Here is a 55,572-nt window from a genome sequence, read left to right as displayed (position 1 = left end):
CTGGCCAAGAGCGGCTCGCCGGTTAACGCCCAGTGGAACGCTCAAGGCCGCGTGCTGGCACATGCAGCGCACGATGCCGAATCGTGGTGGACGCGGATCGATGTCTGAACAATTGGTGCGACTGCTCTCGGTATGCGTGCTCGTACTGATGTACTTGTTCCTGTTCCGGGTGCTACGCGCCGTGTGGGCCAGCGTCGCAATACCCCGCCATCGGACCGGCCAACAATCCGGCCGGCGGTCGTTCCGGGCGCTGCGAAACGGCGGTGCTCACCACAGCAACGGCATCGCATCCCCAGAACCGCTCGCGCTCGTCGTGCGTTCGCCGCTGCACGCGCAAGGGGAGCGGCACCTGCTCGCCGAGGCGCTGACCATCGGCCGCAGCCCCGAATGCGACGTGATCATCGACGACGGCTACTCCTCGCAAGCTCATGCCCGCTTCTACCGCAACGGTGGCCAGCATCTGCTGGAAGACCTCGGCTCCACCAACGGGACGTACCTGAACCGCCAGAAAGTCGACACCGCGACGGTGGTGCGCACTGGCGATTTCGTGCAGGTCGGCGCCACCGTCTTCGAGGTCAGCACGTGACGGCTCGACAGCGGCCACAGCGAAGTGTCTCGACCCCCTGTGACACGTTGCCGCAGCACGGCGAGACGAGACGACGGTGAGCGTCCCGGCCCGCCACATGCGCATCCGCTGGGGCGGCGCGTCGGATCGCGGCTTGCGGCGCGCGGAGAACCAGGACGCGATGTACGCCGACATCGGTCTGTTCGTGGTCGCTGACGGCATGGGCGGTCACCTCGGCGGCAGCGTCGCGTCGAGCCTCGCCGTGAAGACAGTCGCCGCTAACTCCCCCTCGACGCCGAGTGAACTGCTGGCTGCCGTCCGCCACGCCAACCAAGTGGTGCATCACCGGTCGAACACACATGCCGACCTGACCGGCATGGGCACGACGCTGTGTGCCATCGCCGTGGTGCAGCACGCCGAGCAGCGCGTGTGGTGCCTGGTGAACGTCGGGGACTCGCGTGTCTACCGCTATCACGGCGGCGAACTCGTTCAGCTGACGATCGATCACAACTTCGTGGCGGAGCTGGTCAGAGCCGGCGACCTCACCGTGGAACAGGCCGCCGAGCATCCGCGACGCAACACGCTGACGCGAGCCGTGGGCGTGGAACCGGACGTCAAGATCGACGACTGGGTGCTGGAACTCTCCGGCAACGACCGATTCCTGCTGTGTACAGACGGCATCACCAACGAGTTGGAGGAATCCGACATCCGCGAGCTGCTCGACGTCGAACAGCACCCGTCCGACATCGCACGCTCGCTCGTTCGTCAAGCCAATGACCGAGGAGGGCGCGACAACTCCACCGCACTCGTGGTCGACGTGGACATCGCCGGCGGCCCCGATGAGCCGGTCCTGGCCGCTGCCGCTGCGCCGGCGCCCCGCCATCCCCGTCGAGGGTCCAGCGTCGCCCAGCGCACGTCGCGACGGCGCGGGCGACGGCGCACCCGCGCTCGTTGAGTTCGACACCGCGCGGGCGCAGGCGCACCCAGACCGCTCTCGCGACGCTGGCAAGCGTCGCTGTGTGCGCCGCGTTCGCCGTCGCCGGCATCGGCGCGTCGCGCAACGACGAGGCGGCGTCGCTGTGGGGTGCCGCAGTGTGGCTGGGAGTCGTGCTCGGTGCCGGTGCAGCAGCCCACATCGCTATCGGACGCTGGGCACCCGACAGCAACGAGCTGGCATTCGGCATCGTCGGACTGCTGGTCGGCGTCGGCTGGGTGACCGTCGTCCGCGTCGATCCGGGGCTCGCGCCCGGCCACACCATCGCGGTGGTCGCAGGGTTCGGCGCACTCGTAGGGTCCCTGTTCGCGATGCCGCTGCTCGATTGGTGCATGCGGCGGCCGGGCACCTTGGGGGCCATCGCCATCGTGCTGGCAGCACTCGGCCTGTTCGGACGCGGCACCGACGTGGCGGCGGGCGCCTACGAACCGGCGCGGCAGTGGCTGCACCTCGGCGCGGCGAGCCTGCAGCCGTACGGGCTGGCCAAACTCGCAGTGATGCTGGCGGCGTGCGGGCTCACGGTCGCAGCGCCCCCCTGGCTGGGGGACCGCTTGGCCTTCCATCGTCATGTCGCCGGCGCCACCGCAGCAGCTGTCGGCGCTTGGACGCTCTTGATTCTCGGCGGGGACATCGCATCGGGAGTCGTGATGTTCGTGGCAGCTTGGCTGCCGCTGTGGCTCGACGGCGACGGTCACCACACACACGCCGCACCGACGGCAGCACGATCTGTGCGCGTACGAACGCTCGGCGGCATCATCGCCGCCTACGGCGTCGGCGTGGTGGTGCTCGTCTCGGTCAATGACCGATTGTCCGCCCACGTGCGCCATTGGCAGAACCCGTGGACTGCCGCCGACGGGCCGGCAACGACGGAGAGTGCCTTCGCCATGAGCGCGGGCGGGCTGAGCGGCGTGGGTCCCGGTCTCGGCTCGCCGCAGCGCATCGCGGGCGCACACAGTGATTTCGTCTTTGCGGTCGTCGTCGAGGAACTCGGAATTCTGGGCGGCGCGTCAATCTTGGCTGCGTTCATGCTGCTCACCGGTGTCGGCGCCGCCATCGCGCAGCGAGCACACGGCACCCATCGCTTGCTGGCGACCACGGCAACGATGGTCGTCGGACTGCAGGCACTGCTCAGCATTGCGGGCGTGCTGAGACTGGCACCGCACACCGTGGGCGCGCTGCCGTTCGTGGCCCACGGCCCGGCCGCCCTAGTCGGCAACTGCATTGCCGTCGGGTTGCTGCTGGCGATCTCCAGCGGCGGCGGGGCGTCGCGCAACGGACCCGCCGACGTGCCCGACAGCGTGACGGCGCGTCGCTCGTGAGACGCCGCATCATCGCGCTGACACTCACGCTCGCTGTCGGCTTTGCCGTGCTCGGAGTGCAGCTCACCAACCTCGGTTTCTTCGCCGCCGACAGCTTGCGCAGCCACGAACGCAACACGCGCGCAGCGGCCGCTGCCCTCGGCAGCGCACGCGGCACCATCAATAGCATCGACGGCGAAATCCTCGCGCTCTCTGTCCGTCGACAGGGCACGGACTCGCAGCTGATCCGCACGTACCCGCATGGGTCGCTGTATGCGCACATCGTCGGATACTTGGGCCCCGCGGCGGGTTCTGCCGGAGTCGAACGCAGCTATGACAACGAGCTGTCCGGCACGAAGACGGACATCGCCGTGCGGGAGCTGACCGACCTGTTCGCCGACAGCGAGCGGGTGGGAGACCTTGTACTCACCCTGGATCACGGCGTTCAGCTCACCGCACGCGCTGCGCTTGGCGATCGCGATGGCGCGGTGGTGGTCTTGGACACGACGAACGGGGCAGTGATCGCCATGTGGTCTCGGCCCAGCTTCGATCCCAACGCGCTGACGTCCACGGCAAGCGACGATTACGACTACCGCGAGCCGCCGGCCGCTCGCGCCTACCAGCATCACTACGCCCTCAGCACGCCCGGTGTGCCCGCCGGCGCGGGCGCCGATGTGCTGGAAGGAGCACGACGATCAATGGGTTCGACCGGCATCGACTTGCCAGGCGAACCAGCGCGTGCCGACACCGACAACGGCGCCGTCAGCAGCGCAGACGACGAGCAGGTGCTGTTGACGCCGCTGCAGTTGGCGCAGGCCGCAGCAGCGATCGCCAACGGAGGCGTGGGGATGCGGCCGTACCTCGTGCATCGAATACAAGCGCGATCCCCAGACCGCCACAGCGACGTCGACCCGTCGGCCGCGGTGCCGGCGCTGACGCCGCCCGACGGCATCGGGCACCTCTTCGAGCCGACAGACGCGGCGTATCTGCTGTCCCGCATGACCGCAGCGGCACAGGACGCCTCGATCAGCCTCCACCCAGCCGACGGCGAAGCGTTCTCCGCAGCGATCGCTACGGGCCGCCTTGCGCTGGCGACCAGCGGCACCGCGCGCGGCGGACACTGGGCTGTGCTGTTGGCACCCGCCGATGCGCCCACCGTCGCTGCAGCCGTGCTGATCGAACCCGATGTCGGGGAGGACCGCGGCGGCGCTACCTTGGCGGCAAAGATCGCGGCAACCGCAGCGGAGACCGCGCTCGGGCTGAGGGCTGACGCCGACGCCGGTCGAGATCGCCCCTAGCACACTCACCACGCCGGCCAACGGCCCGATCGCCCCAACAGTACCCAGTGCTCATGGACGAATCCGACAACCCTGTCTTCGGCGGGCGCTACGAGCTGTTCAGCCGTATTGCACGCGGTGGGATGTCCGAGGTGTTCCTGGGACGCGACCGCCTGCTCGACCGACCCGTCGCCGTCAAGGTCCTGTTCCCTGAATTCGCGACCGACGTGTCATTCGTCGAGCGCTTCCGGCGCGAGGCTCAAGCTGCCGCGAACCTGAGCCAGCCGAACGTGGTCGGCGTCTACGACTGGGGCAGCCACAACGGCACCTATTACCTCGTGATGGAGTACGTGGAAGGTCGCAGCTTGGCGGAGATCATTCGCAGCGACGGCCCGCTGCATCCCGATCGAGTTGCGGACATCGCCATCGACATCGCCTCCGCGCTGGCCTTCGCTCACGCCAACGGTGTGGTGCATCGCGACATCAAGCCCGGCAACGTCATGATCACCGGGTCCGGGCAAGTCAAGGTGGCCGACTTCGGTATTGCACGAGCGGTGGGCGGCGGCACCGAAGACCTCACGCGCACCGGCTCGGTCATGGGAACCGCGACGTACTTGTCGCCTGAGCAGGCTCAGGGGCTGGAGGCGGATCCTCGCAGCGACGTGTACTCGCTGGCTGTCGTGCTGTACGAGATGCTCACGGCTGGGCCTCCGTTCACCGGTGACAGCCCCGTCGCCATCGCCTACAAGCACGTCCAAGAATTGCCGGTTCCGCCGACACGCTACAACGCGGACGTTCCCTACGACCTCGAAGCTGTGTGCTTGCAAGGCCTCGCCAAGGACCCGGCGGCTCGCTACGGCGGCGCCGGCGACCTGCGCGACGACCTGCTGCGGTTCCGCGCAGGTCAGCCGACGCATGCGGCGGCAGCACAAGCGACCGCGCACATCCCGATGGTGAACGCAGCCCTAGCCCAGGCGGGTGTGGGCGCCGCATACGCCGAAGCACCCGTGCCCGTTCCCGCGGCCGACAGCCGAGGCCCGCATACCGCGGCACCGCCCTACGACCACCACACAGCCGGAGCGAGCGAAGCGGGCGACGCGCGGTATCAGCCGGACTACCTTGCCGGCCCTCCGCCCAGCACCGTCGAACCGCCGGATCGCACACCGATGTGGATCACGTTGCTGGTCGTCTTGCTGCTGATCATCGCCGGATTGGTGTTCCTGCTGGTCAATGACCGCGGCCAGTCGGGAGTTGCGGTCGAGCCCGCTGATGCCGCCGATGTGCGACTGCGGGTGCCCAGCGTTGTGGGCCTGCACTTCGCCGATGCTGAACGCGAACTCCGCAATGCCGGTTTCGAGCACGTCCGCATCGAGTTCGCTGAACGCGACGACACAGAACAGAACCTCGTCTTCCAACAGAGTCCTCGCGCCGGATTGCTGCTGGCCGAGCCGAATGATCCCGACAATCCGATCACCCTGTTCGCGGCTGCATCGCGCACCTTGATCTCGCCGCCCAACGTGGTCGGTCGCACCTACGAAGAAGCAGAGACCCTGCTCGTCACAGCAGGCTTCAGCGTCGAACGGTTCGATGTACGCAACGACAACTTGGCGATCGGGCTCGTGACCGAGCAGAGCATTTCGAGTACTGAACAGCGTCCGGCGGGCACGGTCATCACGCTGACGGTCTCCGCAGGCCGGGGCGAAGTGGAGGTGCCGCGACTGGTTGGCCAGACCGTCGACGACGCCCGGGTCACGCTGGCCCGACTCGGGCTCGTGGACCGGGTCGAGCGACTGCACTCAACCGAGTTCAGTGCCGGCACGGTGATTCGCAGCAGTCCCGATGCTGGTGCCTCGACCGAGCGCGGCAGTGTGATCACGCTGGTCGTCTCTGACGGGCCGGAGGAACTCGTGGTGCCAACGTTGGACTCGTTCGACACGACGCTCGCCGACCGTATCGAAGCCCAGCTGAGGACGCTCGGATTCACCGTGAAACGGGTGGCAAAGGAGGTGTCCAACCTGGACGTCAACACGAACGTCGTTCGAGACATCAGCCCCGAGCCGGGCACCGTGCTCATCGCCGGCTCTGAGGTTGTCCTCCATCTGTTCGAGCCGCCGAAGATGCTGACCGTCCCGAGTCTGCAGGCTTTGGAGACCTTCGATCCCGACAGAGTGGAAAAGGCGCTGACCGAGCTGGGCTTCGCCGTCGAGCGGCGCACGCAGACGGTCGCAGCAGACGACCCTGCCGACGGACAGGTCATCTCCCTCGATCCGTCGCCCGGCACCGACATCAGAGTCAACTACGACACCATCACCGTGATCGTGGCCGAGGCCAGTGATCAGAGCGGCGAACAGAGCGATCCCGACAGCTAGCTGCTCGGACGCTCAGGCAGGCAGACGGGCAGATGGGCATTCAGACGATCTGGCATTCGGACCGTTAGGTTGAACCGCCATGGCCAGGCCTCGCAACACCAGCCGCATCACGCCCAAGGGCACCCAGCCCCAGCATGCACCCGCAGGGCAGCACGGCCCCAGCAGCGCTGCGCCGGCCAGTGCGTCGTGGTTCGGTTGGCTGATCATCGCAGTGCTCGGCCTCGGCAGTGCGGTGATCGTGGCGAACTACCTGAGCTGGCTGCCGGGCAGCCCTACCAATGCATGGATCGCCGTGGGCTTAGGGATCATCTTGCTCGGGGTCCTGCTCGCCACTCGCTGGCGTTGAGCGGCGGCGCCGGCGCGCCAGCAGCGCCGAGCTCAACGACGACTCCGTAAATCACACTGATGTGACTTTCCCCACTCTGTGGACAAATTGTGAATGTCGGCGCCGTCACTCGTCGGCGTCGGCGATGAGGTCCATGTCCTCGCTGCAGCAGCGCGGCGGTTCGGGCTGTTGCACTGGAGCGCGTGTCATGCGCATCTCGGTGCCGCAGAGACTGCATCGGTAGGTGAGCCGCACCCGTCGCAGCTCGCCCGGCGGCGGAGGCGGAGGGATCGGCCTGGAGAAGGTGGCCATCATCCGCAGGCCGAGCCGGTACACGAAGTAGATGAACAGCAGCGAGAGTGGCACCGCAAGCCACAGATCCACGCCTGCAAGCTACTGCCGTTGCCCCGCCGGCTCGTCGGCACGAGGGCGCGGTGGGGGGCGGTGTGGGCGTGTGGCAGTGTGGACGCATGCGACCGACGGGGACCGAGCCAGGCGACTTCGTCGAGTACGACATGGATCTCTACGAAGCGCAGCGCCGCAGCGCTACGCGAGCGGCGCTGGAAGCCAGTCGTGCCGAACTGTCCGCGGAACTCGGCGTGGAGCTGCGCGTCGCCAGTGAAGGCAACGAGCTCGTGCTGGTCGACGCTGAGGGAATCCGATATCGGGCGAGCTTGAACCCGCGTGGACGGCTGGTGCTGACCGCGGCTCGGCGAGCGAGCCTGCTCTAGCGCGAGGGTGCTGCCCGGAATGCCCGTTCGAGCAGCGACGGCGATGGCGCAGGCTCGGGCGCCAGCACAGGCTCAGGCTCGGGGCGGGATCGAGGCTCGAACAGCGGTGACGCAGCGGCGGCGGCACCCGTGCTCGGTTCGGCACCCACGACAGGCTCGACGTCAAGTCCCAGGGCGCGCCGATCCGTGAACTCCCATCCGACGGGGACGGTGATGCGGTTCGCATGGGTGCGACACAGCGGCATCGCCACGACACGACCACGTGCACCGCCGGCGAGAGCAGTGTCGTCCAAGTCGTAGAGCCACGCCTTGGTCCCGAGCACGTCGTAGCCCAGACCAGCCGTCGCTGACTGGGTACACATCCCCCGGACACACTGCAACATGGCCTCCGACGGTACCGGCGCGGCGGGGACGAGTCGGGGATAGCCGCGAGCGATCTCGCTAGGGTTCACCGCGTCGGCAGCACACCGCGCCCGACAAGCGAACGAGGGGAGCAGCCATGGTTGGCGGAGCGTTGAAGTCCGCGAGCATGGACGATTTCGATCTTCGGATGTCCGCCGAGGTCGAACCGCTGTACGAAGCGGTCAAGGCGTTCATCCGGGACGAAGTCGACCCCATCACCGAAGAGTTCCACCGGCTGGGAGACCAGCGCGCCGAGCGCTGGAGCTGGGCGCCGGGCCAACTCGAACTGTTGGACGGCGCCAAGGCGAGGGCGCGTGAGCAGGGCTTGTGGAACTTCTTCCTGCCCGACGCTGAGACCGGCGAGGGCCTCAGCAACCTCGACTACGCGTACATCGCGAACGAACTCGGCAAGAACCGGCTGGCCTCAGAGTGCCTGAACTGCTCCGCGCCCGACACCGGCAACATGGAGGTGCTCGAACGAGTCGGCACACCCGAGCAGAAGCAGCAGTGGCTCGAACCGCTGCTCGAGGGCAAGATCCGCTCCGCGTATGCCATGACCGAACCCGCGGTGATGAGCTCGGACGCCAAGCAAGTGCAGACCAACGCCGTGCTCGACGGCGACGAGTGGCTGATCAACGGCGAGAAGTTCTACATCTCCGGGGCAGGCGACCCTCGCTGCAAGATTATGATCACCATGGTCCGCACCAACCCCGACGCGGACACCTACAAGCAGCAGTCGCAGATCCTCGTGCCGATCGATGCTCCCGGCGTCGAGATCTTGGGCCCGATGCACGTCTTCGGAGGCGACGACGCGCCTCACGGGCACATGCACATCGCGTTCAACGACGTCCGCGTGCCCAAGGACAACATCCTGCTCGGAGAGGGACGCGGTTTCGAGATCAGCCAGCTGCGGCTCGGGCCTGGCCGCATTCACCACTGCATGCGCTCCATCGGCAGCGCCGAGAAGGCCATCGAGATGATGGTCGACCGCGGCGTGAGCCGAGAAGGGTTCGGCAAGAAGCTCATCAACCTCGGCAAGAACATGGAGATCGTCTCGCGGTCCCGCATCGAGGTGGAAGCGATGCGGCTGATGGTGCTGCGCGCTGCGAAGGCCATGGACACGCTGGGCAACGCCGAGGCTCGCGTCTGGGTGAGCGCCGTCAAGGCCATGGTGCCGGAGAAGTGCTGCGACATCATCAACGAGGCCATTCAGATGCACGGCGCGGCCGGCGTCTCGCAGTGGTTCCCGCTGGCAGACATGTGGCACGCGCAACGAACGCTGCGGCTGGCCGACGGACCCGACGAAGTCCATCACCATGTCGTGGCACGCGCTGAAGTCCGTACCCGCGAATCGGAGCGGGCAGCTGGGCTCGCCGCCGACCACGCGCTCGACGGTCCCCGTCGCGACGTTCTGGCGTTCGCCGGTCCGTAGCTCGCCGGCTAGGAACTCTGGGCCGGCAGCTGCTGGGCGCGGACCCGCAGCTCTACTTTGCGGATCTTGCCCGACGGAGTGACCGGCATTTCGTCGACGAAGATCACTTGACGGGGGATCTTGAAGCCGGCGATGCGGCCGCGGCAGTGCTCGATGAGCGATTCCTCGGTGAGGTCCGACGCGGCGCCGGGCGCGAGCTGCACGAATGCGACGGGGACTTCCGCGAGACGGGGATCGGGCCGGCCCACCACGGCTACCTGCTCGATGCCGTCGAGAGCCAGCAAGTAGCCCTCGACCTCAGCGGGTGAGACATTCTCGCCGCCGACCTTGAGCATGTCCTTGTGGCGACCGATGAACACCAAGTGGCCGTCCGGTCGTAGTCGGGCGATGTCGCCGGTGTCGAGCCAGCCGTCGGCGCCGAGCACTTCCGCCGTGGCATCCGGGCGGCACCAGTAGGCGTCCATCACCGTGTAGCCGCGAACGAACAGTGCGCCGGGGACGTCTCGGGGGCAGATCTTGCCGGTGTCGAGGTCTCTGATCTGGAACTCGATGCCGTCCATCGGGTAGCCGGAGGCTTCGGTGCGCTGCTCCACCGAATCGGTCGGGTGGCTGCAGCTCACGAAGGCCCAGGACTCGCTCATGCCCCAACCAGAGATCGTCGGGCAGAACACCTCCTGAGCCCGACAAGCGGTGGGAGTGGACGACTCCATGCCGGCCGCGAGCGTGCCGATCCGCAGGCTGGACATATCGCGGGGACGCTCATGGTGGGCACGCAGGAGGTCGCCCCAGTGGGAGTCGAAACCGTGCAGCACGGTGCCGCCGAGCGATTCCACGCTCGCCAGCACCGCTGCGGGGTCGAAGGTGTCGAACAGCACTTGGCAGCCGCCGGTCAGCACGGCCTGGATCGACACCTCCCCGAAGCCGAACAGGTGAAACAGCGGCAGATAGCTCATGTGGACGTCGTTGGCCGTGTGGCCGAGCAGCATGGCTCGCTCGCGGCTGTTGCGCAGCGGACGGTGGGTGTGTACCACGCCCTTGGGATGCCCAGTGGTGCCCGAGGTGTAGGCCAGCATCATGCGGTCGTCCACCGACAAACTGGCCGCACGCTCGGCCAGCTCTCGGTCGCCGACGCTCGTTCCGGCGTCAAGGAACGCATCCCAAGTCATCGCGCCGGACAACGCGTCGTTGCGCGCAGCACCGGTGAACACCAATCGCTCCAGCTCCAGGTAGCCGGCAGCGGCGATCGCCGGGTACGCCTCGCAGAGCATCTGGCGGTAGTCGATCGGCCCCGACCGGTCTAACGAGATCATGAACCGGCTCTGCGACTGCGCCACGGTGAAGGCGATGTCGTCGGTTCGGTAACGGGTGTTGAGCGGGACGATGCAGCCGCCCGCCTTGGCGACGCCGTACTGCAGCCACAGCCACTCGGGCAGATTGGTCATCCACACCGCCACGTGGTCGCCACGCTGCACGCCCAAGGCCATCAGTCCCTTGGCGACGGCGTCCACCTGGCGGGCGAACTCGGCGTAGCTCCAGCGGCGATCGCCGAAGATCACCGCGGGTCGGTCGCCCCACCGCTGCGACGCCCGATCCACGGCATCGCCGAGCAGCAGCCAGTCGTACGTCGCAGGCGCGGCCATCGGCGCATCGTAGAGCCTCAGCCGGCCTCGCTCAGCCGACGCCGTCCTACAGCGCCGCCGTACGACGGCACGCGCAGACCAGCGGTCAGGGCTAGTTTCGACGGGTCCGCGCCGCCCGCACACGCACAGGAGACGCATCATGGAATTGGATCTGATGACCGGTTCATCAACGTGGAGCGACGCGGCTGAGCTGGCACGCACTGCAGAGCGCGTCGGCTTCTCAGGAATGCTGTACACCGAGACCGGGCAGGTGCCGTGGATGCAGCTCGCTGCGGCTGCCATGGCAGCACCCAGCCTCACCTTCACCACCGGCATCGCGGTCGCCTTCCCCCGCAGCCCGATGGTGTCTGCACAGATTGCCTGGGAACTCGCCGGTGAGACGCAGGGCCGCTTCCGGCTCGGACTCGGCAGCCAGGTGAAAGGGCACATCGTGCGGCGCTATGCCGCCGAGTTCGAGCGGCCCGCGGCGCGCATGCGCGACTACGTGGGTGCAGTCAAGGCATGCCTGCGAGCCTTCCGCGGCGAAGAGCGGCTCAGCCACAGCGGCGAGTTCTTCGAGCTGAGCCTGCTGCCGCCACAGTGGACGCCGCGCCGCCACGACTACGGCGACGTCAAAGTCGACATCTCCTCGGTCGGGCCGATCATGAACGGCGTGGCCGGCGAAGTTGCCGACGGCGTCCACGTCCACCCGATGCACACCATGCACTACATCAACGAGCGGCTGCTGCCCGAGGTGGCTCGCGGGGCCGAACGCGCCGGCCGTGACACCGCTGACATCGACCTGATCGTGCCGGTGTTCGCCGCTCCCGGCGATACGCCCGAGGAGTTGGCCCCGCTCATCCGCCGAGCCAAGATACAGATCGCGTTCTACGGCACCACGCCGAACTACTCGTTCCAGTTCACCGATCTGGGCTACGAGGGAGTGACCGAAGTGCTGCGCAAGCACATGAGCACGGGCGATATCGCCGCGATGGCCGGCACGATCACCGACGACATGCTCGCGCACTTCGCCGTCATCGGCCCGTGGGACGAGATGGCGGACCGATTGGCGGACCGCTACGGGGGCACGGCCGCTCGGGTGGTGATGTACCTCGCCGAGGAGCAGCTGCGCTCCGATCCCGAGACCGTCCACAAGTGGGGCGAAGTGGCGCAGGCCATCCGCTCCCGGAAGACGCCGTGAACGGCACGCAGATTGCCGGCCGCGTTGCGCTCGTCACCGGTGGCGCCGGGGGCATCGGCCGCGAGATCTGTCTCGGGCTGGCCCGCGCGGGGCGCCGCGTGGCCGTCGCGGATCTGCGCCTGCCCGAGGCTGCGGAGACCGCGGCGGCAATCAGCGCGGAGGGTGCCGGCTCGCTTGGGGTCGACATGGACGTCGCGGACGCGGATTCGGTCTCCAGAGGTCTGATGACGGTGAGGGACGAACTCGGCCCGGTCGAAGTCCTCGTCAACTGTGCCGGCTGGGACGTGTTGCAGCCTTTCGTCATGACCGACGAAGACCTGTGGGACCGCGTCATCGAGATCAACTACAAGGGACCGCTGCGGACTACACACGGATGCTTGCCGGCGATGATCGAAGCGGGCTACGGGCGGATCGTGAATGTCGGCTCCGATGCGGGTCGGGTCGGGTCCTCGGGCGAGGCCGTCTACGCGGGCGCCAAGGGCGGCGTCATCGCTTTCACCAAGACCGTCGCCCGTGAAGTGGCGCGACATGGCATCACCGCAAACGTCGTGTGTCCCGGCCCCACAGACACTCCGCTGCTGGCCGACATCGCTTCGGGGAGTGATGCGAGCGACAAGATCATCGCTGCGATGGCCCGCGCCGTGCCGATGAAGCGCATCGGGCAGCCTCAGGAAGTCGCCGCTGCGGTGGTCTTCTTGTGCAGCGAGGAGGCCGCCTACATCACCGGCCAGACACTGTCGGTCAGCGGCGGCCTCACGATGGCCTAGGCGGGGCCGGCCTGTTTGGGGGCTGGCCTGTGGAGCTGACGGGACTCGAACCCGTGACCCCCTGCTTGCAAAGCAGGTGCTCTTGCCATCTGAGCTACAGCCCCGACGAATCGGCCGGCAGTGATGGTACCCGCACGCAAGCTGCCGAGCCCGGCTGTCTGCTAGGAAAGCTGTCTGCTAGGAGACCAGTATGAACATGCCTGCCATTTCACTGGCCGCTGTGCGCGGCCGCCGCGAGCACACGCTGGACATCGCCGCTGAGATCGAGCGGCGAGGCTTCAGCGGCATCTACTGCCCGTCCATGGGCGATCCGGTCGCACTGTGCCAGTCCATCGCACATGTCACCAACGAGATCCCCTTCGGGACGGCGGTACAGCCGATCTACTTCCGCAACCCCGTCGATTTGGCCTCGACAGCGGCGTTCATCCACGAACTGTCCGGCGGTCGCTTCTGGCTGGGCATCGGCGTGACGCACGGACCGGTACACCGACGCCTCGGCATCTCGCCAGGCAAGCCGCTGTCGGACATCGCTGACTACGTCGCGTCCATGGAATCGGCGGCCCGTCAGCACGGCGAACTCCCGCCGATCGTGCTGGCCGCGCTGCGCCAGCGCATGACCGAGCTGGCCGCTGAGATCGGTTCAGGGGCCGTGTGGGCCAACGCCAGTCGCAACGACTTCGCCAACTCGGTGTCCCACCTCGGCCAAGCGGCCCACAGCGACGAGTTCTTCGTGGGGAACATGATTCCGACCGTCATCGACGAGGACCGTGCAGCGGGTGCTGTTCGCAACCGCAAGACGCTCGCCGGGTACGTCGCGCTGGAGAACTACCGCAACTACTGGAGACAAGCCGGCTGGATCGAGGAGATGAACGCCGCCGAGCAGGCCATCGCCGACGGCGACGCTGAGGCGCTCAACCGGGCGATGACCGATGACTGGCTCTCGAACGCCACGCTGTACGGCTCAGCCGGCGAGGTCCGCGACGGGGTGCAGGCGTGGTTCGACGCCGGATGCAAGACGCCGATTCTCGTGCCCTCGAGCACGAGCGGCGGTCAGCTCAAAGCGCTCGAGGAGGTGTTCGACGCTTTCGCCTGAGCAGTCGCGTTCCACCGCCGGCGCACGCCGCTTCGGGTTCGCACGGGTGGAGACCGTCGCGACGCACCCACTGCGTTCCACTGAGACCGGACGAGAGCACCGTTACGATCGCGTGCATGCACATCGAACTGTTCGGCTTCGAGACGACACCGGAACGCTTCGAAGCGAGCATCCGCACCGCTTCGCAGCAGGGCTTCAGACGGTACTGGACGCCGCAGATATTCGGACACGACGCCCTGACCACCATCGCTGTGGCGGGTCGCGAGGTGCCCGGCATCCGCCTCGGCACCGCGGTGGTGCCCACATACCCACGACATCCGATGATGCTGGCCCAGCAAGCGCTCACTGTCCAGTCGGTGATCGGCGGGCGGTTGGATCTGGGGATCGGGCCGTCTCACAAGCCGGTGGTCGAAGGCATGTGGGGCTATTCCTTCGACCGGCCCATTGCGCACATGCGCGACTACCTCACGATCTTGACCCAGCTGCTGGCCGAACGGCGAGTATCCCACAGCGGCGAAACGGTCGTCGGCCGCGGCGAGATCACTCCTCCGCCGGCCGATGCGCCGACGGTGCTAGTGGCCGCGCTGGGCAGCCAGATGCTGCGCTTGACCGGTCGCCTCGCCGACGGCACCATCACCTGGATGACGGGTCCGGCGACGCTGCGAGATCACACGGTGCCGACCGTCAACGAAGCCGCAGCAGCCGCCGGCAGGCCTGGTCCCCAGATCGTGGCGGGCTTCCCGGTGTGCGTCACCGATGACCCCGACACAGCGCGCGAGCGCGCCGCCAAGGACTTGGTGGTGTACGGCACGCTGCCCAGCTATCGGGCAATGCTCGACCGCGAGGGCCTGAGCGGACCCGAGGACATCGCCATCGTCGGCGCCGCAGCCCAAGTCAGCGATCGCATCGAAGCGCTGGCCGACTGCGGCGTGACATCGTTCGCGGGTTCAGCCTTCGGAACTCTCGACGAGCAGGCTGCAACCCGCGAGACGCTCATCGGCCTGCTCAGCCGTTGAGCGAACGGGGTCAGTCGGGTCGAACGGCGGCAGCCTCAGCGTCGTCGGCGGGGATGCGACGCAAGCCCACAAGCACGCCGGCCAGCGCAGCCAACCCGACTACGGCGCTGACCCAGACGTTGATCCGCACGCCCCACCACTCGTTGGCGTCGTCGATGCGCAGCAGCTCGATCCAAAATCTGCCGACGGTGTAGCCCAGCACGTATACGGCGAACAGGTAGCCAGGGCGCAGACGCGGGAGCACTCTGGGGACCACCCAGACGAGCGCTGCTGCCAAGCAGAGATTCCACAGTGCCTCATAGGCGAACGTGGGGTGGAAGGTGTCTTCGAGGCCGTAGCCGCTCACACGATGTGCAGGATCGATCTCCAACGCCCACGGCAGGTCTGTCGGCCGGCCGTACAGCTCCTGGTTGAACCAGTTGCCCAGCCGACCGATCGCCTGAGCCACGGGTATCGCAGGCGCGAGTGCGTCCAGCATCGTCGCCGTGCTGTGCCCGCCGCGGCGCAGCCGCCATGCCGCGACCACCACGCCGGTCGAGATGCCGCCCCAGATGCCCAAGCCGCCCTGCCAGATCTTCAGCGTGTCAGCGAGACTGTCCTGGTAGCGACCGAAGTCCGTGATGACGTGGTACAGCCGGGCGCCGATCAGGCCCGCGGGCACCGCCCAGACCGCGACCGACCCGACGAGGTCACGGGCATCAGCCTGGTAGCCGGCATCGTGTGCAGCAATTGCCCATCGCCAGCGGCGGGTGGTGATCCACAGCGCAACCAGCACGGACGCTCCGATGGCGATGCCATAGGCTCGAAGCTCGAGCGGGCCGAGCGACACGGAGCTACGCGAAGGACTCGGGATCGAGGCGAGCGCGCCTGCGAGCAGGGGTTCTGCGAGCGCTGGATCGGCCGGCAAGGGGAAGGAGTGTGCAGCCATGACGCAGCCAGAGTACGCCCAGCGACTGGAAGCCGACGGTGTACTGCTCCAAGACGTTGCTGTCCGTGCCGAAGCGATGCCCGCCCGATGGCTGCGTCCGGTCCCGCGATGCCCGGGCTGGACGCTCGAGGGTTTGATCGGACACTGCGCAGGGGTGTGGACCTTCGTCGCTTCGAGCCTTGCTGTCGATCGGGCGGTGGACCGCGATTCCATCGCTCAGCCCGACTGCCCGCTGTCGCAGTGGCACGCCGATGCCCTCGCGCGCATCACCGCGGCGTTGCGCGGCCGTCAGCCGAGCGAGCCGTCTTGGAGCTTTCATCCACACCAGCAGACCGTCGGGTTCTGGCAGCGCCGCATGGCCAATGAGGCCATGATTCACCGTTGGGATGCCCAAGCTGCCTTCGGCGACACGCCTGCGCCGATCCACCCTGATGCAGCCGTCGACGGCATCGACGAAGTCTTCGAGTTCTTCTTGCCGGTTCGACAGCCGAACGTCTTCGCGGGCAACGGACAGACGATCCACCTCCACGCCACCGACGCAGACGGCGAATGGGTGATCACCCGCACGCCGAGCGGCATCCAGGTCGAACACGCTCACCGCAAGTGCGACGCGGCCGCGCGTGGTTCCGCTCAGGACTTGCTGCTGTACGTCTGGGGCCGAGGCAGCGCAGAGCAGCTCGACGTCTTTGGCGACCACAGCCTGCTCGACGACTGGCAGCGCGACATCAGGATTTGACGCCGGCCGAGTCCGCGCCCTCGCAGACGCAGGGCACAGCCTCGCTGCTACAGGTGAGCGCCCTCGTATGCTGCGGCGCGCACGCCGCGGTCGGCCAGCTCGGCGAGCCACGGCACGGGATCGTCGAGCATGCCCAGGCCCCACGCGCCCGAGGGCACTTGGTCGGCCAGCGCCCAAGCCGCAGCGGTCGCCGCAACCGCAGCTGCGGCAGCGCTGGGATGGTCGATCACGCCGAGCACATCGGTGCACTGGCGGCCGTCCCGCAGTCCGCGCAGCTCCACACGGACACCACCAGGCCCGCCGTCGAGATGCGGCGGCCGCAGCATCGGCAACATCGCCGTGAGCCGGTCGCGTCGAGTGCCCGCCACACGAGCCGTCACCCGTTCGACCTCATCGAATGCAGGCACCAGCAGCAGTGCGTCTGCGAGAGCTGCCCGGTAGCAGTCATGAGCGCCGAGCGGGTCCGGGAACCAGACCAGTTCCCGCCCTGATCCTCCGCGGCGCCGGCGCCATTGGCCGTCCCGCCAGTCGACGAAGGTGCCGGTCCGGGCGCGGTGCAGCTCCCGCTGGCACGCTGGGCCGCCGGTGCCGACCCGCGCGATGTGTACTTCGGTGACCACGTCGAAACGAGCGGCGCCGTGACGAGCCAACAAGCAGCTGTACCCCGGCGAGAAGCCCGCGCCGACCATCACCGCACGACCGGCGTTGACGGCCCGCTTGTGCAGGTCGAGCAGCTGCTCGACGTCTGCCACGGCACCCGACAGCGACACCACATGCGACCGGCGTTCGAGCGCCTGGGCCGCCAGCGCGGCGTGGCCACCGCAGGGCAGGCTGAGCACGACGACCTCCGCCTCCGGCAGCGCGCCAGGTGCCACGACCTCGACGTCCACCGCGAGCAGCTGTGCGGCAAGACCGCTCAAGCGAGCCGTGTGACGCGAGCCCAGCACGATGCGGTCAACTCCAGGCGCGCAAGCCAGCTGCCGAGCGATGCGCTGCCCGGTCGCTCCCGCTCCGATGACGGCGACCGTGCTCACCGCAAGATGCTCACAGGACCGGGCTCATCGGACTGGGCTCACAGCTGCGCTGTGCCTGATGTGAGGGGCCTGATGTGAGGCCCACGGGCTCGGGCGATCACCGCAAGTCGGGCCCGGCGAGCTCGCGCCAGCTTCCTTGGTTGCGGGGCAGGTCCTGCGGCGATCGCAGACGCAGGATCATGGTGACCAGTCCGCCGACGACAATGGCGAGCAGCGCCCGCCGGAGCAAGGTCACCATGGCCGTGCTGAGCTGGTGTGTGGGGCTAGCTGGAATCGAACCAACGACCTCACCCTTATCAGGGGTGCGCTCTCACCGACTGAGCTATAGCCCCGCGGCGGCACACACACTACCGCCGCGCGTCGGGGTCGCCACGGAGAGACGTTCAGCTCAGCGAGCCGGCGGACGGTGATCGTCGGCGAGCACGGTCAGCCGAATCCCGCCGGTGAGGTCGCTGATCAAGTTGAACATGATGGTCAACACCACGTTGACGGCCACGCCGACCGTCGCCACGACGAGACCGATGATCCGGGCGCGTCGAAAGATCACCATGCCGTCAATCGACCAGGACTCATAGGAGCCGACTTCGCTGATGAATGACTCCACGTTGTCGACGAGGCCAGACCGCTGGGCCGCATTCCACAGCAGCACACCCGCGCCGAGCACGGCCACGTAAGAGCAGGCGTACAGCAGCACCGAGACCTTGAACACCGACCAAGGATCGATGTGACGCAGGATGCGATGCGTCCGCCGCACGCGAGCCCGGCGACGGCTCAGCCACGACGAGCGGGCGGGCGCGGTTGGCGGCGGAACGTGAGGACGCGGCGGAATCTGCGGCGGAGTGGATGCGTCAGGCACCGCTGACGACGCGCGACGACGCGACCGTTCGCGTCCGGCGGGCGTGATGCCGAGCGCTTCGGCGAACAGCTCATCGGTGCGCGTGGGACCCGTTCCCGCGGCTGACGGTGAATTCCCGACCGCCGATCTCCCAACCAACCGATCCCCGGCCGAAGTCCGACCACTACCGGCCGGACCCTCGCCCGATGTCACGTCGGCCACGCTCAGAAGTGTAGGAGCGCCCGGTCAAGGGCAACAGGAACGACGCAGGAGTCAACCGGCAGGAATGCCGATCTCCACGTCGTGAGATGGCGCCGCGACCGACGCTGCAGCCGTCGCGCGCTGGCCGTCGACGTCCACGGCAACATCCACATGGATGCGGCCGCCACCGAGACGAAGCTCGAATGCCGCCAGCTCCCCTCCCCCGGCCCTGGCCGCCGCCGTTGCGACCGCATCGTCGTGCAGTTCGACGCGCGCCGGCTCGATACGGTCTGCGGTGATCAACGTCGCCAGCGCGGCTGCATCGGCAGCGGCTTGGGCCCGTGAGCTTGCCAGCGCAGCCTGCCCCCAACGGGCCACCAAGCCAACGCTGACGAGCAGAGCCAAGGCCAGCAGCGCGACCGGCAGCGCAGCTTGCCCCTGCTGCCGGCGCAGGCAGTGCCGGTCTCGTGGGCACTGCCTGCGCTGGCCGTGTTGGTCGTGCCGGCTGTGCTGGGATGTCCGCGACGCCGTCGGCAGCATCTGGCGAGACTAAGGTGACAGCGCTGCATCCTGCGCAGGAGTTTCGTGAGATGACGGTTCGCTGTCGCTGACGGGCACCATATCGGCCAGCTCTACCGGCGCGATCGCCACGACCTCCTCGCCGGCGGCCAGCGCCATGGCACGGACGCCCGATGCGCTGCGCCCCTGTCGGGAAATCTCCGAGACCGGTGTTCGGATGAGCACACCGCTGGAGGAGACCAGCAGCACTTCGTCACCGTCGTCCACCAAGCGAGCACCCACGACATGCGTATCGGCCGTGGGCAGCCGGATGGCAATCACGCCACGGCCGCCGCGCCCCTTGGCTGCAAACTCCTGGGCAGCGGTGCGCTTGGCGGCACCGTTGCTCGTCACCACCAGCACGTCGCGTTGCGCGTCGGTCCGCAGCACATCAGCGGCCGCAATCGTGTCGCCGTCGAACGGTCGCATGGCCCACACGCCGGTCGCATTGCGGCCCATCGGACGCACTTGGCTCTCACGGAACCGGATGGCCCGACCTGCGCGGGAGACCAGCAGCACATCGTCGTCACCGGAGGTCTCAAGCACGCGCACCAGCTCGTCCCCGTCGCGCAGGTTCAACGCAATCAAGCCGTTGGAGCGGATGTTCTCATACGAACTCAGCGGAGTCTTCTTGGCAAACCCTTGACGCGTCACGAACAACAAGAACCGGTCCGAGCGGAACTCCCGTGCCTCCACCACCGCCTCGACGCGCTCGCCGTCGGTGAGCTGCAACAGGTTCACCAGCGCCGTGCCCTGGGTGCCGCGGTTCAGCAGCGGGAGCTGGTACGCCTTCAACCGGAGCACCCGGCCGAGATTGGTGAAGCACAGCAGCCAAGCGTGTGCGGTCGTCAAGACGACCCGGACGACCACGTCGTCTTCTTTGAGCAGCGCGCCTCGCACGCCACGGCCTCCACGGCCTTGCGTGCGGAAGATGTCCGGCGACATGGCTTTCACGTAGCCCTCGCGCGTGAGCGTCACCACCAAGGGTTCGTCGTCGATGAGATCTTCCGCGTCGATCTCGCCCGGATCTGCGACGATCTCGGTGCGGCGCGGCCTGTGGTGTTCAGCGCGCAACGCGGTCAGCTCGTCGATGATGACCTGTCGCAACCGTGCGTCGTCGCCGAGGATGGCTTCCAGCTCGCCGATCGCTTCGGTCAGCTCGGCCAGCTCCCCTTCAAGCCGCGTCCTGCCCAGCCGTGTCAGGCGTCCTAGCTGCATGTCCAAGATGTGATTCGCCTGTTCGGCGCTGAACGACATCGGCGTCGCGCGCAGTCGAACCAGCGCGGCGGCGCGATCTTCGCTCGCACGGATCAAGGCGATGATGTCGTCGATGCGCCCCAGCGCTCGCAACAGACCCTCCACGATGTGGGCCCGCGCACGCGCCACGGCCAGCCGATGCTCGCTGCGTCGAGTGACCACATCAATCTGATGGCCGACATAGGCAGCCAACGCGTCCCTCAGGCTGAGCGTCCGCGGCACGCCGTCAACCAGCGCCACCATGTTGACGGCGAAGCTGGACTGCAGCGGAGTGTGCTTCCACAAGTTGTTGAGCACCACGCTCGCTTGCGCCGACGGGCGCAGTTCGATCACGAAGCGCGTCACGCCTTTGGCTGATTCATTGCGCAGCTCGGTGATGCCGTCGATGACCTTGCGGTTGACCGCGTCTGCGATCTTCTGCTCGATGTTCTCGATCGAGGTCTGATAGGGAATCTCGGTCACCACAATGCTGGACCGCTTGCCGCGCTCGACGATCTCGGCGCGCGCCCGTACGCGCACCGATCCACGACCGGTGGCCAGCGCTGCTCGCGCGCCGGACCGTCCGAGCATCTGGCCGCCGGTCGGGAAGTCCGGCCCCTGCACGAAGCCCATCAGGTCTTCGATCGACGCATCGGGATGGGAGATGAGATGGATCGTGGCGTCGATGACCTCGCCGAGGTTGTGCGTCGGGATGTTGGTCGCCATGCCCACCGCAATGCCCTGGCTGCCGTTGACGAGCAGGTTCGGGAATCGCGACGGCATGACCACTGGCTCCGTGCGAGAGCCGTCGAAGTTGGCTGCGAAGTCCACCGTCTGCTCGTCGATGCCGGCGGCCATCGTCATGGCCAAGTCCGTCAAACGACACTCGGTGTAGCGGTAGGCAGCCGGCGGATCGGACGGTGATCCGAAGTTGCCGTGCGGGTCGATCAGCGTGTTCGCCAAGCTGAATGACTGGCCCATGCGGACCAACGCGTCATAGATCGAACTGTCGCCGTGCGGGTGATAGTTCGCTATCACGTCGCCGACCACGGTCGCGCATTTCTTGTGCGGACGGTCCGGCCGCAGGCCGGAATCGAACATCGACCAGAGGATCCTACGATGCACCGGTTTCAATCCGTCACGCGCGTCCGGCAGCGCACGTGCAGTGATGACCGACATGGCATAGTCTAGGAAAGACTGTTCCATTTCGGTCTGAATCTCGACGTCCACTACCCCCGAAGCGTCGCTATCGACCGCGCCGGTACCGATGTGGCTGATCTCTTCGCTCATCGGCTATCGAACTCTGGCCATCTGCACGCTGGTCAGACGTCGAGGAAACGAACGTCGCTGGCGTTGTTCTGAATGAAATGCCGGCGAGCTTCCACGTCAGCACCCATCAGTATGCTGAAGATCAGATCTGCTGTTGCGGCTTCTTCCAACGTGACTCGCAGCAAGGTCCGACGGGTCGGGTCCATCGTCGTGTCCCAGAGTTCCTGCGCGTCCATCTCCCCGAGGCCCTTGAGGCGCTGGAACTCGTTGCGATGCTGCGGTCGCGACTCCAAGAACGCCGTCTTGGCGCGGTCGTCCTTGAGATAGACGGTCTCGGCACCGACCTTGGTGGAGTACAACGGCGGCTGAGCGATGTAGACGCAACCCGTGGCAAGCAGTGCTCGCATCCGGTGAAAGAAGAATGTCAGCAACAGCGTGCGAATGTGACTGCCGTCCACGTCGGCGTCACACAGCAGGATCACCTTGCGGTAACGAACAGCCGAGACATCGAAGCCGCCTTCTCCGGTGGCACCGTCCACGCCTGCGCCGATTGCTGAGACCAAGGCGCTGACCTCGTTGTTGTCGAAAATCCGCTCGGGACGGCTGCGTTGGACGTTGAGGATCTTCCCGCGGATCGGCAGGATCGCCATCGTTGCCGGGTCGCGGGCTTCTTTTGCCGAACCTCCTGCTGAGTCACCTTCCACGATGTAGAGTTCGGACTCGTCTGGGTTGCGTGAGGAGCAGTCGGTGAGTTTTCCGGGCAGTCCTGCGCCTTGCAGCGCCGACTTGCGGACGGTGTTGCGTGCCTTCTGTGCAGCCAGTCGCGCCCGTCGCGCGTCCACCGCCTTGCCCACCACCAGCTTCGCCTGGCTGGGATGCTCCTCGAACCACTCGCTGAGGCCGCTGTACGCAGACTTGTGTACCAAGCTGCGCATGGTCGTATTGCCCAGCTTGGCCTTCGTCTGGCCTTCGAACTGCGGTGCTTGCATTCGCACGCTGACGACCGCGGTGAGACCCTCACGGATGTCGTCGCCTTGGAGATTCTTGTCGTCCGGCCGCAGCATCTTGCGGTCGCGCGCGTAGGCGTTCACTGCGGACGTGAGAGCCGAGCGAAACCCCTCGGCGTGCATACCGCCCTCGATGGTGTTGATGCCGTTGGCGAAGCTGTGGATGCCATCGGTGTTGAACCCGCTGTTCCATTGGAACGCGATCTCCACTTCGTCGCCGTCTTCGGTTGCCGACAGGTATCCCACATCGTCGAAGAGCGACTCGGACGACTCGTTGAGATGCCGAACGAAGTCACGGATGCCGCCGGGGTAGCAGAACTCGTGTCGCGGCGAATCGGGCCTGCGTTCGTCGGTGAATCCGATACGCAGGCCTGCGTTCAAGAACGCCATCATCTGCAGTCGTTCGGTGAGCGTCTGCGCCCGGAACTCGACGTGGTCGAACACGGCGGGATCGGGCCGAAACGTAATGGTGGTACCTGTGCTCGCGCCGGGCGACGGGCCGAGGTCTGTCAGCCCGCCGACCGGTTCGCCGCCGTTGACGAACTGCAATCGCCAGCGACGGCCCTGACGGTCGATGACCGCTTCGAGTTCGCGCGACAGCGCATTCACCACTGAAACGCCGACGCCATGCAGTCCGCCTGAGACGCGATAGCCGCCGCCGCCGAACTTGCCCCCGGCGTGCAGCACCGTCAGCACCACCTCGGCAGCCGATTTGTCGGGATGCTGCGGATGGGCTTCGACGGGGATGCCCCTGCCGTCGTCGGTGACGCTGCACGCGCCGTTATCGTGCAGTGTGACCTCGATGGAGGTGCAATGCCCTGCCATGGCTTCGTCCACGGCGTTGTCCACCACCTCGTACACAAGATGATGCAAGCCGCTGGGGCCAGTTGAGCCGATGAACATCCCCGGCCGTTCCCGTACCGGCTCGAGCCCTTCGAGCACCGTGATGGCGTTCGCGTTGTAGTCCTCGACAGCCGTGCCGGCGGACACGACCACGCCGTCGCCGGCGGTTGCCGGCCTGGGTGCTGCGGCAAGATCAGTCACGATGCACGTGTGTGCCTGGGGCGCGCCATGGATTCGCTGAGTCTCCGAGGTTTGGGTGGGCTCTGAGTGTGCTGCGCTCGGACATGGCGCACGAGCCGGGCGCTGGGCGGGGTGACAGCACGGATACACGGTGCCGAACAGTCCGCCTCCGGTACTTCGTTCCTGGTCGTTCCCCGTCCTCGCAGACCGTCAGCCTACCGTGCTGCGGGTGTTGCGCCGCACCGCTGCGCCGGTAGCCGCGGCTGCACGTCGGTGCACAAAGCCGCAGGTCAGCGTTGTTCGCCGGCGTCGAGCCGCATGTTCGCGTCCACCCGCAGCCGTAGATGGCAGATGGCGGTCGCATCAGCTGCCCCAGCACGAGATCCAACGCCGGCTGACGCGGTCAGATCGTCAGCATTCAAGGCGCTCAGAATCCGGGCCGAGTGATAGCGCAGTTCCGTCGCCCACGCGGGATCGTCGACAACCACCGTGAGCCGTCCGGATTCCAGGCGCTCCGGACGTGAGTGCGCCGCGATGGTCTCGCCGACCGCGGCCGCCCACCGACGGTGGAGATCCAACGCCCGTCCGCGCGAGCCGAAGCCCGCCGCCACCGCTTTGAGCGAGTCGCTGATCGGCCGAGGGCCGCTTTGGTCGGGGCCGCGCCGGCGACTGCTCACATGACCTCGCCGCGCCGGACCTGCACCTGGCGGCAGGCCTCCAGCCCAGACGGAACGTGACCCGTCGCCGAGGTCACCACCGTCTGAGACGGAGGAAGACAGCCGGCGAGCCGTTCAGCCCGCCTGCTGTCGAGTTCGGAGAACACATCGTCCAGCAGAATCACGGGTTCGACACCGCTTGTCTGTGCCGTGTAGCGGTGTTGCGCCAGCCGGAGCGCCAGCGCAATGCTGCGCTGCTCCCCCTGTGACGCGTGCGTTCTCGCCGGCAGTCCGTCAAGGCAGATGGTGACGTCGTCTCGGTGCGGGCCTACGGTGGTCGTTCCGCGTCGCAGGTCGTCGGGACGTGCGCGTGTCAGCGCCGCGGCCAAGGATTCCGCGCGCCACGGCGCGTCGTAGGTGACCTGGAGATCGGCTGCCGTCCCGGCGAGCCGACAGTAAGCGTCCAGTGCCGGGGGCAGCAGCGAAGTACACAGGCGTTCGCGCCGCTGCGCGATCGCCTCGCCGACGGAGGCCATCTGCGTATCCCAGACATCAAGAGTTCGTACAGCATCGCCGTCGGGCTGATGACCGGCTTGCTTCAGCAGGTTGTTCCGCTGGCGCAGTATCCGTTCGAAGTCGAGACGCATGGACCTGTAGTTGCGATCGGTGCCGGTCAGCACCTCGTCGAGCAACGCACGGCGCACGGCCGGTCCGCCGGCGGGGATGGCCAGATCGTCTGGGCAGAACACCACCACGCTGACGACGTCGGCCAAGTCGTGCAGGGATCGCACTCGCTGCCCGTTGACCTGTGCACGGGATCGTCCGGCGGCGGCGATCTCCAGCTCGACCAGCCTGGTGCGACGGTGCTGTCGAACCTGCGCACGCACGTACGCCTGTGCGCAGCCAGCTCGCACCAGCGTCTCCGCAACGGCCCCGCGAAACGAGCCAGAACCGGACAGCAAGCTCAAAGCCTCAAGCAGGTTGGTCTTGCCCTGTCCGTTGGGCCCAACCACCAGCGTGCAGCGCGAGTCAAGTATCAGCTTCGACGACCGGTGATTGCGATAATTCTCGACGCTCAGCCACTCGACGATCACGACACCCGCACGGGCATCAGCAGATAGAGAAAATCGGATTGTCCCGGACTCCGCAGCACGGCGGGCTTCAGCGCGTCGAGTCGCACGATCTCGACGACGTCGCCTCCTGCCGCTTCGAGCCCTTCAATGAGGTAGTCAGGGTTGAAGGCGACTGTGGCCGGATCTCCTTGGTAGGTGGCATCAATCTGTTCGGTCGCACTGCCGACATCGGTGCTGATGACCATCAACTCGACACTGTGAGTGCTGAGTTCCATGCGCAGTGGCGCGTTCGTATCGCGGGCTAGCAAGCGGAGACGGCGCGCACCGTTGAGCAGTGCAGCTCGCTCGATCTCCAGACGATTGTCATGGGTCGCGGGAATCAGTGCTTCGTAGCTCGGAAAATCACCAGCAATGAGGCGACAGCTCAGCTGAACCGATTGGCCTTCTTCGCTGATCTCGAAGCACGCGTCGCGCTCGCCGAGCCGCACGGTCACCTCGTTGCTTCGGTTCAGCATCCGGCCGAGTTCTTCGAGCGCTCGTGACGGCACGAGCACCTGCTGTCCCGCATCGAGCACATGGGCATCGCGCAGATCGCGCAGCGCGAGGCGATACGAGTCGGTAGCCACAAGCCGCAATCCGTCGTCGCGGGCAGTCAACAGCACGCCGGTCAGGATCGGCCGGGCCTCGTCAGAACTTGCCGCCCGTACCACTTGACGAAATGCCTCCGCCAAGTCACTAGCCGACACCGTGACATCCTCGCCAGCCGGCTGAGGGAGACTGGGAAAATCCGCGACGGGCAGCGTCCGGACAGAGAATTGAGTCTTCGAACCGGACACCTGCATCTCGTCACCATCGACACGAACGCTGACTTGCCCGGCTGGCAACGATCGGACGATGTCGGTCAGCAGCCGAGCAGGAACGACGGATGCGCCCTCCCGTTCCACTGGCGTACGCAGCTGCGTCCGCACCGTCAAGTCGAGATCGGTGCCGGTAACGACCAGTCCTTCGCCGTCGGCTTGAATGTGCAATCCGGTCAGCACGAACAGTCCGCCACCGCGCACGTTGACGCCACGGCTCGCCAGCGCCAATTGATCAGCCAAGACGTCTCGCTCAATATGCAGCTCCACAGCAGATGCTCCCTGTTCAGATGTCCTTGCTGCAGCGAACAGCAATCAACATGACGAATTCAGTATAGTCTGTAGAGCTTGTAGACGCTGTGCACTGTGGAAGACTCGCCGTTCTTGCAGGTCAGCGACGCTCAGGTCCTCCACAGCGCGCTCTGGAGCTTCCACAACCGGCTGTCGGCGCGACCTGCCCGCGCAGTGTGGCGCATGGCGAACGTCGATGTTTCCCGAACTTCTTCGAGGGCTTCCTCGCCGGTAATCCACAATTGACGGCTGCATTGATGCTGGCATCAATGTCACAGGCTGAGCCGCGCCGGCTGGCTTCGCGATCCGATGTGTGCATCTCGCACCTGCGGTGTCACGTGCCTGTCATTCCCTGAGCGCAGACTACGCAGCCCGTACACGGGCAATCAGCTGTTCGACTTGGTCGTAAACCTTGCGCTCAGAAGGCAATAGACTGGTGACCTTTTTGACTGAGTGCATGACTGTAGTGTGATCTCGTCCGCCAAAGATGCTAGCAATAGCAGGATAACTTAGATCGGTGAGTTGGCGCATGACATACATGCTGATTTGCCGCGCTTTGACGAGTCCCTGTTGGCGCCGTTGACCAATGAGGTCAGTCACATCATATCCGAACATATCAGCCGTCATGTCAAGAATCATGTCGGTGGTGATAGTCTTTTCCTCTGGTTCACCTGTATCACTGAGCATCTGCTGTGCCATGCTGAGCGTTATCGGATTCCGTGTGAGGCTGGCGTATGCCGTGACGCGCACGAGTGCGCCCTCGAGTTCACGGATGTTGTTTGTAATGAGATGCGCGATGTGTTCGAGCACAGCGTCCGGAACCTGTTTTTGTTCAGCTTTCTTCTGCAGGATGGCAATTCTCGTTTCGAGATCAGGCGGCTGGATGTCGGTAATGAGTCCCCATTCAAATCGGCTGCGGAGTCGATCTGATAGTGTCGAGATGCTGCGCGGAGGCCGGTCGGAAGAGAGCACGATCTGTTTGCCAGCCACATGCAGTGAATTGAAGGTAAAGAAGAGTTCTTCTTGTAGTCGTTCTTTGCCTTCCATGAACTGTATATCGTCCAGCAGCAAGATATCGAGTTCACGGTAACGCCGCTTGAAGTCTGACGTGGAGTTCATGCGTATGGCGTCAATGAATTCGGAAAGAAAGGTTTCCGTCGAGGCATAACGAGTGCGCTGGTGCGGCATATTGGCATTTGAGTAATTCACTATAGCTTGCAGCAGATGGGTCTTGCCGAGGCCAGTGCCTCCGTAAACGAAGAACGGGTTGTAGGCAACGCCGGGAGTCTCTGCTACGGAGAGCGCGGCAGCCTGTGCAAATCGGTTGCTGCTGCCAGTCACGAAGTTGTCGAAGGTGTAGCGCAGGCTGGTGCCGTCAATGAGTGAAACGTGTCTCGCCACCTGTTCACCGGATGCCTGCTCAGTCGTTGCTGGGCTGCCGCTGCCTGTGTCGATCGGAGGAGGTCCGCTGGCCGGATGCCAAGTCTCGGCGACCGCGGAACTGGACACGGCTGTGTTGCTGGCGAGCACCGCGCGTTCTGGCGGCACGGCATTCGATGCAGCGGCATCGGTGGCTGACGCCGTCCATGGACCCAGCGCCGCGCCCTCGTCCGGTCCGGCCTCGGCCAGAGTGGTCTCGTCCGGGTTGGTTGTTGCCGGGTTGGTTGCTTCCGGGATGCAGGCGTCGGTGTCCGAGCCGGTCGTGATCCGGTACGACTGCGGCCGCAGCGGCAGCTGGTCGAAGGCAGCCTGGAGCATCGGCAGGTACCGCCGCGCAATGCGGTCCCGGATCATGTTGTTGGGCGCGGCCAGCACCGCCAGCTCTGCGTCGATGTGTACGGCCCTCAGATGACGAAAGCAGCCCAGCCAGAGCGCGTCGGAGACTGTTGTCCGCAGAAGCTCGCGGCATTGCGCCCACAGCTCGTCCGGGCTCATGCCGTCGCTGACCGCATGTGTGCCCGCAACGGCCCTGTGCGGAGCAGCCGAGTCTGTGCCGCGCCGATCGCTGCTGTTCGTCGCGTCAGGCGCGCCAGATTCGGGAACCGGTGGTCTGCGAGGTTGATGCTCCACCTGTTGCGCCGGCACCCGTGGTGCAGCAGCACCGGCGTGCGGAGAGTTTGCCACGTCGACCTCTTTGGCTTCGAACCCTCGGGCACCGCTGAGGCTGCATCGTGCGCGGCGGTGCTCTCAACAGATTCCAGTGGCGGGAATCTATGGCCCCGCCGACCTTGCTGCAAGCGCTCGTTGCACACGCACCAGTCGGCTACGCGCCGTGGCTGGCCGTGGCTGTCTGGCACGCTGCGCAATGCGCTGCTGAATCCCTGTGCGCAGCTCTCCGTCGAGCCATGCCACGCCACCTGCTGGACCGCGCGGGAAGCCTGTCGCGTCGCGCGCGGCCCGTGTCGAACGGCACCGCTGCTGCGCGCGCCGCGTTCGTTGCGCGCTGTGCATGTCAGCGTTGCGCATCGCAGCTCGTAGGCTGTCGTGGCCCACGGGTCCCCAGGAGCGAGCGGCGCAAGGGCGAGTCCTCGAGCCGCTGCTGTACGGGGAATGCCCGCAACGGAGATCGCCAGGAGAGTGTCAGCGTGAAGCGCACGTACCAGCCCCACACCCGCAGACGTGCTCGCAGGCACGGCTTCCGCCATCGCATGGCCACGCGCGCAGGCCGGGCGATTGTGAACGCTCGTCGACGCAAGGGCCGGCAACGGCTGAGCGCCTGATCGATTCGTGTCGCAGCGGCGCCGACTTCGCAGCACTGCGCCGGGGTCGCCGATTCGAGAGCGAGCTGCTGTGGCTGAGATTCGCTGCCGACCACTCCTTGGCAACGCCACGAGTGGCGTTCGCGCTCAGTCGCCGCGTTCGGACGGCGGTGCTGCGCAATCGAGTTCGTCGCCGGCTGCGGGCGATCCTGCGCGAAATGGGACTCGACTTGGTGCCGGGCCGGTACCTCATCGGCGCGCGGCAGGCTGTGTCGGCGTTGACCTACCGTGGGCTCCGGGCCGACCTCGTCCAGCTGCTGGTGGCGGCCGAGGCGCTGAACGCTGCGAGCGTCACGCCGGACACCAGCGTGGACGCATGACCAGAGCGCTGATGATCGCGGTGCGGCTGTACCGTGCGCTCCCGCGGTCCCGACCGCCGACGTGCCGCTTCGAGCCGACCTGTTCGCAGTACGCGCTGGATGCCCTGAGAGCGTGGGGTGCACTGCGCGGCAGCTGGCTGGCCATGTGCCGCGTGTGCCGCTGCCGTCCCTGGGGCGGCTGGGGTTACGACCCTGTGCCGACGTCGAGCGTCGAAGGTCGCGAACGCCGGCGTTCGGCTACGGGCGCTGCACGCTTGGAGCACTGATGTTCGACTGGGCCGATCCGATCTTCGACGGCATCGCCGCGGTGTTGGCGTGGTTCTACTCGCTGGTCCCCGACTACACGTTCGCCATCAGCATGCTGACGCTGGCCATCATGCTGCTCTTCACGCCGCTCACGCTGCGGGGCGCACGGTCGATGACGAAGATGCAGGCACTGCAGCCCGAGCTCACCCAGCTGCGCAAGCGGCACTCCGGGGATCGCCAGAAGCTCAACGAAGAGATGATGAAGCTGTACCAGTCCCAGGGCGTGAGTCCCTTAGGCGGATGCTTGCCGAACTTGGTGCAGATTCCGATCTTCATCGTGCTGTACCGAGTCATCTGGAATCTGCGCATTCCCGATGACAATCCGCCGGACAATCCGTTTCCCCGAAATTTGAGCCCTGATTCGCGGATGTACACCGACATCGTCGAAGCAGGCGGCGAGATGCGGTCCTTGGGGATGGACCTGGCCGAGTCAGCCAAAGACGTGGTGCAGGCCAACTTCGTCGACGGGCTGCCGTATCTCGGGCTCATAGCGGTCACGTTCGTGCTGGCATGGCTCCAGCAGCGCCAGATGGCATCGCGGCGCGGCGCGGGATCCATGCCGAATCGCCAGATGGAAATCCTCATGAAGTACCTGCCGTTCATGCTGCCGGTCTTCAGCTTCTTCGTGCCCGCGGCGCTGGTGCCGTACTTCATCGTCTCCAGCATCTACCGGATGCTGACCCAGGCGTTCATTCACAAGACGATGAAGCCGCCGACCTCGCTCACTGCCGCGGACGCTGCCCCAGAGACGGCCGAAGCCGACCCAGGCCCCCCACCGGAACCACGACGACCCGTCCCGCATCAGCGTTCACGCAAGGCGCTTGACGCTGAGGCCGGTCGGCGAGCAGAACGCGAGCGTCGCAGTGCGGAACGGCGCTCAAGCTCAGGCTCGCAGGGTGCGGTCGACGGATCGGTGCCGTCATCGGTGGCGCCCGGTGCAGCGGGCATTCGCCGGACTCGTTCCCCTGAGCCCGCGGCCGAAGCGCGCGGCGGTGCCAAGCGCGGTACAGCGCCCGCGTCTCGACGACGCCAAGCCGATCATCCCGGCCGCAAGCGCGGGGGCGGCGCGGGACGGGACCGTGCTGAACGGGCCTCGGAGTCCAAGCCCATTCAGAGTCGTCGTACCGCTGGGGACGGCAAGACGCGCAATCGGCGCAAGCGATGACTGCCGCGGTCGTCGGTGCGACGGTCTAGGGCCGAACTTCGTGGAGTGGATCGTGGTGACCGGCGATACCGTGGCACAGGCGCGCGATCGCGCGCTCGATGCGCTGGCGATTGCTGATGCTGATGCCGAGTACGAGGTGCTCGCTTCGCCGAAGCGTTCGTTCTGGGGGCTTCGACGTCAACCCGCCCGTGTCCGCATGCGGGTGCGCCCGACCGGCCCGCCGCCACGCGTTGACGACCAGCACCGCTCACGCAGCAGGTCGCGTCGGCGATCCGGTGGCGCGCGGAGAAACGGCCCAAAGAGAAACGTTCGATGATCCAGATTCCATGCCACAGCTCAGATTGCAACCGGAGCTTCCGACCCCGGCTTTGAGGCAGCCGCACACGAGACGGCGCAAACCGGCCTAGCAGCGCCCGTGCGGCATGAGTGCTATCGGTCACACCACGATGGGATGCCGTTGTTCCTTGATGACGACTTGGACACGTCGGCTGACCGACATGGACGGAAAAGGACTGATCCGCAGCCGACGGCGGGGCTTCGCCAGCTCCATCGTGAAGTAGTGAGCCAACCTGAGTATATCAGCGACGAGCTGTCGCTCGACCAATCGCGAACCGAGACAGCTGTGCGTGCCGAGGCCGAAGGGGGCATAGCCCGGCGAACGATGCTCGCTACGCGCTGGCAGGTAGCGGTCGATGTCAAAGCGGTGCGCGTCGGGAAACGCTTCGTTCAAATAGTGCGACGCTGTAGCGGCAACAAAGACGCGAGCCCCGAAGGGCAGTTCGCAGTCTTCGACTACGCACGAATTCATCACCGTCCGAATCGAGCCTGGAATTGTCGGGTGCATCCGCAGGCACTCTCTGAAGAACCGCATGGTGACATCGATTTCGTCCGAATCCAAGAGGTCCCAGCGCGGTTCGTCTTGCCCGAAGACAGCTGCGGCCTCCGCCTGTACACATCGGTAGATGTCAGGTCGGCAGATCAACGCATGCAAGATAAAACTGAGTTCATCGCCGACATACATGGCAGCCAGTATGGGTGCAGACAGTGCGAACTTCATGTTGGACTCTGGCATGAAGACTGGATCACTGTTGTGCAACGCGAGCAGGTCATCTGCATGATCACGTGGGCATCCAGCACGCTGGCCTGATGTATGCGTCTGCTGAATCCTCTCCACGGCCGCCTCGACGGATTTCGCTTTGCGCTTCATGCCCGGCGTGGACAACAAGAAGCCCGGCAGCACTTTGGCAACTTTGGTGTTCAAGGCGCGCTGCTTGTAGGCAATCACGTCGTCCACTAGGTCCTGCGAGTCAATGCTCACGAACAGGGGCGACAATTGGGCATTGACGTAGTGGTGGCACATGTGTACCAGCGGAAAGGTGTCGCCTTCCTTCCACGTGGCGATGTGCGTTCGCGCATGCTGATGTAGGTCGTGACGATGCCGATCGAGATTGGCCCGCGAGTACGTGGGCCGCATCGCCTTGCGCAAACGGAAGTGATCAGCACCGTCGAGCGCGGGCAGCAGACCTGCTGCATGATATGCGCTCTCAAGGTCCCGGAAATAATCGCGTGAACGCAGGTACATTCGTCCGTAACGATGGACCCACCGATTGGTTTGGATGCCTGCGAGGACGTAGAGGGGAGACCTCGTCAACGGCGGCTTGATGACGAATACCGATCCGAATTGCTGCTTGAGATCGGCGAAGAACGCTGGAAGGTTGCCACGCCAAGCCTGCCGGTTGAACACGAGCCGACGCATCGGCACACGCGGCACCGGCCTAGTGAGCGCGGCCCGTCTTAACGCTGGACCGGTGAGGTTCTGTTCGACCGCATGCGCGATAGCGCGTCCGATCAGATCCATTTTGCAGATGAGTTCAATACGATGCTGCGCATCGTTGTCTATCTCAAAGATACATCGCAACACGTCACACGTGTTTGCGAGACCGATGATGATGACATCTCGCGGACTCGGGATAGTGCCGCCGAAGATCGATTTTGCGATGCGTGTCTTGATGAATTGTATCGCCGTATCCTCGTTGCCGGCGTCGACAAACTCGCTGTGGCGTGCCACTGAAGAGAGCGTCCAGAAGTTGCCTTCGTGATATTCGAGTAGAGCGCTAGCGGTCAAACGGTCGAGAATGAGATCGATCATCAATTCTGCGTTCGGTGCCAGGCGCTCGATCCAATGCTGAGCGTTGTTGGATTCGGTCTCCGAACCGATCTGCTGGAGTGCGAGGTCCAGCACGGCATCCCCGGTAGGGGAACGGTCCAGCAATATCAGCTGATCCATATCGGTGTCGATGCGGGCTTGCAGCGAGAGTTCGGCAAGTGTCGCGCCGGCAACAGCACAGTTCAAATGCCAGCCGGGGACCTGATGGAAGTATCCGCTCTCCTCGTTGAGGAGGATCAAGATGAGTTCTTCGGGCAGCGTCAAGGCATGAGCTGCCGTGGTGCTGTCGGTTGGCATGGCTAGGCGTTGCCCTCGCTTGCAGGCAGGCGTGACGCTCGCGTCATCACACGCACTCGCTCAAGTGTACGGAGAGACGGCTAGGTCGAGCGAAGTGCGACTGCGGGCGCAGCCTTGGCGCTGCGTAGACTGGGCCGCAGACTCTGGGCGGGGAGTGCGGGTGCATGACAGGAGCGTCGGCAAGCCATACGACTACGCGCTCGCTGCCGCCATTTCCTGAGGGCTGGTACTTAGTCGCCACCAAGCGTGCGCTCAGCAAGACGAAGCTGCTGCAGCGTACGTGGATGGGCCGTGAGATCGTTGCGTGGCTCGACGCGAACGAGAAGATCTGCGTTGCAGATTCGCTGTGTCCGCACATGGGCGCCGCGCTGGGCCCCGACGCCGGGGGGAGCGTCGTAGCCGGCCGTCTGGTATGCCCGTTTCACGGCTTTGAGTTCGGCACAGACGGCCAGTGCGTGGCCACGCCGTCCGGCGCTCCGGCGCGTGCGGCGAAGCTGTACACGTACCCCGTACATGATGTCGAAGGGCTGATCTTCGGCTGGTGGGGACACGCCGGACGTCCTCCTCAGTGGCAGTTGCCGGAGTCCGCGAGCGGCGGCAATGACTGGACCGACATCCAGATCCGGTCGATTCGCTTTCGGGGTCATCCCCAGGAGACGAGCGAGAATTCCGTTGACATTGCGCATCTGAGCTACGTCCACGGCTACAGCAACGTCACACATGAGACTGCAATCTGGACCGAGGGACCGCAGCTCGTCAGCCGCTTCGGATTTTCGACCGTGCGGAAGCTCGCACGGGTGCTGCGGCTGAAGCTCGACGTTGCGGCTACGGCGCACCTCTTCGGGCTGGGCTACTCGTTCGTGGAGTTCCAAGAACTCTCCATTGGCATCGATGCTCGCCTGTGGGTCTGCGCGACTCCGGTCGACGGCGAACTGATGGACATGACGATCGTGTCGCAAGTTCGGGAGCTGCACTGGCCTCGGCGCCGTTTCGTCGGCTTGGCATTTCTGCCGCAGCGGATGCGTGCCCCCATCCTGAACAAGTTCATCGCCGACGTTCAGATGCGCGATGTTCGTCAGGATGTGACCATTTGGAGTCGCAAGCACTTCGTGTCGCGCCCGCTGCTTGCTCATTCAGACGGTGACATTCTGAAGTACCGGAAATACTGCGCCCAGTTCTATCCTGAGGTGCCGCTGCGGCCGACGGTTGCCGCCCCGCCCCCTACCCTGCATGGCTGAACCTGAGGGAACGACGATGACAGACGAGACAACGACACTGCAACAGCAGGCCATGGTCCAAGAGTTCTTGGACGGCCTCGTGAGCGCTTTCGGCATTGAGGCCAAGGCCGTGCCGGTCGCCGCCGATGACGACAGCTTCGAGGTCAACCTTGCGGGCGAGAACGAGGCGTTGGGATTGCTCATCGGTCCACGCGGTCGTCATGTGGTCGCCCTCCAAGAAGTAGCCAAGACCATGCTGCAGCGCCGTCTGCCCGGGGTGCGGCGCGCTCGGGTGCGAGTCGACGTGGGCGGCTACCGGCAGCGGCGGCGTCAAGCACTTGAGGCCTATGTCCGGGAGCTCGCCGAATCTGTGGTGCAGAGCGGCACGGAACGCGGACTTGAGCCGATGAATGCAGCTGACCGCAAGGTCGTTCATGACGCAGTCAACGAGATTCCCGGCGTCGACACCATCTCGGTGGGCGAAGAACCGCGGCGGCGTGTCGTGCTGGTCCCCTCACGTCCGCCAGCCGGCGCATAGCTCAACACGACGTTCCCGCCAGATCGTCAGAACAGCGGTCGCTTGCGCAGCTGCTTCCAGCTACGCGGAACGTCCGCGGGCGCTGCCGCGAAACTCTGCAGGACAGCAAATGCCGGCTCGCCAGCTGATGTCGCGAGCACACGCAAGCCGAGCTGTTCGATCTGGGCGGCAGGCCAGCGAGATCCGTCGTGTTCCGGCGGTTCGCTGACCACGAGCCTGCCCCCGAGACGCAGCAGCCCAGCGCTGCATTCTGCGACCGCGGACGGGGGGCCGAAGGCCCGACTGACGATGCCGTCGTAAGCGTGACGATGCTGGGGCAGCCGAGCGAGTTCAGCAGCATCGCCTAATGCGACGTCAACGCGATCACTGAGTTCCAGCTCCTGAGCAGCTGCCTTGAGAAAATCGGTCCGCCGTCGCGACCGATCCAGCAGCACGAAAGCGACCCCAGGCCGATCGAGAGCCATCACCAAGCCGGGAATTCCTCCACCGCTTCCCAGATCGCACCAGCGTTGACCGGATTCTGGCTGCGCGGCGGCATCATGGGCTCGTGCGTGTTGTACATGCGACCAGACGTCGCTCGCCCCGAGAAAGCCCTGTCGTTGAGCGTTGCTGAGCACGGCGTGCAGGCGCTCATCCATGTCCGCTGCCACGTTACCAGTGACGCGTCTCACATGGAACACGGCGGTGTTGGGCATGGTGCTGGTGTTGTCGGCGGTTCCGGCGTGGTCTGGCCGGTCGGCGGCTGGGGCTGTTTGGCTGTGGGGTGGTGCGGTGTATGTGGCGCTTGGTGTTGCTTGACCGATGTTGGTTCGGAGGCGGTGCGGCTTGTCGGGGGTGGGGCTGAGGACGGCGACGTTTCACGTGGAACATCGTTGTCTCGGGCATGGTGCTGGTATTGCCGCTGGTTCTGGCTGGCTCCCAGGGTCGGGGGCCGGGGCTGTTTGGCTGTGGGGTGGTGCGGCTTGTCGGGGGTGGGGCTGAGGACGGCGACGTTTCACGTGGAACATCGTTGTCTCGGGCATGGTGCTGGTATTGCCGCTGGTTCTGGCTGGCTCCCAGGGTCGGGGGCCGGGGCTGTTTGGCTGTGGGGTGGTGCGGCTTGTCGGGGGTGGGGCTGAGGACGGCGACGTTTCACGTGGAACAGGGCGGTGTTGGGCATGGCGCCGGCATTGTGGCTTGCCGGTGGTTCTGGTTTCGTCTGGCTGCTCCTCGTTCGAGGGCTGCGTGGGCGTGGCGGAGTGCGGCATCTGGCGCTTGGTGTTGCTTGGCTGTTGCTGGTTCCGGGGCGGTGCGGCTTGTCGGGGGTGGGGCTGAGGGCGGTGACGTTTCACGTGGAACATCGTTGTCTCGGGTCTAGCACGCGTTCGGCGCCCGGATGCCACTGCCCGCTTCGGCAGAAAATCATGGCGTTCCTGAGCGCTTCACGGCGTACGCTGATCCCAGATTGCTGGCGAGCGGGGACTGCATGAGCCGAGTCATTGCGGTGACCAACCAGAAGGGCGGCGTGGGCAAGACAACGACGGCAGTCAATCTGTGCGCGGCCCTCGCCGAACTCGGCCAGAGGACCCTGCTCGTTGACATGGATCCGCAAGGCAACGCAGCGACCGGGGTCGGCATCGACCCGCGCGGTCTCGGAACGTCGATGTATCAGGTGCTGCTGGGTTCCGCCGACCTGAGTGACTGCATCCAGGCGACGGGTATCGACAATTTTGCCATTGCACCGGCCCGGCTGGAAATGTCCGGCGCGGAAATCGAACTCGTCTCGGCGTTCAGTCGCGAGTTGAAGCTCCGGCATGCGATCGCTCCCATCGTCGACAGGTACGACTACATCTTCATTGACTGCCCGCCGTCACTCGGGCTCCTGACCGTCAACGCCTTGAGCGCAGCTGTGGAGATCTTGGTGCCAGTTCAGTGCGAGTACTACGCATTGGAGGGACTCGGCCAACTGCTGCACAACGTGGACATGGTACGCGACGGCTTGAATCCGGCGCTCGTCATCAGTGCCATCGTGATGGTCATGTTCGACGCTCGGACGCGACTCGCGGCCGAAGTCGTCGCTGATGTGCGACGGCATTTCGGCGACCGCGTGTGCCGAGTGGTCATCCCGCGGACAGTGCGCTTGTCCGAGGCGCCAAGCGTCGGGCAGCCGGTAACGGTCTACGCCCCGACCAGTCGGGGCGCCATCGCCTACCACGAGTTGGCGCGAGAGTTCCATCAGCTGTCGCCGCCGGCATCGGCATCGGGTGGCCGCGAAGGGACGACTGCATGAGCGCTCAACGGGGACTCGGGCGAGGGCTCGGCGCACTGATCCCCACCGGTCGCTCGGTGTACCGCGAAGTGCCAGTATCGGCGGTGGAAGTCAATCCGCTGCAGCCCAGGCACCAGTTTGACTCCTCGGCTCTGGCTGCACTTGCCGATTCGATTCGTCAAATTGGCGTGTTGCAGCCGATCGTCGTGCGCGAGACAGGAGTCGTCGGGCGCTTCGAGCTGATCGCCGGCGAACGCCGCTGGCGAGCGGCTCAGAGCATCGGCTTGGAGACGATCCCTGTCGTCGTTCGGGCGGCGGACGACGAATCCAGCCTGACTCATGCCTTGATCGAGAACATTCATCGGGCCGACCTCAATCCGTTGGAAGTGGCGGCTGCGTATCGACAGCTCATCGACGACTTCGGCATCACCCATGACGAGCTCGGCCGTCGCATGGGTCGCAGCCGCGCCGCAGTCACCAATTCGCTGCGTCTGTTGTCGTTGCCGGCATCCGTGCAGCGCTACTTGCTGGACGGAGCGCTCTCGGCCGGTCATGCTCGGGCACTGCTCGGCTGCGAGGATCCGGACGTTGCCGAAGCGCTTGCAGACCGCGTCGTGGACGACGGCTGGTCAGTACGTGCGATTGAGGACGCAGTTCGAGCGCTCAGCAGCCGTTCCGAGCCGACCGCCGCGGCCGATGACCTGCCTGCAGACGACGCTTCCCCGACAGTCGTCGACACGTCAGATATCCGGCCGGCTGCCCTGCTCGAAGTGGAGCGTGCGCTGTCGGAGGCGCTTGCAACCTCGGTGTCGGTGCAAGTCGGCCGTCGGGGAGGTCAGATTGTGGTCCGATTTGCTGACATGGACGATCTCGGCAGGCTGCACGAAGCACTGACCGCACACCTTGAACTATAACTTGAGGCCTGAGCGTCAGTGGAGTGCCACGCGAGGCTGTGCGCCGAAGTCGGTTGGTGTTCGGGCACTCACGGAGATGCGCAGCTGCAATCTGTACTTGTTGTCCACTAGCTGTGGATAGCTTGGGGAAAAGCCCAGAACGGCGCTGGCCGTCGCCTACGCGGCCAGCAGATCCCGGGTAGACCGCGCAATCACGTCTGCTACTGCGGAGTTCCATTGGAGCAACGCATCGGTCCGTTCGAATCTGCACAGCACGGCAGGCATGGCGCTCTCGCGCAGCATCGGCAAGCCCATGCCATTCGTCACAACGGGGCCGAACATCGGTTGCAGCCTGCCGGCAATGTTGGCCGCGAGCTTCTGACCGGCCCGGCTCACGAAGTGACGGCCTTGGAAGTAGCTGACGGAGGTCGCACCAGGCTTCATCTCCAAGCCGATGTAGACCGCAGCGCCGAACCGGTTGACCTGCGCGGCTTGCGTGGACCAATCGGGGTGATGCACCGTCAGCACTTCGGCGCCGATGCGACCGATCTCGCGTCGCACTGCTGCGGTGACTGGTTCGAGGCCGCCTGCTTGGCCCACCGCAACACGCCGCCCGGCCAGCTGGCGGCCGGCTGACTCCAAGCGCTGTCGTTCGGTGATGTGCGCCACGACCGACGCGTCGCCGAGGGGTCGAACCAACCGCTGCAGCGTCTGCAGCGTGCGGTTGCCGCAGATGCCGTCGTCGCCGAGGCCCATGTTCGTCTGAAAGTCGGCGAGCGCAGCAGCCGTCAGTGGTCCCCAGATGCCGTCGATGCGTCCGACGGAAAAACCCAGCGTGCTGAGCATGCGCTGGACGTCGGCGACATCGTCTCCTCGCAGATGAGGCCTGCGCAGGTACAGCAGCCGGTTCCCGAGTCGTTGCCCGGCCTCGATCAGCAGCGCCCAGGTCTCCGGGCCGCAGATGCCGTCCACGTCGATCGATCGATCAGCCTGGAACGCCTTCACGCATGCCGCTGTCGCCCTGTCAAAGATGCCGCTGACCGGCCCGCACGAGTGACCTGTCGCAGTGAGTCGGTGCTGGAGGTCTCGAACGTGCGGCCCGGCCGCGCCGATGCCGAAGGGTCGGATCAGAGGAACTCGCCGATCTCTTCGAGCAGAGCCTGTTTTGGCTTGGCGCCGACCAAGCGCCGTGCCGGCTCGCCGTCACGGAACATGATGAGCGTGGGGATGCTCATCACCTGAAAGCGCATGGCCAGCTCGGGACTCTCGTCGACGTTGACCTTGGCGATGCGGAGGTTGTCGTGCTCGACGGCGATTTCTTCGAGGATGGGTGCGATCATCTTGCAGGGTCCGCACCACTCGGCCCAGAAATCCACCAGAACTGGACCCTCGGCAGATCCGACCGTCTCGTCGAACGTGCTGTCGTCCAAGGTGGAGATGCCTTCAGCCATTGTCGGCTCCTCGTCTCGTGCGTGCCGCGAGGATACCGTGATGACCGTGCGCTGCCGCCATCGGCGCGTGCGTCTCAGTGGCCATGCGACTCAGTGACCGTGTGCTTCGAGCCACCGTTCGGCGTCGATGGCTGCTTGGCAGCCCGAGCCGGCCGCCGTCACTGCTTGGCGGTAGATGTCGTCCTGCACGTCGCCGCAAGCGAACACGCCCTCCACGTTCGTTCGCGTGCTGCCCGGCTCGGTCACGAGATACCCGTTGGGCTTGCGGGCAAGCCATGCGGAGAACAAGTCGGTGTTCGGCCGGTGTCCGATCGCAATGAACAAGCCCGTGACGTCGAGTTCGGTGCGCCGGCCGGACTGCGTGTCGGTGAGCGTGATGCCTTCAAGGCGATCATCGCCTCGGATGGCCGTCACTTGGCGGTTCCACAAGAATTCGATCCGCTCGTTGGCGAAGGCTCGATTCTGCATGATCTTCGAAGCACGCAACTCCTCGCGTCGATGGACCACGTAGACTTTCGCCGCGAATCTGGTGAGGAACGTGGCTTCTTCGAGCGCGCTGTCGCCGCCACCTACCACGGCGATGTCCTGACCTCGGAAGAAGAAGCCGTCGCACGTGGCACAGGTAGACACGCCGTGACCGATGAGACGCTCCTCGTCGTGCAGGCCGAGCAGCAGGCTCTGCGCGCCGGTGGACACGATCACCGTGCGTCCGCGGTAGCACGCCTCGCCCACCCAGACGCGATACGGCTGTTCGCTAAAGTCCACGCTGGTGGCCTTGGCAGTGAGCAGCTCCGCGCCGAAGCGCTCCGCCTGGGCGCGAAAGCCCGCCATCAGCTCCGGACCGAGGACGCCGTCGGGAAAGCCGGGGAAGTTCTCGACCTCGGTGGTCAGCATGAGCTGCCCTCCCGGTTGGTCGCTGGTGGATGACGGCTCGCCTTCGATGACCAGCGGATGCAGGTTTGCTCGTGCCGTGTAGATGGCAGCAGTCAGCCCAGCCGGGCCGCTGCCGATGATGATGACCTCACGCGGCTCGCTCGCGCCGCCATTCATGCTGGGCTCATGCTCGCTTCCGTGCACCTGGCCGCCGCTTGCTCCATGCCCATGCGCCGCCGCCGCCCGCGATGCCGCTGCCGATCAGGTGTGCAGACCACACATCGCCAGGCACGGCGATGTCGAGTGCTCTGATCGCAGCAATGGTGACCAGCACCACCACGCCGATGACCCCGGAGAAGATGACCAAGCCGTACACCACGGCTCGCGCTGCGGTGATCAGCGGTCCGCTGGTGCGGGCGCGCACGGTCTCTACTGCGTCGGTGAATCGCGCTACCGCTGCGTCGATGCGGTCGTCGAGCGACTCGCCAGTTCCGCTTTGGCCAGTCTTGCCTGCTCCAGTCTCGTTTGGCCCAGTTCCGCCTGACCCGGTGCTTGGTGACCCGGGTCCCTTCGACCGAGGTTTGCTCGGCGAACGACGTCGCTTGCGCCACGAGTTCATCGCTGGAAGCCTAAAGGCCAGTCCAAGTGACACGGTTGCGACAGGGCAGTGGCAGGGCCGCTACTGCACTGGCCGTGTGTGCCGGTCCACCGCTGTTACGGCGTCACCGCGTCGGTGCCCGATGGTGCCGACGATGGACCGCTCATCGCAGCGACTTCGATTCCCGAGATGGTGACGCGATGGCCGCCGCTGGTCAGCTCGGCGCCGAGATCGGTGATCCACACGAGCAGTGCGGCGGCCTCCACGCGAGGGACGTCGAGCACTGTCGAACCGGTGATGTCCCGCGCCTCGGCCACGGGACTGCCCCAGTCGATCAGCGTTCGGTTGCGTTCGCGCGACATGTACAGCTCGAACGACCAGCCGACCGACGGCGAGTCGATCGTGAGGCGTTCCACTGGTCGCGGTTCGTCTCCGGCCAGCACCACAATGAGCCCGACGCCGTCCTTCAGTCCGCCGAAGTCGCGGGTGTTGTAGCGCGCTGAGCTCCAGCCCGTGTCGGCGTCGCCGTCGTTGATGAACCGCAAGCGCTCGGGATGCTCAATTCGGTCGTCGCCGGCGGGATCAAAGTCCGTGATGGACTCCAGCAGCACCGGCATCCGGCGTACATCGGTGGTCAACGGCGCCGGCGGAACTGTCGGCGTGACGGGGACCGAGCCGGTCGCGGCCGGACGCGACCGGGGCGTGACCTCCGGCTGCGCTTCGGATGCGCCCGAAACCGCCGCGGACGTCGCTGTCGCCTGCGCTTCGGGCTGCGACGGCTGCTCGATGAACAGGGCAATGCCGACCAGCGTGGCGGCAGCGGCTACCAAAATGCCGACGGGCACCAGCCAGAGCCGCTCTGCTTGCCAGACCGAGCGACGATCCATCAACGGACCGCGGACCGCGGGCAGGTCGTTCACGACCGAACGCAGGGCGAGCAGCATCGACGGGACATCGGGCCACCGATCGGACGCGCCGATGGCTCGCGCCAGCACGGTTGCCACGACGTCGGGCACGGCGGGATCGATCTCCCAGATGCCGTCGGAACGACGCTGGGGCGGCACGCCGACCATCAGCCGGTGTGCGAGCATGGCAAGAGAAGCGAGATCAGCGCGCCGCGTCGCAGGGATGGCCACGGTGTCGTCAGTCGGCGGGCCGTCGAGGATGACCCACCCCACCTCGGCACGCCAGCCGATGCACTCCGCCTCGACGCCCCCGTGAGCGAAACCCGCGCTGTGCAGTACTGCAACCGCTTCGGCCACCGCAATGACGATGCGAACCGCCTCGCCGGCGTCGAGGCGCCTGATGCTGTGATCGGACGCGGTGATGTCGTCGACGAGCCTCCGCGGCGGCAGTTGCTCGGTAACGATCGCAAAGTGATCCGGCTCGTCATAGGTGTCGAAGATGTGCAGCAGTCCGTGATGCTCCACCCGAGCGAGCGCCTTGGCCTGCAGACGCAGGCGATGAGCGACCTCGCTGTCGGCTGCCGCCCGCCGAATGGTGACCGGCCGATTGAGCGTCCGGTCCAAGCCGGACCACGTCTCGACGGCACCAGCTTGGAGCAGCTCGTGGCGCTCGTACCGCGCGTTGCTGTCCGCGCTGATGTTCGGGTCGTTCACGCCCGCGTAGGCGCCGGCGGGTCTCGTTCGACGAAGACCACGCCGATGGTGCCGACACCCGCGTGGGCGCCGACCACGGGCCCGATCAGCATCACCCGGGGTTCGCTGCTGGTGAGCGGCGCGATCCGCTGCACGAAATCGTCCACATCGTCGCAGTCCGCGTGCATGACGGCGATCTGTGCAATGTTCGGTCCGGCGGCGGCCACCAAATCGATCAAGTGCCGCAGGGCTCGGACGCGCGTTCGCTGTCTGCCCGCAGGCTCGACGCGGCCGTCAGTGACGGTGATGAGCGGCTTGATCGACAGGACCGAACCGAGCAATGATTGCGCCGCGCCGATTCGGCCGCCCTTGCGCAGATTTTCCAGCGTGTCCAAGGCGGCATGCACGCGTACTCGCTCCGCGGTGGCTCGCACAGCCTCCACGATCTGCGTGCCGTCGGCCCCGCCGGCCGCCAGCTCTGCGGCGGTGATCACCGTCAGCCCGAGCCCAGCGCTGACCGTTCGACTGTCCACCACATGGCAGGTGAGCCCGTTCGGCGGCTGCGCAGCCGCGAGCTGCGCGGCTTCGATGGTGGCGGAGAGGTCGCCGCTCAGGGTGACCACGACGACTTCGTTCGCGCCGGCCTCAGCGGCGCGCTGGTACGCCTCGGCGAAGGCGCCGGGGGAGGGCGCAGCGGTCGACGGAAGCTCGTCGCTGCGCCGACAGCGCTGCCAGAACTCGGCCGTGCTCAGCTCGACACCATCGGCGAACGTCTCGCTGCCGAATCGAATCTCCAGCGGCACCACCGTGATGCCAAGCTCGGCAGTGACATCGGCGTCGAGGTCGCAGGAGCTGTCGGTGATGATGTGGACGGGGGCTTGCGCGGTCATTGCAGCGGACATCCTTCGTCGTCGCCCAGAGACTCGTCGGGTACGACACCGGCGTCGTCAGCGGTGCCGGCTCGCGACGAGCTGCGCAAGCGCTGCCGCTGCCCGGAAGCCGTACGCGACAACTGCGAAACTAGCGCTCGGGCCACAGGGAGCCGGAGCGTCAGCCCGCAGCCCACGTGAACTCCAGCCATGACAGCGGCGGCCAGCGCCGCTCGCAGCACCGCCGGCAGTGGGGTCAGCACGTAGGCGAGCGCCAAGCCGGTGCAGCATGCTGCACCGGCTGGTGCCAGATGACGGGCCAGCGCACCTCCGAACAGTCGCCCGCCCGCCCAGTCGGTCCGCGTCGGCATGTCTGCGCCGGTGGGCGCGCTTGGGGGACGGCGTCCAAGCAGTGCTCGTCGCAGCAGGCCCAGCTCGACCCAGGCCCCAGCTGCTGCGCCCAGCGCCAGGCCCACCGCGCCCAAGCGAGCAGGCAGTGCGGGATCGGAGCGGATGGCCGGGTCCAGCAGCGACCATGCGGATTCCCAGGACAGCAGGTTGATGTCGGCGAATCCGGTGAGCGCACCGTCGATGACGAGCAGTCGATCCAGCGGCAGCATGAGTGTCGCGCCGCCCACGAGCGAGACGACCAGTCGCACGGCGGCGATGCCCGCAGCCGTGCGCGTGTCGCCGGCGGCGAACAGGACGTTCTGGCACAGCCTCGACGCCACGAGTGGCACCAAGCCCAGCGAGTATGCGCCGAGCACCAACGCGATCAACATGATGTCGTCATCGGCGATGGCGCTGCGCAGACCAGCGAGGTTGAACACCGCATCGGCAAGCGGACGTCCAGCCGCAAGGTAGACGGCCACGACGCCCGAGACGCCGAAGGCGGTCGCGCACAGGCGTTGAGATGTGCGGTCGGCGATGATGCCCCGATCGTCGAGCCGACTCAGCTGTGTCAGCTCCACCGCGGCGACGCTGGTGCCGAGCAGGCTCAACGGCAGCAGGTACAGCGTCTGTGCTGCGGCCATCGCCGCTGCGGCGCCCACGCTCAGCAACGAGGCCAACGCGAGATCCAAGAAGGCAGACACCTGCAGCACGCCGCGTCCGGCAACTGCTGGTCCGAATCGCTTGATGACACCGGCGGCCTGCGGTTCCCGCCAGCTGCAATTCAGCTTGATCTGCGGATCTGCTCGCACGACGCCTCGCAGCTGCACCAGCACTTGTGCCGCCGCGCCGGCCGTCACGCCCCATGCCAATGCGGTCGCACGGTCCGCACCTGCGACGCCCCACACGAGCACGCCGATCAACACGGCTATCTGGGCGGTGTTCCACATGACCGGCGCGACATACGCAAGGAAGAAGCGCCGATGGCTGTTGAGGACCCCGAGGCACCAGGCGCTCATCACCGCCAGCGCAGTGCCGCAGACGGTGATGCGCACGAGCGTGACCGTGAGTTCGAAGCGTTCGCCCACGAAGCCCCAGGCAATGAGACGCACCAGCGGTCGTGCCGCGAAGACGCTGATCAAGGTGGCGGTTGCGGTGACGGCGACCAAGAACGTCGCGATCGCGCCGGCCAAACGACCGGCGGCGCGTTCGTCGCGCTCGGACAGCGCGCTGTAGGCAGGAACGAATGCCGCGGAGAGGGCGCCCTCGCCGAGCAAGTTCTGCAGGAAGTTCGGGATGCGCATAGCTGCGGCGAAGGCATCGCCGACGACGCCGATGCCCAGCACGTTGGTGACCAGCGCCGTGCGCGCGAGGCCTGACAGACGTGATACGCCGATGCCGGCTGCCGCAGCCGCGGTGCCCTGTTGACGGCGCGGCTGCGTGCCCGGACGCTGCTCGTTCAATCGGCGAGCCGGAGTTCCACCTGGCGCTGGGCCTCGTCTTCGGTGACATCCATGCTGATGGACAGCTCCGAGACGAGGATCTGCCGCGACTTCTCCAGCATCGACTTCTCGCCGGCCGAGAGACCTTTGGCGTTCTCGCGCAGCGCCAAGTTGCGGACGACCTCTGCGACTTGGTAGATGTCGCCGGACTTCAGCTTCTCCTGGTGGTTCTTGAAGCGGCGACTCCAGTTGGCCGGCTCGCGTATGTCCTTCTTGGCCAGCAGCTCGAACAGGTCTTCGACGTCGTCAGTGTCGATCGGTGGCCGCATGCCGACCGCCGCGGCTGTCTCGGCGGGCACCTTGAGGTCCATGTCGCCGTGCAGGGTCTTGAGCACCAAGTAGTCGCAGGTCTTGCCGAATTCGTTCCGCCGTTCCCGAGAGGTGATCTCCGCCGCACCGTGGTGGGGATAGATCACACGGTCACCGACTTTGAACTTCATCAGTCCAGAGGATGCCAGAAAAGTCCGATGCGCGCCAACGGTCCGCCGTGCAAGTCAACTGGCAGTGGTTCGGCCGGCAGCGGGCCGGCCGGTGCCGAGCGGGTACTTCCGGATGAGGTGGTTCCAACCGCACTCGGGGCACACCTCCAGCTCGTAGGCCATGAAGCTGCCGTTGCGCTGCGCGACACGCTGAAGCTCCGCGTCGGAGAGCACGCACTTGCCGCCGCTTCCCATGCGAGGGCCGAAGACGTAGCCGACGAGGCGCAGGTCGCCGTCCGAGCACAGCGGACAGCTCCGGCCGAGCGGCGGGGCTGCGCTGCGGGCAGCGCGCAGCAGGTCAGGGTGAGCATCGCATGCCTCAGCACGCGACACCACGCCGGCTTCGACGTCTGCCAGCAGACGGCGCCGCCGGAGCCGGTAGTCCACTGTTCCGGGCACAGCCGGAGCAGGTTCGGGAGCCATACGAGGCTGGATCGCCACGCGGCTCACGCTAGTACGCGGCCGGTGTGCCGCCGGCGCCCAATTGCTGCGGCCGAATTGCCAGCCGACTGATCACCGCCGGAGCGCCGGCCGCCAGTCGGCTCAGGGCCGGTGAGGCTGGTCTCGCTGTGCCTGGTCTCGCTGTGCCTGGTCTCGGTCTGCGTGCTCGCGACGTCGACTCCACGCCGCGAGCAGGTCGTCAGCGCGCTCTGCACTCATGGGGCCGTGCTCGATCTGCTGGCTGCGCAGCCATGCCGCTGCCTCGCCGACGATTGCACCCGAACACCCGAGCACGTCCATGATGCGGTGCCCGTCGACCGGCAGTCGCCGCAGCTCGTCACCCTCGTCTGCGCGTACCTGCGCCAGCTCCGAGGCCAGCGACTCCGTGACGCTGCGGCCCCGGCCGGCCAAGACGGCCTGCGCCGCGTCCAGCGCCGTTTCGTGCTCGACGACCAGCCGCCGCGCCGGCCGTCGCCACGCGTCGGGAGCACCGCGATCGGAACCAGGCACTGCGGCCTCGAGTGCGCCGATCGCTCGAAGCATGGCAGCGACACGGCTGATGATCACGGCGCGGCAGCGCAGCGCGGACAGACACTGTGCGGCCGCAGCATCGTCGCACACGGGACCCAGCAGCAATGCCCAACGACGCGCGACGCGTTCGTCATGGTCGACTGCCGGGACGACGACGTCATCGAGTGCCTCAGCTGGCACTGCGGTGCGCGCGTGCCGCCATGGCGGCAGCAGATCCCCCAGCAGGCCGGTGTCGCTCAGCAAGCGGATGCCGGCCGCAGGCCTCGGCAGGCCCAGCAGCTTGGTGAGTTCGTCCTCAATGCGTTCGCGCGACACGATGGCCAGCCGCGGGCGCGTGCTGCGCACGGCCGCCAGCAGTTCGACCGTCGGGCGAAGCGAGAGCTGGGCGCTGAACCGCGCCGCTCGCAGCATACGCAGCGGGTCGTCCGCGAACAGACTCTCCGGTGCCGCCGGCGTGCGCAGCACGCCGTTGCTCAGGTCTGCCCGCCCGTCGTAGGGGTCCAGCAGCGTCCAGCCGGGCAGCTCGATGGCCATGGCATTGACGGTGAAGTCCCGCCGCCCCAGATCTGTCGTCACGTCGTCGGAGAAGCGCACGAGCGGCTTGCGCGAGCCGCTGTCGTAGGACTCGGCCCGGTGAGTGGTGATCTCCACCGTGGTGCCGGCTCGACGCGCGCCGATCGTGCCGAAGCGCTTCCCCTGCTCCCAGACGGCATCCGCCCATCGCGCCACGAGTTCCGCGGTTTGCTCCGGCGCAGCATCGGTGGTGATGTCGATGTCGCCACGCAGACCGAGGCCCAGCACCGCATCGCGAACCAGTCCGCCGACCAGAAAGAAACGGTGCCCTGCCTCGACGAACGCCGCTGCGAGCGATCCGATGCGCGCCTGCACGTCGCACCGGTCGGCGTGACTCAGGATCTGTGTTCTCGGGATCTGTGTGCTTCGGGTTGCTGTGTTCGCTCCCGCTGCGCTCGGACGTGCGGCAGTCGATGCTGTCGTGTCTGAGGCTGCTGTGTTCGAACCCGCTGTCTGGCTTCCCGCAGCGTCTGAGTTCACCGCGTTGAGCGTACAAATCGGCCGCGGCGAGCTGGTCTGTCCTGTCGCGGTACTCTGCGCCCGATGCCCGCTCGGCAGCGCTGGGCCCGACGGCTCTGGTGGACCGCACTGGCGCTGACGATCACCGTAGGCGTCGCAAGCCGACTGCTGGACAGCCTGCCGGTGCCGTCGGCGCACGCGTCGGTAGTGCCCAGCGTGCTCTATGACCGCTACGGCACGCCGATAGCCGAGATCGGCCCAAGCGTCCCCCACGCGTCGCTGGGTCTCGAGGACATGGCGCCCGCGCTCGCCGATGCCCTGGTTGCTGTGCTGGATCCGAGCTTCTTGGCCAGTGACGGCGTCGACGCCGACGCATACGTCGCGGCGCTGCGGCGCATCTGGTCCGCGCCGGACGCTGCCCGCGACGGCATCACGCATCGGTATCTTACGGCCGTCCACCGGGGCGGCGGCGGGGCGCTCCACCAAGCGCGTCTGTGGCTGGCAGAGCTGCGCCTGGGTCGCCAGCTGAGTCGCCCGGAGATTCTCGAGCGATTCGCCAACAGCGTGTACTTGGGTCGCGGCGCGTACGGCGTGCATGCCGCCGCTGCCGCTTGGTATGGCACGACTGCTGCAGAACTCACGGTGACGCAGTCCGCTTATCTCGCGTCGCTCATCGACGCGCCCGGGGGGGTCGACACGGCTTCGGGTCCCGATCACGACCGCTACCGCTCGGCCCGAGTGCGTCGCGACCGAGTGTTGACGACGATGGCAGATCACGGCATGCTCACGCCGAACGAGCTGGCTGTCGGGCGAACCCAGGCGGTCACCGCCGGCATTCGCCCGGCGACTGCTGTGGCAGCCGCCGCGTCGGAACCTCGCCTCCCCGCACTTGGCGCCGGCGACAACGCCGCGTCGGGATTTGTCCGCATCCTCATACCCGCGATCGGTCTGGAGACCGCTGTCGGGCAGGCCTACGTGGAGCTGGTGGGACAGTACGGCGTTCTTGCGGTGGTGACCGGCGGCCTGCACGTGACGACCAGTCTCGACATGCCGGCGCAACGCTTTGCCGCGCAGGCCGTTCGCGCCCAGGTGGGCAGCGCTTTGACATCGGGCGCCGCGGCCGACATCGCCGTGCTGGATCGCAGCGGCGATGTGCGGGTGTTGCTGAACGGGAAGCCGATCGCGCCGTCGAACACTGCCGGCAGCGTCGACGACGTCGAGAACCGCTTGGGGCCGCGGCAGCTGGGCGACGTGCTCGGCCCTGCCACGAACGAGCTCGGAACATGGATCGCGCGCACAGCAATGGCGCGCGATGTCGGCACGGTCCACTCCGCCGAGGTCGTCGCCCAAGCCGCAGACGCGGCGACGGTCGCTGCGGCGTTCAGCGTCGCTGCAACCGGCGGCGAGGAGCGCACCTCGCGGATCGTGCTGGCCGCATCCGACCGACCGCCGAGCGGCACGCTTCTCGACGGCGACGCGCAGCGCTGGCCGATGCGCGCCGCCGCCGTGCTCGACTCGACGGTCGTCGACGAGCTGCGCACCGCCATGAGCCCGCTCACGCTGGCGTCGGGAGCGACCGCGCTCGGCCGCGGCGGGCATGACGCCGGCACCGGTGACACCTGGTTCGCCGGCTGGACGTCGCACTACACCGCCGCGGTAGTGCTGGCCGCCCCACCGGCGCTCGGGGGCGAGGCAGCGGCTGCGGCCAATGAGCTGTTCGCAGCGGTGCTGGACTCACTGCATGGCGTGGGCTAGCACCCGCTGCCGCACGCGCTCCGGCTGATTGCCAAAATGCAGGTGCGGTCAGCGCTCGTTGGGTCTAGCGTTGCGAGCGCACCGCGGGTGCTTGCATGCCCGCACCCCACAGGTATCTGCGATACCTGCGGCTGATCCGCTCACTGGGGCCGGGTCGGCCGGGTAGGTGCATCAACGTGTTCCTGCCCCGCAAGGGGCCCCGCCGAGGCGGGTCCACAGGAGGTCGCCCCAATTGCGCGTGTACGAGCTGATGGTCATCTGCGACGGTGACTTGGAGAACGCTGAAGCCCGCAAGGCCATGGACGACGTCCAAGGCCGCATATCGGAGGTCGGCGAGGTGGCCTCGTTCGATTTCTGGGGCTTGCGTGATTTCGCGTACGAGATCAACCACAAATCACGCGGCTACTACTCGGTGATCGAGTTGCGGGCCGAGCCCGGTGCCATGGACCCAGTCGAGCGGCACCTGCGGATTGCGGACGACATCGTCCGCCACAAGCTCATCCGACTCCCCGACGACGAAGCGCGTCGACGCGGACTGCTGGAAGCGGAGTCGGCCCACAACCACTGATGCGGAGGCGTCATGGCTGACAACACCATCACCGTCGTAGGCAATCTCACCCGTGATCCCGAACTTCGATTCACCCAGACTGGCCGCGCGCGGGCAGTGCTCGGCATTGCGGTGAACCGGAGATGGATGAACCGCCAGACAAATGACTGGGAGGAGCAGGTCAGCTTCTTCAACGTCGTGTGCTGGGCTGAGATGGCGGAGAACGTCAGCGAATCGCTGGCCAAGGGATACCGCGTGGTCGTGACCGGGCGACTCGAGCAGCGCAGCTGGGAGACACCCGAGCGCGAGCAGCGCAGCGTTGTGGAGATCGTTGCCGATGAAGTCGCGCCGTCGCTGCGCTGGGCCACCGCACAGATCACCCGGATACCAAGGGGTGCCGCAGGGGACGCGGGCGTGCCTCGCGAGCGCCGCGACAGCCCCGCCTGGGGCGCGGGTGGCGGCGCGGAGCCCAGCGCAACAGCACCCGCCCAGCAGTACGTACCCGAGGAGGAACCCTTCTGATGCCACCACGCAAGCGAAACGCTCGGGCGCGGGCGAAGGATCTGCGCAGCCGTCCGCGTCGGCGCAAGGTCAGTCCGCTCACCGCCGCGGGCGCGTCCTACGTCGACTACAAGGATGTGGAGCTGCTGCGGTCGTTCGTCTCCGAGCGAGCCAAGATCAGGGCGCAGCGCGTCTCCGGGAACAACCGCCAACAGCAGCGCGAGGTAGCCCGAGCGATCAAGACTGCGCGGGAGATGGCCCTGATCGAGTACGCGCGCCGGCCCATGACGCAGCGACGCGGCGACAAGCGACGCGGCCAGCGGCCCGGCGACGAACGCCGCCCGCCGCCCGATCGGCCCAGCGTGCCGCTCGACGCCGATGCTGAGCAGCCCGCCGCCGCAGTCGACGCTGGAGCAGGCGGTACTGCCGAGCAGGTGCCGGCCGCGACAAGCGCGGGAACGCGAGCATGAAGGTCGTGCTGCGCAGCGACGTGGACGGCGTCGGCCACGCTGGATCGGTGGTCGATGTCGCGGACGGCTTCGCCCGCAATCACTTGATTCCGCGTGGGCTGGCGCTGCGAGCGACACAGGGAACGGTCACTCAAGCAGCAGCCATGGCTCGGGCTCGGGCCGCACGTGATCTGCGCGAGCGAACGACCGCAGAGCGCGTCGCCAAGCAGCTGGTAGCCGACGGTGTCACCATTGCGGCCCGAGCCGGCTCGGGCTCGCACCTGTACGGATCGGTGACCAGCGCAGACATCGCCGCCGCGATGTCAGCACGCACCGGTGCCGAGGTGGATCGACGCAAGCTGAAGCTCGCTGCACCGATCCGGACGGTGGGTTCGCACGATGTCTTCGCACAGCTGCATCCCGACGTGGCATTCACCTTCAACGTGGAGGTGGTTGCGCTGAGCTAGCGCTTCGAAGCCGGCACGGTGTCGGCTCAACGTTGCGGTCACCGCTGTCACACCCCTGCGATGTACTGGTCGCATGTGCATCGAAGATCGAGCGCCCTGTGGACACATCGGCGCTTGTTCACAGGCTGTGCCGCAGAAATCCACCGGAATTCCCCGTGTCATGCCCAAGGCATCCGCAACCGCTGCCGGGCAAGGTAGGCAGCTGTGAGCCTCCTTGAGCTGTCGACGCACGCCGCGCGCCGCACCACCGGCCGAGTCCCGCCGCAGAACATCGACGCGGAGGAGTCCGTGCTCGGCGCGATGCTGCTCTCCAACGACGCCATCGGCGCCGCTGTCGAGCGTCTCAAGGTGGAGCACTTCTACGTGCCCGCCAACGGCCTCGTGTTCGCAGCGATCGAGTCGTTGTACGTGGCCTCGGAACCGGTCGACTGCCTGACCGTCGCCGACCAGCTCGAGCGCAGCGGCAATCTCGCCGCAGCCGGCGGCGCCGAACGCCTGCTGATGCTCGAAGCCGCCACACCGACGCTGACCCACATCGACCGCTACGCGCGCATCGTGGAGGACACCGCACTGCTGCGCCGCCTGATCGCCGTCGCTGCAGAGATCTCCGAGCTGGCTCACAGCCGTCCTGAAGACACTGCTGTGGCGATCGACCAAGCGGAGTCGCTGGTGTTCAGCGTGGCCGAGCACCGCATCGTGGACTCCACCGCGTCCTTGCACGATTTGTTGAACGAGAGCCTGGATCGGCTGGAGGAGCTGTACGAGCGGGGCGATGCGTTCTCCGGCTTGGCGACCGGATTCTCCTCACTGGACCGCATTCTGGCGGGAGTCCAGCCGTCGTCGCTGGTCGTGGTGGGCGCTCGGCCGGCGATGGGGAAGACTGCCTTGGCGCTGACGATGGCCTCCAGCGTGGCCTTGGACCTGCGCCAGCCGGTGCTGCTCTTCTCGCTGGAGATGAACCATGCCGAGCTGACCGGCCGACTGCTCGCTTCTGACGCGCGGGTGGATGCCACACGGGTCCGCACCGGACAGCTGCGCGCAGACGAGTGGAATCACATCACGCGCAGCGTGGGTCGCTTGGGGGACGCGCCGATGTGGATCGACGACAACCCCAATGTCACGGTTGCGGAGATTCGCGCCAAGGCCCGGCGGCTGAGCAGTCGCCTGGGCAGCCTCGGGCTCATCGTGGTCGACTACCTGCAGCTGATGAACGGCCGCGCGAATGCCGAGAACCGTCAAGTGGAGATCGCCGAGATTTCGCGGGGCCTCAAGGTCTTGGCACGCGAGCTGGAGACGCCGGTCCTCGCACTGTCTCAGCTGAGCCGGAATCTCGAGTCGCGCGGCGACAAGCGTCCCATGCTGTCGGATCTGCGTGAGTCAGGTTCGATCGAGCAGGACGCGGACATCGTCATGTTCATCTACCGTGACGAGGTCTACAACGAGGACACCACCGATCGGGGCATGGCGGAGATCATCGTGGCGAAGCACCGCAACGGACCGACCGGTGTGGCGCGCTTGGCGTTCATGCCGCAGTACACGCTGTTCGCGGACATGGCACACGAGAACTGACGGCCATGGCGCGCGGCGAAACCCTGCTCTCGATGCCTGTTGGGTCCGACGGCGGCACCATGTTCCTCGGCGACGACCTGATCCCGTACTTGGTGCTGGCGCTGGGCGGCGCGTTGTTCGTGGGCAACGTGGCGGCGATGGCGCGTCCGCGGCGGACAACCGGCAGCGACGCGCCGACTCGGGCACCCGTGCGCCGCGCCGCGCCGCTGGCCCTGATCGGACTCGTTGCGGCCGTCTGGGCACTCGCAACCCTGTTGAGCAGTTGAGCCGTCCCGTTGAGCCGTGCCGTCGGGCCCACTGGTCGAGCCGATGAGCCGTCAGGCAGCATGACCGTCCAATTGGCGGCCGCCGCAGCCGGGCTCATGAACGCCTGGGCTGAGCGGGTGAGGGGAATCGAACCCCCGTTATCAGCTTGGGAAGCTGAAGTTCTGCCATTGAACTACACCCGCGGAACCGATCCCGAGTCTATTGCCCGCAGGCTCGCGGCTGCGCACCGCGGCTGGCAGCCAATGTGCACCATCGACGGGCGACCGCTGCGGTGATCCTGTCGGACCGAAGCATTCGAGCGGCGCTGGATTCCGGCCGTATCGTCATCGAGCCTTTGGACGATGCCGCGGTGCAGCCCTCGTCGGTCGATCTGCGGCTCGACGCCACGTTCCGGGTCTTTCGCAACCACATTCGACGCGTCATCGACGTCATCGAGGACCAGTCCGACCTGACCGAGCAAGTCGAGGTCGTCGCTGGCGACGCGTTCATCTTGCACCCGGGAGAGTTCGCGCTCGGTGCCACGCTGGAGCGCGTCGCGGTGCCGGACGACCTTGTCGGCCGCATCGAGGGCAAATCGTCGCTGGGCCGTCTGGGCCTGCTCATCCACTCCACGGCCGGTTTTGTGGACCCCGGCTGGGACGGCTACTTGACCCTCGAGCTGTCCAACGTCGCCAACCTGCCGATCACGCTGTACCCGAGCATGAAGATCTGCCAGATCAGCTTCATGGAGATGACTACTGCCGCCGAGTACCCCTACGGTGCAGAACTGCTGGGCTCCAAGTACCGGGGCCAGCGCGGCCCGACGCCGAGCCGCTACCACGAGAACTACCGTTCCCGCCGCCTCCTCTGACCCGGCGCCTGCTGCGGCCGGTCGCGTCAGTTGTCGGCTCGCTCGAGAGCGTCGAGGAGGTGGATGGAGATGTCGGCCACCTTGACCTCGTCGTCTTCGACACCGTGGCCTTTCACACCGTCGTCGATCATGATGTAGCAGAACGGGCACGCGGTGGCGATGCGGTCCGCGCCGGTGTCGAGCAGCTCGCGTGAACGCTCGTCGTTCACCTTGGTGCCGAGGGTCTCCTCCATCCACATGCGCGCGCCGCCCGCGCCGCAGCACATGCCCGTGGTGCCATTGCGGGGGGCTTCCACGATCTCGACGCCGCCGAGGCTGCCGATGACGTTGCGCGGTGCCAGGTACACGTCGTTGTGACGGCCGAGATAGCACGAGTCGTGGTAGACGACTCGCTCGTCTAGGCGCGCATCGGACAAGTCCAGTCGGCCGTCGGCCACGAGCTGTTCCAAGAACTGCGCGTGATGAATGACTTCCCAGGTCCCGCCGTACTGCGGGTACTCATTGCGCAAGGTGTTGAAGCAGTGCGGGCACTGAGTGATGATCTTGCGCACGTTCATCGCGTTGAGCGCTTCGATGTTCTGGGCCGCAAGCATCTGGAACAGGTACTCGTTGCCGGCGCGGCGCGCACTGTCGCCGGTGCAGTTCTCGCCGGGACCCAGGATGGCGAAATCGACCCCTGCACGTCGGAGCAGCTTGGCAG

General features: G+C 66.4%; 58 protein-coding genes and 3 tRNA genes (2 of these 61 only partly in view). 31 read left to right on the top strand and 30 right to left on the bottom strand.

All coding sequences use genetic code 11. From position 1 onward, the window contains the following. From ACOGI4_RS02925 to ACOGI4_RS02895, 7 genes are all read left to right on the top strand, one after another. Window positions 1–108, top strand: the 3' portion of a protein-coding gene (locus ACOGI4_RS02925) for a hypothetical protein (protein WP_419842446.1). 18 nt of this gene lie to the left of the window's left edge; 108 of the gene's 126 nt are visible here — the last part of the coding sequence; its start codon lies off the left edge, out of view; its stop codon occupies window positions 106–108. Beyond that, window positions 101–586: an FHA domain-containing protein gene (locus ACOGI4_RS02920; protein ID WP_419842445.1), complete on the top strand. Its 486-nt coding sequence runs from the start codon at window positions 101–103 to the stop codon at window positions 584–586. The genes ACOGI4_RS02925 and ACOGI4_RS02920 overlap by 8 nt, the downstream gene beginning before the upstream one ends. A gap of 76 nt (window positions 587–662) precedes the next feature. Continuing rightward, a complete protein-coding gene (locus ACOGI4_RS02915) occupies window positions 663–1,520 on the top strand; it encodes a PP2C family protein-serine/threonine phosphatase (RefSeq protein ID WP_419842444.1) in 858 nt (285 codons plus the stop codon). Next, window positions 1,517–2,878, top strand: coding sequence for an FtsW/RodA/SpoVE family cell cycle protein (locus ACOGI4_RS02910; RefSeq protein ID WP_419842443.1), 1,362 nt, complete (start codon window positions 1,517–1,519; stop codon window positions 2,876–2,878). Before ACOGI4_RS02915 ends, ACOGI4_RS02910 begins: the two co-directional genes overlap by 4 nt. After that, window positions 2,875–4,155, top strand: coding sequence for a penicillin-binding transpeptidase domain-containing protein (locus tag ACOGI4_RS02905; protein ID WP_419842442.1), 1,281 nt, complete (start codon window positions 2,875–2,877; stop codon window positions 4,153–4,155). Before ACOGI4_RS02910 ends, ACOGI4_RS02905 begins: the two co-directional genes overlap by 4 nt. 53 nt (window positions 4,156–4,208) lie before the next feature. Continuing rightward, window positions 4,209–6,503 carry a Stk1 family PASTA domain-containing Ser/Thr kinase gene (gene pknB / locus ACOGI4_RS02900; RefSeq protein ID WP_419842441.1) on the top strand — a complete coding sequence of 765 codons (2,295 nt, stop codon included), beginning with the start codon at window positions 4,209–4,211 and terminating at the stop codon, window positions 6,501–6,503. Between the two features lie 79 nt (window positions 6,504–6,582). Beyond that, a complete protein-coding gene (locus tag ACOGI4_RS02895) occupies window positions 6,583–6,849 on the top strand; it encodes a cell division protein CrgA (protein WP_419842440.1) in 267 nt (88 codons plus the stop codon). Between the two features lie 105 nt (window positions 6,850–6,954). Here ACOGI4_RS02895 and ACOGI4_RS02890 read toward each other — a convergent pair whose 3' ends face one another. Beyond that, window positions 6,955–7,212, bottom strand: a complete 258-nt coding sequence (locus ACOGI4_RS02890) for a hypothetical protein (protein ID WP_419842439.1) — start codon at window positions 7,210–7,212, stop codon at window positions 6,955–6,957. Between the two features lie 86 nt (window positions 7,213–7,298). Between ACOGI4_RS02890 and ACOGI4_RS02885 the strand changes: the two genes are divergently transcribed. After that, the gene (locus tag ACOGI4_RS02885) at window positions 7,299–7,559 is read left to right on the top strand and encodes a hypothetical protein (RefSeq protein WP_419842438.1); all 261 of its coding nucleotides are present in this window, start codon (window positions 7,299–7,301) and stop codon (window positions 7,557–7,559) included. On the opposite strand, the gene ACOGI4_RS02880 is transcribed toward ACOGI4_RS02885, so the two are convergent. Further along, the gene (locus ACOGI4_RS02880; protein ID WP_419842437.1) at window positions 7,556–7,942 is read right to left on the bottom strand and encodes a DUF3499 family protein; all 387 of its coding nucleotides are present in this window, start codon (window positions 7,940–7,942) and stop codon (window positions 7,556–7,558) included. The genes ACOGI4_RS02885 and ACOGI4_RS02880 overlap by 4 nt on opposite strands. A gap of 116 nt (window positions 7,943–8,058) precedes the next feature. Here ACOGI4_RS02880 and ACOGI4_RS02875 point away from each other — a divergent pair, with 116 nt between their 5' ends. Then, complete coding sequence (locus ACOGI4_RS02875; RefSeq protein WP_419842436.1) at window positions 8,059–9,393, top strand: acyl-CoA dehydrogenase family protein; 1,335 nt, start codon at window positions 8,059–8,061, stop codon at window positions 9,391–9,393. A gap of 8 nt (window positions 9,394–9,401) precedes the next feature. Here the strand turns inward: ACOGI4_RS02875 and ACOGI4_RS02870 are convergent, their stop codons facing one another. Beyond that, the gene (locus ACOGI4_RS02870) at window positions 9,402–11,033 is read right to left on the bottom strand and encodes a class I adenylate-forming enzyme family protein (RefSeq protein WP_419842435.1); all 1,632 of its coding nucleotides are present in this window, start codon (window positions 11,031–11,033) and stop codon (window positions 9,402–9,404) included. Window positions 11,034–11,172: 139 nt separating this feature from the next. Between ACOGI4_RS02870 and ACOGI4_RS02865 the strand changes: the two genes are divergently transcribed. Both ACOGI4_RS02865 and ACOGI4_RS02860 read left to right on the top strand, forming a co-directional pair. Continuing rightward, window positions 11,173–12,213 carry a TIGR03617 family F420-dependent LLM class oxidoreductase gene (locus tag ACOGI4_RS02865; protein WP_419842434.1) on the top strand — a complete coding sequence of 347 codons (1,041 nt, stop codon included), beginning with the start codon at window positions 11,173–11,175 and terminating at the stop codon, window positions 12,211–12,213. A gap of 11 nt (window positions 12,214–12,224) precedes the next feature. After that, entirely contained in the window at window positions 12,225–12,980 is a 756-nt protein-coding gene (locus ACOGI4_RS02860; RefSeq protein ID WP_419843078.1) for an SDR family NAD(P)-dependent oxidoreductase, read from the top strand. A gap of 30 nt (window positions 12,981–13,010) precedes the next feature. Here the strand turns inward: ACOGI4_RS02860 and ACOGI4_RS02855 are convergent. Continuing rightward, window positions 13,011–13,084: transfer RNA gene (locus tag ACOGI4_RS02855), tRNA-Ala, on the bottom strand. A gap of 86 nt (window positions 13,085–13,170) precedes the next feature. Here ACOGI4_RS02855 and ACOGI4_RS02850 point away from each other — a divergent pair. Both ACOGI4_RS02850 and ACOGI4_RS02845 read left to right on the top strand, forming a co-directional pair. Then, complete coding sequence (locus ACOGI4_RS02850) at window positions 13,171–14,073, top strand: LLM class flavin-dependent oxidoreductase (protein WP_419842433.1); 903 nt, start codon at window positions 13,171–13,173, stop codon at window positions 14,071–14,073. 116 nt (window positions 14,074–14,189) lie between these two features. Then, a complete protein-coding gene (locus tag ACOGI4_RS02845; protein WP_419842432.1) occupies window positions 14,190–15,089 on the top strand; it encodes a TIGR03564 family F420-dependent LLM class oxidoreductase in 900 nt (299 codons plus the stop codon). A gap of 10 nt (window positions 15,090–15,099) precedes the next feature. Here ACOGI4_RS02845 and lgt read toward each other — a convergent pair whose 3' ends face one another. Further along, a complete protein-coding gene (gene lgt, locus ACOGI4_RS02840; RefSeq protein ID WP_419842431.1) occupies window positions 15,100–16,017 on the bottom strand; it encodes a prolipoprotein diacylglyceryl transferase in 918 nt (305 codons plus the stop codon). Here lgt and ACOGI4_RS02835 point away from each other — a divergent pair. Beyond that, entirely contained in the window at window positions 16,016–16,753 is a 738-nt protein-coding gene (locus ACOGI4_RS02835) for a maleylpyruvate isomerase family mycothiol-dependent enzyme (RefSeq protein ID WP_419842430.1), read from the top strand. The genes lgt and ACOGI4_RS02835 overlap by 2 nt on opposite strands. 47 nt (window positions 16,754–16,800) lie before the next feature. Here ACOGI4_RS02835 and ACOGI4_RS02830 read toward each other — a convergent pair whose 3' ends face one another. The 11 genes from ACOGI4_RS02830 to dnaA all read right to left on the bottom strand — a co-directional run bounded on the left by ACOGI4_RS02830 (window position 16,801) and on the right by dnaA (window position 28,728). Then, on the bottom strand, window positions 16,801–17,787 hold the full coding sequence (locus ACOGI4_RS02830) for an NAD(P)-binding domain-containing protein (RefSeq protein WP_419842429.1): 987 nt from the start codon (window positions 17,785–17,787) through the stop codon (window positions 16,801–16,803). A gap of 97 nt (window positions 17,788–17,884) precedes the next feature. Then, entirely contained in the window at window positions 17,885–18,025 is a 141-nt protein-coding gene (locus ACOGI4_RS02825; protein WP_419842428.1) for a hypothetical protein, read from the bottom strand. Window positions 18,026–18,045: 20 nt separating this feature from the next. After that, window positions 18,046–18,119, bottom strand: a tRNA-Ile gene (locus ACOGI4_RS02820). A 56-nt stretch (window positions 18,120–18,175) separates the two neighbouring features. Beyond that, window positions 18,176–18,643: a DUF3566 domain-containing protein gene (locus tag ACOGI4_RS02815; RefSeq protein WP_419842427.1), complete on the bottom strand. Its 468-nt coding sequence runs from the start codon at window positions 18,641–18,643 to the stop codon at window positions 18,176–18,178. A 252-nt stretch (window positions 18,644–18,895) separates the two neighbouring features. After that, window positions 18,896–19,363 carry a pilus assembly protein TadG-related protein gene (locus ACOGI4_RS02810; RefSeq protein WP_419842426.1) on the bottom strand — a complete coding sequence of 156 codons (468 nt, stop codon included), beginning with the start codon at window positions 19,361–19,363 and terminating at the stop codon, window positions 18,896–18,898. Between the two features lie 9 nt (window positions 19,364–19,372). Beyond that, a complete protein-coding gene (gene gyrA / locus ACOGI4_RS02805; protein ID WP_419842425.1) occupies window positions 19,373–21,907 on the bottom strand; it encodes a DNA gyrase subunit A in 2,535 nt (844 codons plus the stop codon). A 32-nt stretch (window positions 21,908–21,939) separates the two neighbouring features. Next, complete coding sequence (locus ACOGI4_RS02800) at window positions 21,940–23,883, bottom strand: DNA gyrase subunit B (protein ID WP_419843077.1); 1,944 nt, start codon at window positions 23,881–23,883, stop codon at window positions 21,940–21,942. 323 nt (window positions 23,884–24,206) lie between these two features. Beyond that, on the bottom strand, window positions 24,207–24,593 hold the full coding sequence (locus ACOGI4_RS02795; protein WP_419842424.1) for a DUF721 domain-containing protein: 387 nt from the start codon (window positions 24,591–24,593) through the stop codon (window positions 24,207–24,209). After that, window positions 24,590–25,666, bottom strand: coding sequence for a DNA replication/repair protein RecF (gene recF / locus ACOGI4_RS02790; RefSeq protein WP_419842423.1), 1,077 nt, complete (start codon window positions 25,664–25,666; stop codon window positions 24,590–24,592). Before recF ends, ACOGI4_RS02795 begins: the two co-directional genes overlap by 4 nt. After that, window positions 25,663–26,772 (bottom strand): DNA polymerase III subunit beta, encoded by a 1,110-nt coding sequence (gene dnaN, locus ACOGI4_RS02785; protein ID WP_419842422.1) that lies wholly within the window; start codon window positions 26,770–26,772, stop codon window positions 25,663–25,665. The genes recF and dnaN overlap by 4 nt, the downstream gene beginning before the upstream one ends. A gap of 384 nt (window positions 26,773–27,156) precedes the next feature. Further along, window positions 27,157–28,728: a chromosomal replication initiator protein DnaA gene (gene dnaA, locus ACOGI4_RS02780; protein ID WP_419842421.1), complete on the bottom strand. Its 1,572-nt coding sequence runs from the start codon at window positions 28,726–28,728 to the stop codon at window positions 27,157–27,159. Between the two features lie 650 nt (window positions 28,729–29,378). On the opposite strand from dnaA, the gene rpmH reads away from it, so the two are divergent. From rpmH to ACOGI4_RS02755, 5 genes are read left to right on the top strand one after another with little or no spacing between them, the layout of a single operon-like run. Further along, window positions 29,379–29,513, top strand: coding sequence for a 50S ribosomal protein L34 (gene rpmH / locus ACOGI4_RS02775; RefSeq protein ID WP_419843076.1), 135 nt, complete (start codon window positions 29,379–29,381; stop codon window positions 29,511–29,513). Continuing rightward, window positions 29,510–29,872, top strand: coding sequence for a ribonuclease P protein component (rnpA, locus tag ACOGI4_RS02770; RefSeq protein ID WP_419843075.1), 363 nt, complete (start codon window positions 29,510–29,512; stop codon window positions 29,870–29,872). The genes rpmH and rnpA overlap by 4 nt, the downstream gene beginning before the upstream one ends. Further along, complete coding sequence (gene yidD, locus ACOGI4_RS02765) at window positions 29,869–30,138, top strand: membrane protein insertion efficiency factor YidD (RefSeq protein WP_419842420.1); 270 nt, start codon at window positions 29,869–29,871, stop codon at window positions 30,136–30,138. Before rnpA ends, yidD begins: the two co-directional genes overlap by 4 nt. Beyond that, complete coding sequence (locus ACOGI4_RS02760; protein WP_419842419.1) at window positions 30,138–31,343, top strand: YidC/Oxa1 family membrane protein insertase; 1,206 nt, start codon at window positions 30,138–30,140, stop codon at window positions 31,341–31,343. The genes yidD and ACOGI4_RS02760 overlap by 1 nt, the downstream gene beginning before the upstream one ends. Beyond that, window positions 31,258–31,659: a Jag N-terminal domain-containing protein gene (locus tag ACOGI4_RS02755; protein WP_419842418.1), complete on the top strand. Its 402-nt coding sequence runs from the start codon at window positions 31,258–31,260 to the stop codon at window positions 31,657–31,659. The genes ACOGI4_RS02760 and ACOGI4_RS02755 overlap by 86 nt, the downstream gene beginning before the upstream one ends. Window positions 31,660–31,779: 120 nt before the next feature. Here ACOGI4_RS02755 and ACOGI4_RS02750 read toward each other — a convergent pair whose 3' ends face one another. After that, window positions 31,780–33,807, bottom strand: a complete 2,028-nt coding sequence (locus ACOGI4_RS02750; protein WP_419842417.1) for a cytochrome P450 — start codon at window positions 33,805–33,807, stop codon at window positions 31,780–31,782. A 164-nt stretch (window positions 33,808–33,971) separates the two neighbouring features. Between ACOGI4_RS02750 and ACOGI4_RS02745 the strand changes: the two genes are divergently transcribed. Both ACOGI4_RS02745 and ACOGI4_RS02740 read left to right on the top strand, forming a co-directional pair. Then, window positions 33,972–35,045, top strand: coding sequence for a Rieske 2Fe-2S domain-containing protein (locus ACOGI4_RS02745; protein ID WP_419842416.1), 1,074 nt, complete (start codon window positions 33,972–33,974; stop codon window positions 35,043–35,045). Then, window positions 35,038–35,562, top strand: a complete 525-nt coding sequence (locus ACOGI4_RS02740; protein WP_419842415.1) for a protein jag — start codon at window positions 35,038–35,040, stop codon at window positions 35,560–35,562. The genes ACOGI4_RS02745 and ACOGI4_RS02740 overlap by 8 nt, the downstream gene beginning before the upstream one ends. A 26-nt stretch (window positions 35,563–35,588) precedes the next feature. On the opposite strand, the gene ACOGI4_RS02735 is transcribed toward ACOGI4_RS02740, so the two are convergent. Further along, entirely contained in the window at window positions 35,589–36,200 is a 612-nt protein-coding gene (locus tag ACOGI4_RS02735; protein ID WP_419842414.1) for a 16S rRNA (guanine(527)-N(7))-methyltransferase RsmG, read from the bottom strand. An 827-nt stretch (window positions 36,201–37,027) separates the two neighbouring features. On the opposite strand from ACOGI4_RS02735, the gene ACOGI4_RS02730 reads away from it, so the two are divergent. Both ACOGI4_RS02730 and ACOGI4_RS02725 read left to right on the top strand, forming a co-directional pair. Further along, the gene (locus tag ACOGI4_RS02730) at window positions 37,028–37,831 is read left to right on the top strand and encodes a ParA family protein (RefSeq protein WP_419842413.1); all 804 of its coding nucleotides are present in this window, start codon (window positions 37,028–37,030) and stop codon (window positions 37,829–37,831) included. Continuing rightward, window positions 37,828–38,724 (top strand): ParB/RepB/Spo0J family partition protein, encoded by an 897-nt coding sequence (locus ACOGI4_RS02725; RefSeq protein ID WP_419842412.1) that lies wholly within the window; start codon window positions 37,828–37,830, stop codon window positions 38,722–38,724. The genes ACOGI4_RS02730 and ACOGI4_RS02725 overlap by 4 nt, the downstream gene beginning before the upstream one ends. Window positions 38,725–38,880: 156 nt before the next feature. On the opposite strand, the gene ACOGI4_RS02720 is transcribed toward ACOGI4_RS02725, so the two are convergent. From ACOGI4_RS02720 to ACOGI4_RS02675, 10 genes are all read right to left on the bottom strand, one after another. Then, a complete protein-coding gene (locus ACOGI4_RS02720; protein ID WP_419843074.1) occupies window positions 38,881–39,816 on the bottom strand; it encodes a peptidoglycan-binding domain-containing protein in 936 nt (311 codons plus the stop codon). A 14-nt stretch (window positions 39,817–39,830) separates the two neighbouring features. Continuing rightward, entirely contained in the window at window positions 39,831–40,154 is a 324-nt protein-coding gene (gene trxA / locus ACOGI4_RS02715; RefSeq protein WP_419842411.1) for a thioredoxin, read from the bottom strand. Between the two features lie 90 nt (window positions 40,155–40,244). Then, on the bottom strand, window positions 40,245–41,204 hold the full coding sequence (gene trxB / locus ACOGI4_RS02710; protein WP_419842410.1) for a thioredoxin-disulfide reductase: 960 nt from the start codon (window positions 41,202–41,204) through the stop codon (window positions 40,245–40,247). Window positions 41,205–41,211: 7 nt separating this feature from the next. Then, on the bottom strand, window positions 41,212–41,646 hold the full coding sequence (locus ACOGI4_RS02705) for a hypothetical protein (RefSeq protein ID WP_419842409.1): 435 nt from the start codon (window positions 41,644–41,646) through the stop codon (window positions 41,212–41,214). A 95-nt stretch (window positions 41,647–41,741) separates the two neighbouring features. Then, window positions 41,742–43,244 (bottom strand): hypothetical protein, encoded by a 1,503-nt coding sequence (locus ACOGI4_RS02700; protein WP_419842408.1) that lies wholly within the window; start codon window positions 43,242–43,244, stop codon window positions 41,742–41,744. Next, window positions 43,241–44,113, bottom strand: coding sequence for a DegV family protein (locus ACOGI4_RS02695; RefSeq protein ID WP_419842407.1), 873 nt, complete (start codon window positions 44,111–44,113; stop codon window positions 43,241–43,243). Before ACOGI4_RS02695 ends, ACOGI4_RS02700 begins: the two co-directional genes overlap by 4 nt. Beyond that, window positions 44,110–45,945 carry a murein biosynthesis integral membrane protein MurJ gene (gene murJ, locus ACOGI4_RS02690; protein WP_419842406.1) on the bottom strand — a complete coding sequence of 612 codons (1,836 nt, stop codon included), beginning with the start codon at window positions 45,943–45,945 and terminating at the stop codon, window positions 44,110–44,112. Before murJ ends, ACOGI4_RS02695 begins: the two co-directional genes overlap by 4 nt. Further along, window positions 45,942–46,424 (bottom strand): CarD family transcriptional regulator, encoded by a 483-nt coding sequence (locus tag ACOGI4_RS02685; protein ID WP_419842405.1) that lies wholly within the window; start codon window positions 46,422–46,424, stop codon window positions 45,942–45,944. The genes murJ and ACOGI4_RS02685 overlap by 4 nt, the downstream gene beginning before the upstream one ends. Before the next feature lie 54 nt (window positions 46,425–46,478). After that, window positions 46,479–46,862 carry a DUF5318 family protein gene (locus ACOGI4_RS02680; protein ID WP_419842404.1) on the bottom strand — a complete coding sequence of 128 codons (384 nt, stop codon included), beginning with the start codon at window positions 46,860–46,862 and terminating at the stop codon, window positions 46,479–46,481. A gap of 144 nt (window positions 46,863–47,006) precedes the next feature. Next, on the bottom strand, window positions 47,007–48,323 hold the full coding sequence (locus tag ACOGI4_RS02675; RefSeq protein WP_419842403.1) for a CCA tRNA nucleotidyltransferase: 1,317 nt from the start codon (window positions 48,321–48,323) through the stop codon (window positions 47,007–47,009). A gap of 228 nt (window positions 48,324–48,551) precedes the next feature. Between ACOGI4_RS02675 and ACOGI4_RS02670 the strand changes: the two genes are divergently transcribed. From ACOGI4_RS02670 to ACOGI4_RS02640, 7 genes are all read left to right on the top strand, one after another. Further along, a complete protein-coding gene (locus tag ACOGI4_RS02670) occupies window positions 48,552–50,222 on the top strand; it encodes a transglycosylase domain-containing protein (protein ID WP_419842402.1) in 1,671 nt (556 codons plus the stop codon). 238 nt (window positions 50,223–50,460) lie between these two features. Then, window positions 50,461–50,790 (top strand): 30S ribosomal protein S6, encoded by a 330-nt coding sequence (gene rpsF / locus ACOGI4_RS02665; RefSeq protein WP_419843073.1) that lies wholly within the window; start codon window positions 50,461–50,463, stop codon window positions 50,788–50,790. A 12-nt stretch (window positions 50,791–50,802) separates the two neighbouring features. Continuing rightward, entirely contained in the window at window positions 50,803–51,291 is a 489-nt protein-coding gene (gene ssb, locus ACOGI4_RS02660; protein WP_419842401.1) for a single-stranded DNA-binding protein, read from the top strand. Continuing rightward, window positions 51,291–51,740 carry a 30S ribosomal protein S18 gene (gene rpsR / locus ACOGI4_RS02655; protein ID WP_419842400.1) on the top strand — a complete coding sequence of 150 codons (450 nt, stop codon included), beginning with the start codon at window positions 51,291–51,293 and terminating at the stop codon, window positions 51,738–51,740. The genes ssb and rpsR overlap by 1 nt, the downstream gene beginning before the upstream one ends. After that, the gene (rplI, locus tag ACOGI4_RS02650; RefSeq protein WP_419842399.1) at window positions 51,737–52,186 is read left to right on the top strand and encodes a 50S ribosomal protein L9; all 450 of its coding nucleotides are present in this window, start codon (window positions 51,737–51,739) and stop codon (window positions 52,184–52,186) included. Before rpsR ends, rplI begins: the two co-directional genes overlap by 4 nt. A 204-nt stretch (window positions 52,187–52,390) precedes the next feature. Further along, entirely contained in the window at window positions 52,391–53,755 is a 1,365-nt protein-coding gene (gene dnaB, locus ACOGI4_RS02645; RefSeq protein ID WP_419842398.1) for a replicative DNA helicase, read from the top strand. A gap of 5 nt (window positions 53,756–53,760) precedes the next feature. Then, on the top strand, window positions 53,761–54,021 hold the full coding sequence (locus tag ACOGI4_RS02640; RefSeq protein WP_419842397.1) for a hypothetical protein: 261 nt from the start codon (window positions 53,761–53,763) through the stop codon (window positions 54,019–54,021). A gap of 112 nt (window positions 54,022–54,133) precedes the next feature. Here the strand turns inward: ACOGI4_RS02640 and ACOGI4_RS02635 are convergent. After that, window positions 54,134–54,204: transfer RNA gene (locus ACOGI4_RS02635), tRNA-Gly, on the bottom strand. A gap of 89 nt (window positions 54,205–54,293) precedes the next feature. On the opposite strand from ACOGI4_RS02635, the gene dcd reads away from it, so the two are divergent. After that, a complete protein-coding gene (dcd, locus tag ACOGI4_RS02630; protein WP_419843072.1) occupies window positions 54,294–54,872 on the top strand; it encodes a dCTP deaminase in 579 nt (192 codons plus the stop codon). A gap of 26 nt (window positions 54,873–54,898) precedes the next feature. Here the strand turns inward: dcd and ACOGI4_RS02625 are convergent, their stop codons facing one another. After that, a protein-coding gene (locus ACOGI4_RS02625) for a heterodisulfide reductase-related iron-sulfur binding cluster (RefSeq protein ID WP_419842396.1) crosses the window boundary here: on the bottom strand, window positions 54,899–55,572 show its end. The gene runs 1,504 nt beyond the window's last position; the window shows 674 of its 2,178 coding nt (coding positions 1,505–2,178); the start codon falls outside the window, past its right edge; the stop codon is at window positions 54,899–54,901.

The sequence above is a fragment of the Candidatus Poriferisodalis sp. genome (assembly GCF_965205175.1).
Taxonomy (GTDB): domain Bacteria; phylum Actinomycetota; class Acidimicrobiia; order Acidimicrobiales; family Poriferisodalaceae; genus Poriferisodalis.
This window is presented reverse-complemented; position numbering and strand designations above follow the sequence as displayed.

Excerpts from the sequence above, each read along its gene's own strand:
- ACOGI4_RS02920 (WP_419842445.1), top strand. The coding sequence starts at position 101 with ATGTCTGAACAATTGGTGCGACTGCTCTCGGTATGCGTGCTCGTACTG.
- pknB (WP_419842441.1), top strand. The coding sequence starts at position 4,209 with ATGGACGAATCCGACAACCCTGTCTTCGGCGGGCGCTACGAGCTGTTC.
- ACOGI4_RS02895 (WP_419842440.1), top strand. The coding sequence starts at position 6,583 with ATGGCCAGGCCTCGCAACACCAGCCGCATCACGCCCAAGGGCACCCAG.
- ACOGI4_RS02885 (WP_419842438.1), top strand. The coding sequence starts at position 7,299 with ATGCGACCGACGGGGACCGAGCCAGGCGACTTCGTCGAGTACGACATG.
- ACOGI4_RS02880 (WP_419842437.1), bottom strand. The coding sequence starts at position 7,942 with ATGTTGCAGTGTGTCCGGGGGATGTGTACCCAGTCAGCGACGGCTGGT.
- ACOGI4_RS02875 (WP_419842436.1), top strand. The coding sequence starts at position 8,059 with ATGGTTGGCGGAGCGTTGAAGTCCGCGAGCATGGACGATTTCGATCTT.
- ACOGI4_RS02870 (WP_419842435.1), bottom strand. The coding sequence starts at position 11,033 with ATGGCCGCGCCTGCGACGTACGACTGGCTGCTGCTCGGCGATGCCGTG.
- ACOGI4_RS02865 (WP_419842434.1), top strand. The coding sequence starts at position 11,173 with ATGGAATTGGATCTGATGACCGGTTCATCAACGTGGAGCGACGCGGCT.
- ACOGI4_RS02850 (WP_419842433.1), top strand. The coding sequence starts at position 13,171 with ATGAACATGCCTGCCATTTCACTGGCCGCTGTGCGCGGCCGCCGCGAG.
- ACOGI4_RS02845 (WP_419842432.1), top strand. The coding sequence starts at position 14,190 with ATGCACATCGAACTGTTCGGCTTCGAGACGACACCGGAACGCTTCGAA.
- ACOGI4_RS02835 (WP_419842430.1), top strand. The coding sequence starts at position 16,016 with ATGACGCAGCCAGAGTACGCCCAGCGACTGGAAGCCGACGGTGTACTG.
- lgt (WP_419842431.1), bottom strand. The coding sequence starts at position 16,017 with ATGGCTGCACACTCCTTCCCCTTGCCGGCCGATCCAGCGCTCGCAGAA.
- ACOGI4_RS02825 (WP_419842428.1), bottom strand. The coding sequence starts at position 18,025 with ATGGTGACCTTGCTCCGGCGGGCGCTGCTCGCCATTGTCGTCGGCGGA.
- ACOGI4_RS02810 (WP_419842426.1), bottom strand. The coding sequence starts at position 19,363 with ATGCTGCCGACGGCGTCGCGGACATCCCAGCACAGCCGGCACGACCAA.
- gyrA (WP_419842425.1), bottom strand. The coding sequence starts at position 21,907 with ATGAGCGAAGAGATCAGCCACATCGGTACCGGCGCGGTCGATAGCGAC.
- dnaA (WP_419842421.1), bottom strand. The coding sequence starts at position 28,728 with ATGAGCCCGGACGAGCTGTGGGCGCAATGCCGCGAGCTTCTGCGGACA.
- yidD (WP_419842420.1), top strand. The coding sequence starts at position 29,869 with ATGACCAGAGCGCTGATGATCGCGGTGCGGCTGTACCGTGCGCTCCCG.
- ACOGI4_RS02760 (WP_419842419.1), top strand. The coding sequence starts at position 30,138 with ATGTTCGACTGGGCCGATCCGATCTTCGACGGCATCGCCGCGGTGTTG.
- ACOGI4_RS02750 (WP_419842417.1), bottom strand. The coding sequence starts at position 33,807 with ATGCCAACCGACAGCACCACGGCAGCTCATGCCTTGACGCTGCCCGAA.
- ACOGI4_RS02745 (WP_419842416.1), top strand. The coding sequence starts at position 33,972 with ATGACAGGAGCGTCGGCAAGCCATACGACTACGCGCTCGCTGCCGCCA.
- ACOGI4_RS02740 (WP_419842415.1), top strand. The coding sequence starts at position 35,038 with ATGGCTGAACCTGAGGGAACGACGATGACAGACGAGACAACGACACTG.
- ACOGI4_RS02735 (WP_419842414.1), bottom strand. The coding sequence starts at position 36,200 with ATGGATGAGCGCCTGCACGCCGTGCTCAGCAACGCTCAACGACAGGGC.
- ACOGI4_RS02730 (WP_419842413.1), top strand. The coding sequence starts at position 37,028 with ATGAGCCGAGTCATTGCGGTGACCAACCAGAAGGGCGGCGTGGGCAAG.
- ACOGI4_RS02725 (WP_419842412.1), top strand. The coding sequence starts at position 37,828 with ATGAGCGCTCAACGGGGACTCGGGCGAGGGCTCGGCGCACTGATCCCC.
- trxA (WP_419842411.1), bottom strand. The coding sequence starts at position 40,154 with ATGGCTGAAGGCATCTCCACCTTGGACGACAGCACGTTCGACGAGACG.
- trxB (WP_419842410.1), bottom strand. The coding sequence starts at position 41,204 with ATGAATGGCGGCGCGAGCGAGCCGCGTGAGGTCATCATCATCGGCAGC.
- ACOGI4_RS02705 (WP_419842409.1), bottom strand. The coding sequence starts at position 41,646 with ATGAACTCGTGGCGCAAGCGACGTCGTTCGCCGAGCAAACCTCGGTCG.
- ACOGI4_RS02695 (WP_419842407.1), bottom strand. The coding sequence starts at position 44,113 with ATGACCGCGCAAGCCCCCGTCCACATCATCACCGACAGCTCCTGCGAC.
- ACOGI4_RS02685 (WP_419842405.1), bottom strand. The coding sequence starts at position 46,424 with ATGAAGTTCAAAGTCGGTGACCGTGTGATCTATCCCCACCACGGTGCG.
- ACOGI4_RS02670 (WP_419842402.1), top strand. The coding sequence starts at position 48,552 with ATGCCCGCTCGGCAGCGCTGGGCCCGACGGCTCTGGTGGACCGCACTG.
- ssb (WP_419842401.1), top strand. The coding sequence starts at position 50,803 with ATGGCTGACAACACCATCACCGTCGTAGGCAATCTCACCCGTGATCCC.
- rpsR (WP_419842400.1), top strand. The coding sequence starts at position 51,291 with ATGCCACCACGCAAGCGAAACGCTCGGGCGCGGGCGAAGGATCTGCGC.
- rplI (WP_419842399.1), top strand. The coding sequence starts at position 51,737 with ATGAAGGTCGTGCTGCGCAGCGACGTGGACGGCGTCGGCCACGCTGGA.
- ACOGI4_RS02640 (WP_419842397.1), top strand. The coding sequence starts at position 53,761 with ATGGCGCGCGGCGAAACCCTGCTCTCGATGCCTGTTGGGTCCGACGGC.